Below are 57,671 nucleotides of genomic sequence, written 5' to 3'. Positions count from 1 at the left end.
AAGACGTCCTCGTTCTGCCCGGGGTCCACGGAGCCGGGCTTCCCGGTCTTCTCCGCCAGCGCCCGCATGGCGGCGGCCCAGTCGTCCCAGGTCCAGCCCTGGCGGGGGAGTGTCACCCCGGCGGCCTTCCACTGCTTGGCGTCGTAGACGACGGTCTGGGTGCCGCGGGCCTGCGGGATCGCGTACTGCTTGCCGTCCACGACTCCGGTGGCGAGCAGCCCCGCGTCGATCTCGGCGGTGCGCAGCGTCTCCTTCTGCGTGGAGAGGTCGAGCAGTACCCCGCCGGACGCGTACTTGTCGATCTGCCGGTAATCGAGCTGCATGACATCCGGAGCGTCGCCGCCGGCCGCCTGGGTGGCGAGCTTCTGCTTGTACGCGTCGTAACCGGCGAACGACGTCTGCACCTCGATCCCGGGGTGCTCCTTCTCGAAGAGCGCGACGGCTTCCTCGGTGCGGGCGGCCCGGTCGGGGTTGCCCCACCAGGTGTAGCGGAGGACGACCTTGCCGCCCCCGCTCGTGTCGTCGGAGCCACCGCAGCCGGTGAGCGCCAACGTCGCACATAATGAGAGCGTCAGGGCCGACACACAGGACCTCTTTGTCCCATTTTTGGGCATGCCTGAGACACCTCTCCCTTCCTGGACTGGTTGGGTTGGTTACTCTCCGTAGTACGGGAGTGTGGTGCCCGGTAGTTCGTACTCGTCGCGGCGACCGCACATGCCGTAGCCGCCCTGCCGGGACGGCTCGCTGTCGTACGAGCCCGAGTCGGCGAGATAGGCCGGGTCGCCGGACTCCAGGGCGGCGAGCTGCTCGCCCGTACGCTCGGCCGTGGCCAGGGCTCCGGCCCGCCACAGCTCACGCCAGGCCGGGACCTTCGCCCGTACGAGGCGGGCGGCGGCCTGCTGGAACTCCAGGTAGGGGCCGTTGTCGCCCGCCTGGAGCGCCGCGCGCAGCGGCAGGTACCCCTCGACCGCCAGATCGCGGCGCTTGCGGGCGGCGGCGGCAGCCTCCGGGCCCGTCTTCGCCGGGAGGGCGGCCGCGTCGGCGTACCGCTCGGGGTCGGCGAGCACCTCGGGCGGGAAGGTGAAGACGGCGTCCCCGGCCTCCGGCAGTCCGCTGTTCTGCATCAGGACGGTGATGCGCAGATCGCCGCCCTGCACCATGCGGTGCACGGTGCCCGGCGTGAACCAGGCCACCGAGCCGGCTTCCAGGGGGACGTCCCGGTAGCCGCTGGGGCTGAGGGTCTGGACCGCTCCCCGGCCGCCGGTGACGACGTATGCCTCGGTGCACACCAGGTGCAGATGGGGGCTGCCGCCGCACACGCCGTCGGCGGCCTCCCAGTCGTACGCGCTGAGATGCGAGAGCCCGACGGCTCCGGGCAGGGGGTGGGGGAGGAATCCGGGGAGGGGGTGCGGGAGGCTCACCATGTCAGTCCCTTCAGGTGCGTGGCCACGCGGTCGCGGTCCCAGGCTCCGTCGGCGACGACGATCCGGTAGCGGTAGGCGAACGACGCGCCGGGCGCGAGCTCGAACTCCTCGAAGAACGCCCAGGAGAACGCGACGGTCGGGATCGGCTCGGAGCGCACGAACCAGTGCGACGGGTGGATCGCGGTCGCCGGGTCGAGGTTCTCCGGGGCGTGCGCGAAGACGAGTGTCGAGTGGGCGTCGATGTCGTCGTGTTCGGCGGTGAAGGCGAGCCACGGGCCCTGGGTGCCCATCAGCGGGCCGGTGTCGGTGTCGGTGCCGTCGGCACTCGGGAGGTCTTCCGGGCCGAAGATGGCGCCGCCGGTGAAGTCGCGCGGCCCCCGCCACTGCAGGCCGGTGTATCCGGCCATCTCACGGCCCGCGGTGGTCGGCGAGCCGAAGCGCAGCGGTTCGCTGTGGATGTTGGTGAGGCTGATCGACCAGTCCAGGGCCCAGGACCCGGCCTGCTCGTCCACCGAGTGGACGGTGACGGTGCGCTGCTCGCGGGCCCACTCCTGGCCGCCGTTCTCGACCCAGGTGAGGTCCTCGGCGAGAGTGAAGCGGTCGTCGGCGGTGTCCAGCACGGAGAAACCGTCGTGGCGCATCGAGCCGATCCGCTCGGGCAGCCGCTGGTAACCCTCCCCGGGGACATAGCAGTTGCCGCCCCAGAAGTTCTGCCCGGACAGATGACTCGCGGTCATCTGGAGGCCCTTGTGCCAGCGGTGGTCGTTGGGGCGGTAGCCCGAGACCTGGTTCCCGGCGAGGGTGCGCAGCGGGTGGATGTACGGCTTACGGGCCTCGAAGGCATCCGGGTCCGGCTTGTACACATAGCTCAGCAGCTCGACGCCGCCGGACGACCGGACGGCGATCCGCTCGCCGAGGGTGTGGGTGACCTGGATCGTCATCGCGCGGGGCTCCAGTCGGGGTGACCGCCGTGCATGGCCACGTAGTAGGGGTCGCCGGGGAGGATCTCGCCCGCATACACCGGCGCCCCGGTGAAGGCCGCCTTGTAGAGGGCCGCGGCGAACTCGAGCGTGGAGCGTGCGTCGGTGCCGCTGCCCGGGGGACGTACGCCCGAGTCGTGGGCATCGAGAACCGCGCCCAGCTGAGCGGTGTGGGAGCTCGGCACGTCCACCGCGGGCCGCCAGGAGGCGGTGCGCTGGGCCGGGATGTTCGGGGCGGCGGTGTAGATCCAGTCGGCGTTGCTGTGGCCGTACAGGTGGGTGAGCTCGACGGTGGCGTTGGCGCAGTCGATGCGGATGCGGCTCACCTCGTGCGGGGACACGACGCTGTTGACGACGGTGGCCAGGGCGCCGTTCGCGAAGCGCACCAGCGCCGTCGAGACGTCCTCGCTCTCGGTCGCGTGGACCAGGCGGGACGCCATGGCGCGGACCTCGGTCCACTCGCCGAGCAGGTGCAGCAGCAGGTCGTACTGGTGGATGCCGTGGCCCATGGTGGGGCCGCCGCCCTCGCTCGCCCACGTGCCCCGCCACGGCACCGAGTAGTACTCGCTGTCGCGGTGCCAGGTGGTCTGGCAGTGCGCGACGCGCGGCGAGCCGAGCTCACCGCTCGTGATCAGCTTGCGGGCGTGTACGGCGCCGGAGCCGTAGCGGTGCTGGAAGACCACCGACGCGTACGCCCCCGAGGCGTTCTCGGCCGCGGCGATCTCGTCGTACTCGGCGAGCGAGAGGCACAGCGGCTTCTCGCACAGCACCCAGGCGCCCGCGGTGAGCGAGGCTACGGTCTGGGCGGTGTGCAGCGACGGCGGGGTGCCGATCAGGACCAGGTCGGGGCGTTCCGCTGCGAGCATCGCGTCGAGGTCGGTGTACCCCTGGACGTCCGCGCCCGCCGCCTTGGCCTCCGTACGGAAGTCGTCGAGCCGGGCCGCGTCGATGTCCACGGCGGCCGTCAGTTCGACGCGGTCGCCATGGGCTTGCAGCGCGGGCAGGTGGCTGCCGGTGACGATGCCGCCGGTGCCTACGACGGCGGCACGCAAACGACGGGGCGGGGTGGGGGGCATTCTTGGGCTCCTCGACAGCGGTGGAAAGCGCTTGCGCAGTACCGACCCTAGGCATCGGGCGAATGTCAGGACAAGGGCTCTGCAGCTATGAATGAAACGACTCAGTCGGCGGGGCGACGTGAGAGGGGTCGGGAGACGGGCCCGCGGCGGCGTCCGATCGTCATTGACGCCCGTGATCCAGTGGGCCAACCTCACGACGTGCAGGTGACGATACGAGAGGTTGCGAAGGCGGCGGGGTCTCCTCGTCCACCGTATCCCGGGACGCACGCCTGCGACGGAACGGTGAGCAAGCTCACACACTCACACCCTGTGGCCAGAGGCCTGATCACCGGTCGTACGGGGCACCTGGGCCTGATCGTGCCGTGGTCGTGGGCACGACAGACGCGCTGACCCATCGGCGGCGGGCCGCGGAGACCGCCGCGCACGGGGTAGCGGGGTACGGGTGCAGGACCGGATGAGCGCCGTGGGATGCGACGACATCGCCCTGCCGGGGACGGCCGCGCCGGGGCTCACCACGGTCTCGGTACCGAAGGTGCACGGCGTGCGGGCCTCCTTGCCGCCGGGTGAGAGCGCATGCAATCGTTGCCGCCGTCATCCCCCCCGGACCCACGCCTCCCTTCCCGCATCCCCGCCCGGAGCAACGGAGTTCCGCATGTCTTTTGACACCGCACGCCGCCGCTGCGCCGTGGTGGGCCTGGGTGCCCGCGCCCAGCTCTTCACCGAGGCGCTGACCGGCCCCCACGCCGACCGGATCGAGCTCGTCGGCTTCTGCGACGTCAACGCGCACCGTATGGCCGTCCACAACGACTGGATCGCGGCCGCTCACCCGGGCCACCCGCCCGTACCCTCGTACGCCGCCGAGGACTTCGAGGAGATGCTGCGCCGCGAACGCGTCGACCTGGTCGTGGTGTGCACCGTCGACAGGACCCACGACCACTACATCGTGCGTGCGCTGGAGGCGGGCTGCGATGTGGTCACCGAGAAGCCGATGACCACCGACGCCGGGCGCGCCCGCCGCATCCTGGACGCCCAGCGGCGCACCGGCCGTGACGTCAGGGTCGCCTTCAACTACCGCTACAACCCGGTGCATTCCGCCGTACGGGAGCTCATCGCGGCGGGTGACATCGGCGAGGTCGGCTCGGTCCACTTCGAGTGGCTGCTCGACCTGCGCCACGGCGCCGACTACTTCCGCCGCTGGCACCGCGACAAGGCCAACTCCGGGGGCCTGATGGTGCACAAGGCCACCCACCACTTCGACCTGGTCAACTGGTGGCTGGGCACGGAGCCCGAGAGCGTGTACGCGCAGGGCGGCCTGTTCTTCTACGGCGAGGAGGCGGGCCGCCGCCGCGGCCTCGCCCGGGACTACGCCCGCGCCCACGGCTCGCCCGCGGCCGACGGCGACCCCTTCGCCGCGCGCCTGGCCGACTCGACGGTGCTGAGCTCGCTGTACCTGGACGCGGAGGGGGAGGACGGCTACCACCGCGACCAGAATGTGTTCGGTCCGGGCGTCAGCATCGAGGACGACATGGCGGTGCTGGTGCGCTATGCCTCCGGCGCCACCTTGACGTACCACCTCACCGCCTATGCGCCCTGGGAGGGCTACCGGATCGCCTTCAACGGCAGCGAGGGGCGCATTGAACTCCTCGTGGAGGAGTCCACCTGGGCCCGTCCTCAGGTGCGCTCCTCCGACGGCGCGAGCCCGGTCACGAGCGCGGTCATGCACGGTGCGGCGGTCGGCGACGAGGCAGGGCGTACGGAGCTGTGGCTGCGCCGGTTCTGGGAGGAGCCGAGGCAGCTGAAGGTGGCGACCGGCGAGGGCGGCCACGGCGGTGGCGACGTCCGGATGCTGGCCGATCTCTTCGGCGAGCAGACCTCTGATGGACTGGGGCGGGCGGCGGACGCGGGTGACGGGGCGCGCTCGCTGGTGACGGGACTGGCCGCGAACCACTCGTTCGTGACGGGACTGCCGGTCAACACCCGGGATCTGCTGGAGCTTTAACCGGCCAATTTGTCTAGACCATTGACATGGTCACGACTCTCCGCCACGCTGGAAGCGCTCTCAGAACTCGTGCGCACACCCCCACGTCGGCGAGGAAATCATGAAACCGCCTGCCCTCCCGCACTGGCTCACGGTCATGTCGGCCGCCGCGATGGCCCTGGTCATCGCGGCAGCCCCGGCCACCGCGGCGCCCCGGACCGAACAGTGGACCGGAGACAGCCCGTACTTCTCCTCCACCGGCAGACCCGGCGGCACCCCCACCGTCGTGTCCCACGGCGGAGCGAACGACGGCAAGGCCCTGCGCCTCCAGCTCAAGGCACGCCCCGGTGTCTCGCCCGGTAACGGCGTCGAGATCACCAGCAATGACAAGGCCTACCGCTACGGCACGTTCGGCACCCGCATCAGAACCGCGGACTGCACCGGCCTCGGCCGCCTCGGCGTGGTGACCGGCACGTTCACGTACTCCTCGGACCACACCGACCGCAACGGCAACGGACTGCCGGACAACGACGAGATCGACGTGGAAGTCCTGTGCGCCCAGCCCCACGTCCTATGGCTGACGATCTGGACCGACTACAGCGACGCCACCCTCGCCGTGCGCAAGATCTCCCGCGCGATCAACATGCGCACCGGGCAGATCCTCTACAACTGCTATGCCACCCAGCTCGGCGGGGACTGCGCGCCCGCGCAGCCCGGCGAGAACAGCCCCGCCTCCGTCACGCCCGTTCCGGACTTCAACTCCTCCACCCAGTTCCGCACCTATATGTTCGACTGGCAGCCGGGGTCGGTCACCTTCTGGGGCTTCGACAACAGTGGCAAGAAGAACGTCCTGTGGGACTACCGGGGCCCGGCCTCGCGCATCCCGGACCAGCCGTCGGCGTTCATGCAGAACGTATGGCACACCAATGAGTGGGACCCGCTGGACGGCCCGGCCCGCAACCAGCCGCAGACCGCCGTCTCCGCCTATGTCGACTCAACTGTCCTGCCCCGCTGACGGAATCGGGGCGAGTCGATCGGGCGAGCGGCTCGGATTTCCGGCATACGAGGACTTGCCCCACTCCGGCTCGGCAGCCGAAGCGGTCTTGCTGTTGTGCGGCATGCGCATGGCGCATATGGCTTGCTTCGGTCACATGAGGCTCAGAACGCGGCCTGCCCGGGGCTACAGGCCCTGCGCGGGAAGGAAGGTGGCGGCGTCTTCGGGGTGGCTTCGGGTAGGGGCAACGGCTTGGCGTAGCAGCGGCTGAGTGCCTCGTGCTGGTAGGGCGGATAGTTGGGGATGAGGGTGTAGCCGGCGCGGGTGTAGAGGGCGATGGCTTCGGGCTGGTGGACGCCGGTTTCCAGGCGGATCTCGTGGTGGCCGAGCGCGGCGGCGGTGCGTTCGGCCTCGGCCAGGAGCCGGGCGGCGATACCGCAGCCTCTGGCCTGGGGGCTGACGTACATGCGCTTGAGCTCGGCTGCGCCGTCGGGGAAAGGCTGGATGGCGCAGCAGCCGACAGGCCGGGCGCCGGTCTCGGCGAGGAGGAAGCGGATGGCGGGGTCGATGTGGGCGCCGCCGTCGCAGGGCTCGTCGGGGTAGCGGGCGGCGAGGTCGGCGTCGAGGTCGCGGACCAGCCGCAGGATCCGCGGGTCGTCCGAGGAGGCCGCGGTGATGGTCAGGTCGCGGGTGGTCACAGGCTGTGATTCCTTTCGAGGAGGAGGTCGAGCTGGGTTTCCAGGACGTGCCGCTGCAGGTCTGGCGGGTAGGCGTCCGGGTCGGTCACGGCGTTGAGGGCCAGGCCGTCCAGGCAGGCGACCAGGGTGCGTACCCGCCATGCCAGGTCGGCGGGCTCCGGCTGCTGGGGGCAGGCGGCTCGTACCAGCCCGGTGAGGCGGCGGACCCAGGAGGCGTGGCTGACGGTGTGCTCGTGGAGGAGCTCCGGGTCGGTGCGGGTGGCGAGTTGGAAGTGCGACCAGACGACGGCCTCCAGGTATCGCTCGTCGTCCAGTGGCAGCGCCTGCTCGGCGACGGCGTACAGGGTCTCCCGCGGGGTGTCCCGCGGGGGCAGCGCGTCGATGCGGGTGGCCATGCGGCGGTGCATGACGGAGCGGGCGTGGGCGAGCAGCGCCTTCTTGTCGCGGAAGTAGTGGGTGACCATGCCCGTCGTGCAGTCGGCGGCGGTGGCGACCGCGCGCAGGGTCAGGCCTTCCAGGCCACTCTCACCGACGACCTGCCACACGGCTCTGGAGATCTCCGAGCGGCGCTGTTCATGGTCGACCTGCTTTGGCACGGGGGCTGCTCCTCGTTCGCATAACATCTGTTGCGCAACGAACGTTATGCGAAAGCGGGCGCACAGGGCAAGCAAGCGTGAACCGGAGCCAGGAAAACCACCGGGTGCCTACGCCCTCGGCGCTGCCCCAAGCGTTGATCACTCACCAGGGTGGGGCATAGGTTTCCGTGCATGACGAATGTTCGAATCGGTGTGATGTACGACCGCGATTGGGCCCCGGAAGGGTTGCCCGGGTTCGCGCGGGAGGCCGAGGCGCTGGGAGTGGACGACCTCTGGGTGGTCGAGGACCTCGGATGGAACGGGGGGATATCGGCCGCCTCCGTGGCGCTGGCAGTGACGGAGCGACTGCGGGTGGGCATCGGAATCATGCCCGCGCCGTTGCGCAGTCCGGCGTTGCTGGCGATGGAGTTGGCGACGCTGGCGCGGATGTTCCCGGGGCGGCTTGTGGCCGGGATCGGGCACGGGGTGGCGGAGTGGATGGCCTCGGCCGGCGTCGCGGCACGGTCGCCGCTCGCCCTGCTGGAGGAGACGATCACCTCCGTGCGCGCGCTGCTGCGCGGGGAACGCGTCGAGCTGGAGGGGCGGGAAGTGCGACTGGCTGGTATCCAGTTGGTGCATCCACCTGTCGAGCCGCCGCCGGTGATCGCGGGCGTGGTGCGGCCCCGCTCGCTGGAGCTGTCCGGGCGAGTCGCGGACGGCACGCTGATCGCCGAGGGGCATGGGCCGCATGATGTGGAGAGCGCTCGAGCGTTGATCGACAAGGGCGGAGCCTCTGCCGACCACACTGTGACGGTGCTCGCCTTCTGCTGTGTGGGCGACGACGCCGATCAGGTGGCGCAGGCGCTGCAACCCTGTGTCGAGGGCCAGGGCGCCTGGCTCGGTCGCCCGCCGGAGCAGGTGTTTACGGCCTCCGGGACGGCTGAGGAGGTCGCCGAACGAGTCCGCGAGCTGGAAGTGGCCGGAGCGGGCACTGTTGTTTTGCGGATGGTCGGTCCCGAGCCGGTGCGGCAGCTCGGGACGGTGTTGAAAGCCCTTGGGCGCCAGGTTCGGAACTGACGCGGTGGGGCACAGGTCGGCGTAGTGCGTCCCGGCGGTGTCCTGTCAGCCGCCGGGCCGCCGGGCCGCCGCGCCGCTTCGTCGGGTCCTCAGTCCACTGGCCTGAGGACCCGACGCTTGCTTTGGTCACGTGAGGCTCAGAACGCGGCCTGCCTCACTGACGTTGGGGCCTACTCTCGCCCTCAGTGACGGCCGTTGTCGCCGCCATGTCCGTTGTCGTCGTGGTCGTCGTGGTCGTCGTGTCCGTTGCCACCGTGATGTCCGTTGTCGTCGTCGTGGTGGTCGTCGTGGCGGTCGTCGTGCCTGGAGTACCCGGAATCGTCGTGGTCCCAGTGTGAGTCGGCGGCAGCGGTGCCCACACCGACACCCGTGAACGCAAGGACGACAGCGGCGAACGCGGCGGCAATGAGGCGTCCGAACCTAGACATAGCTATGCGCATGATGCATACCTTCTAAGGTGTGTAACTGTCTGGCGAACCCGGAAGTCCCGAGTCCCGCTAGCATCCGGCCCGTCCGGGCTCAACGTGGGACCGCCTGATTTTCGCTGTAGCGGTACCGACAGCGTGGCTGGCCATGGTTCCCCAACCACTCCGCCACCCGGACCGCGGCCTCAGTCGCGGTGTTGGCCGGTCTTCGACGCTGTCCGGCCCCTTATGGCCACAGAATTCAACGTCGTGCCTTCACGCTAGTCAGATACCGGGACATCGTCAAACAAACCGGGCATCTTCTTCAGGATTGACCAGCGGCTGGCCAATCCGCCTCTATCGAAGGGAAATCGCGGCTGTACCGGCAGGCCCGGCGCGGGGCGGCTGTGCGCGGGCATGCGGTTCGATGGCCCGCTATGGCACAAGTCCGGCGCGGGAACAGCGGATCCCCTGCGCGACTCCTTGACGCACCTGTTGCTCCAGCTTAGGGTTCCGGTTCGAAATGATCGACATGTGCATCGAAAGTTTCGTAACCAGGTGAAGGCCGCACCGCGCCGCCACTACGGGGCGGGTACCGGAATCCGAGGAGCACGCATGTTCCGTCATCGTTCCGTCAGAGACCACCGCCATACCGCGGGCATCGCGGCTGCCGTGGTCACGGCGCTGGCAACAGGCCTGGCCGCATTAGCTGTCGCCGTTCCCGCCCACGCCGCCGAGCCGACCCTGGGTGAGCTGGCAGTGGCCAAGGGACGGTACTTCGGCACCGCCACCGACGTCACGCCCGCCGATCCCCGCTACGCCCAGATCCGCGATTCCGAGTTCAACCAGATCACCCCCGGCAACCGGATGAAGTGGATGTACACCGAGCCCTCGCAGGGCCAGTTCGACTATGTGGCGGCCGACGCCACCGTGGCCACCGCCGAGGCCCACAACCAGCAGGTGCGCGGTCATACGCTGGTCTGGCACAGCCAGTTGCCCGGCTGGGTCAACAACGTACCGGCCGATCAGCTGCTCGGTGTCATGCGTAACCACATCACCAACGAAGCCACCCACTACAAGGGCCGGCTGACCCAGTGGGACGTCGTCAACGAGGCGTTCGAGGAGAACGGCAGCCGCCGGCAGAGCGTCTTCCAGCAGAAGATCGGCGACAGTTACCTCGCCGAAGCCTTCAAGGCCGCCCGGGCCGCCGACCCGGGCGTCCAGCTCTGCTACAACGACTACAACATCGAGGGGCTGGGCGCGAAGAGCGACGCGGTCTACAACCTGGTGAAGTCGTTCCAGGCCCAGGGTGTTCCGATCGACTGCGTCGGCATGCAGGCACACCTGATCCTCGGTCAGGTGCCGAGCACCATGCGGCAGAACATCCAGCGCTTCGCCGACCTCGGGATCGATGTCACCATCACCGAGCTGGACATCCGGATGGACCTGCCCCGTACGGCGGCCAAGGACACCCAGCAGGCCGCCGACTACAAGGCCGTTGTCCAGAACTGCCTGGCCGTGACCCGCTGCCGGGGCATTACCGTCTGGGACTTCAGCGACGGCTACTCCTGGATTCCGGACGTCTTCCCCGGCCAGGGCGCCGCCCTCCCGTACGACGAGAACTTCGGCAAGAAGCCCGCGTACTGGGCCATTTCCGAGGCGTTGGGCGGTCCCGCCGGGCCCGGTCCGACGGACCCCAACCCGCCGGGCGACTGCACCGCCACGTACCGCATCAGCAGCCAGTGGCAGAACGGGTTCACCGCCCAGATCGACGTCAAGAACAACCGTGCCACCCCGATCAGCGGCTGGACCCTGAAGTGGACGCTGCCCGGCGGCCAGGGCATCGCCAACCTTTGGAACGGTGTGCTGTCCACCAGCGGAACCGCCGTCACCGTGACCAACGCCGGCTACAACGGCACCGTCGGCGGCGGCGCCACCACCAGCCTGGGCCTCCAGGGCACGGGACCCGCGACCGTACCGAGCGTCACCTGCACCGCCCGCTGAGGCGCACGCCCGCCTGATCCCCGACGGGGGATCAGGCCAAGGCGGCGGTGGTCAGGCCCAGGCCGTGACCGCGACGAAGGAGCTGTCCTGGCGGAACAGGTCCGTGCCGTCGCCCTGTTCCACGCGGAGCTGGTTGCCGTAGTGGCGCAGGTAGTAGCCCCCGTAGTTGTACGACTCCAGGCGGACGGAGCCGCTCGCCGTACCGGCCCTGGCGATGAACGTCGCGTCCCTGGCGAACGTCGACGTCCCTTCGTTCGCGTCGAAGCGGGCGCGGAAGTCGTAGTGCCGCAGGTACCTCCCGGCCGCGTTCCGGAAGGAGTAGCCGTTCGCGTCGGCGAGACCCGGGACGACGGTGAAGGTGGCCGCCTGCTTCACGGCGGCGCTGCTGGAGGCGGTCACCACCGGAAGGTCGAGCAGGGAGGCCTGCTCCTGCCAGTAGCGGGTGGAGTAGTTGACCGACCGGAAGGAGCGGGTGACGTTGGTCGGGAGGGTTGGGCCGCCGGAGACCGTCTCCTTCAGTACGGTGAAGTGGCGCGCGGTACCGGAGATGCCCGGCAGCTTCTTCGGGGCGGTCCAGGTGGCGAAGGTGTCGTGGCTGTCGCTGAAGTAGTAGCTGCCGTCGCCGTAGCCGTCGAAGAAGATCCGCCAGCCGCCGTTGTCGAGCTGCACCAGCGCCGCGCCCTCACGAGTGGAGCCCCAGCCCGCCCAGTTGCCGGTCCGCCGGATGGTGTACGAGCCGGTGAGGCTGGTGGCGGTGGCGTACTCGATGTACTTCGTCGTCTCGTTCTTTGTGAAGGCGTGGTAGGTCGAGCCGAGCTTCACGACGAAGGTGTCGATGTGGTTGCTGCCGATGCCCGACATGGCCACGGGCGCGGACCAGGCGGTGAGCGCGGAGTTGGTGGCCCTCAGCACGTACGGCGTGAAGTTCCACTGGTCGCTGGTGGTCGAGCAGGACACGATGACGCTCACGCTGCCGTCGCTGTCGATGAACCACTCGGGCGCCCAGGCGCGCGAGAGATTCGCGATGGGCACCGTGTAGTTGTACAGGAACGTCCAGTTGGCCCGGTCGGAGCTGCGGGCGAAGCCAATGGTGGTGCTGGTGTCCTGCCAGGTGTGTGTGGTGTAGGTGATGTAGTAGTAGCCATCGGTGTGGCGGATGATGCTGGCGTCGCGGATCCGGTTGCTGGGCGGGGTGTAGGCGCTTGCTTTGAGGAGCCGGAAATCGGTGGCGTCGTCGGCCTGGTAGACGTTGACGGTGCCGTCGTTGCTGTTGAGGAACGGCACGATGGTGTAGCGGGTGGCGGAGCCCCGGGGCGGCGCGGCTGCCGCGGCCGTGGAGAGCAGGCTTGGCAGTCCAGGCAGTCCAGGCAGTCCTGGCAGTCCGCCGCCCAGGACGAGCGCCGTGGTGGGCAGCGCGACCATGGCCCGCAGCACGCCGCGGCGGGACGGCGCGAGGGGATGCGATGCGGCGGCGGCGGTGGTGGGTCTGTCCGGTGTGGTGGTCACGTGCGGCTCTCCTCGGAACGTTCCTGCGATGCGATAGGGGGGTTTGTTTTCATGCCAATGCTGAGTGTCGTCCGAGCGCGAGTGTGATGCGCACAATTCCCGTGCGTCAATAGGTTGTTCGTATTTCGGCGACGTAACGCGAGGGTCCTCACAGAATCCGTTCGACGGGTCGAATGGTTCGGCCTGTCGCACAAACGAAGAGCGATTTCTGCATGCTTGTCGAGGCTTGTCGATTCACAGGGGGAAAGCGCTGTCATACCTCTCGACAAGCTTCTGTCGCGCCCCGATTATGCAAGCAGTTGTGGCATGGACGCGACAGGAGAAAATTCATGATCAAGCGCAGAACGCTGCTGACCGCGGCGGGTGGCACGGTGTTCGGCGGCGCCCTGGCGACGGGCATCGCCCGAGCCGACGCGACCATCGGGATCAACCCCGGTACCACCTACGGGCGCTGGGAAGGCTGGGGCACCTCCCTGGCCTGGTGGGCCAACGTATTCGGCGCACGCGACGACTTCGCCGACATCTTCTTCACCACCAAGTCCGTCGCCTACAACGGAAGGACGCTGCCGGGCCTGGGTATGAACATTGTCCGGTACAACCTGGGCGGGTGCAGTAAAAATACGGTCAATGGGCAGAGCATGGCCGTTTCCCCCAACATTCCCGCTTTCAAGCAGATCGAGGGTTTCTGGCAGGACTGGAACAATGAGGACCCCGCGTCCTCGGCCTGGAACTGGAACGCCGACGCCGCCCAGCGGGCGGCCCTGGTCAAGGCGACCCAACGGGGCGCCGTCAGCGAGCTGTTCGCCAACTCGCCGATGTGGTGGATGTGCGTCAACCACAACCCGTCCGGCGCGGCCAACGGCGGCAACAACCTCCAGTCCTGGAACTACCGCCAGCACGCCTCGCATCTGGCCGCCGTGGCCCTGCGCGCGAAGAACAACTGGGGCGTGAACTTCGCCACCGTCGACCCCTTCAACGAACCCTCGTCCAGCTGGTGGACGGCCACCGGCACGCAGGAGGGCTGCCACATGGACGCCTCCGTGCAGGCGGCCGTGCTGCCGTATATGCGTAGCGAACTCGACAAGCGGGGACTGACGGGCACGGCGGTCTCCGCCTCCGACGAGACCAGTTACGACCTCGCCCGCACCACCTGGAACGCGTTCGGCTCCACGACGAAAGCGCTCGTGAAACAGGTCAATGTGCATGGCTACCAGGGCTCCGCCGGCCGCCGCGACCTCGTGTACACCGATGTCGTGACCACCGCCGGCAAGAAGCTGTGGAACTCCGAGACCGGCGACTCGGACGGCACCGGCCTCACCATGGCCGCCAACCTGTGCCTGGACATGCGCTGGCTGCACCCCACCGCGTGGTGCTACTGGCAGGTGATGGACCCGTCCGCGGGCTGGGCGATGATCGCTTACAACGGGAGCACCCTCCAGGCGGGCGCAGTCCAGACCAAGTACTACGTGATGGCGCAGTTCAGCCGCCACATACGGCCGGGGATGACCATCCTGGACACCGGCGTCGGGTATGCGACAGCGGCCTACGACGCGGCACAGAGGCGGCTGGTGATCGTCGCCGTCAACACCGGCGCCGCACAGACGCTGACCTTCGACCTGTCCCGGTTCGCCCAGGTCACCGGAGGCACGGGCGGGGTCGTACGGCGCTGGAACACCGTCACCTCCGGCTCCGGCGACCTGTACACCCCGCGGACGGACAGGTACCTGAACGGCAAGCTGCTGAGCGTGCCCTTCGCCGCCGCGTCGGTGCAGACCTTCGAGATCGACGGAGTGGTGATGTAACCCACCGGGCCGTGGCTGCTCCCTACTCGACGGGGACGAGCGTGAGGTACGCCAGCCCGAGAACGCCGCGGTAGCCGCTCAGCCAGGCCGACCGGTGCCCGTCCAGACGCTCGCGTGTCTCGGCGGCCAAGGGGTGGTCGCCATGGGTGGCGAGCCACTCCTCCGTGTCGGCCTGGTACCCGGACTCGAACTCCTCCCATTCGCCCATGTCCGCCGTCTCGGTCCATACGGGACGGAATCCGGCGTCGACGGCCACCTGTACCAGCTGGTCGAGGTAGAGGTGTTCGCCGGCGGAGGCGTCCGGCCACATGGCGGCGAGTTCGGCGGTCGTGGGAGTGCGCTGCCAGAAGCCTTCGCCCAGGACGACACGTCCGCCGGGGGAGACCAGGCGGCGGAGCGCGTGGAGTGCGGCGACGGTGTGGTGGGGAGGCTCGGCGTCGCCGCTGAGGGCATGGCTGGCGCCGAGGCAGAGAACGAGGTCGGCGGGCCCGCGAGTGGCCGCGGTGGCGGACTCCTCCACGAATTCGACGCGGTTGGCGAGCCCGCGGGCCTTGGCGTTGTCGCGGCCCCTGGCCAGGTCGTCGCCGCGGATGTCGATACCGATGCCGGTGGCTCCGGGTGCGGCGTCCAGGACACGTAGCAGCAGCTCGCCCCAGCCGCAGCCGATGTCCAGGACGGTGGCAGGGCCGGTCCGGGCGAGCCGCTCGACGATGCGCGCCGCCCGGGCCTCGGACAGGGGCCCGTGGAAGGTGAGGCGGGTGAGGCGAGGGGGAAGATCGGTGTCGGTCATACCCGAACGCTAGCCGCGGTGCGGCGGCCCGTACATCGAGTATCGATCAGGGGCATTCCTTGCGCCCTCCCCGCGTCGCTGTAGACGCATGCGCATAGCATCTGTCCTCGGCATGGACATCATCAGCAACTGGGAACTGGTCGCGCTCGCCGCGGCAGCCGCGCTCGTCGGCTTCTCGAAGACCGCCGTGAGCGGCGCGAACACGGTCAGCCTCGCGATCTTCGCGGCCGTGCTGCCCGCCCGCGAGTCGACGGGGGTGCTGCTGCCGCTCCTGATCGTCGGGGATGTGTTCGCCGTGCTCATCTACCGGCGGCACGCCCACTGGCCGACGTTGCTGCGGCTGTTTCCCGCGGTGGTCGCGGGTGTGTTGGTGGGCGCGGTGTTCATGCTCTGGGCCGATGACGACGCCGTACGTACGTCGATCGGGGCGATTCTGCTGCTGATGTCCGCGGTCACGATGTGGGGCCGGCGTCCGGGGGCGGCCGAGCCGCTCGCAGCGCCGCAAGACCAGGGGGATGAAGGCGGCGTCGGCGGCGGTCGGCTGAAGGCGCGTTCGTACGGCGTCCTCGGCGGCTTCACCACGATGGTCGCGAACGCGGGCGGCCCCGTCATGTCCCTCTATCTGATCTCCACCGGCTTCCGGAAGCTCGGCTTCCTGGGGACCGCGGCATGGTTCTTCCTGATAGTGAACACGTCGAAAGTGCCCTTCAGCGTCGGCCTCGGACTGATCGACCGGCAGTCGCTGCTGCTGGACGCCGTGCTGGTGCTCTTCGTCCTGCCCGGCGCGTTGATCGGCAAGGCGTGCGCGGGCCGGATCGACCAGCTGCTTTTCGAGAGGCTGGTCATCGGGGCGACCGTGCTCGGCGGCCTGCAACTGCTGCTGTTCTGAGCCGGTCTCGTGGGCCTCACTCTTCCCGCCGGGGCGGTGCTCGTGGCACCTTGACCGCACATGTGTCCGTGCGAATGAATGTATGGACCTTTTGTCGGACGACCCCTGACGGAGGCGCCGCGTGGCGACCAAAGAGGAGCACACCAGGCTCGACAAGCTGCAACGCGACCCTTACCCGCTCTACGCCCGCGCGCGCCGGGCCGAGGGGCTGACCTTCGTCCCCGAGCTCAACGCCTGGCTCGTCGCGCGGGACGCCGACGTACGCGAAGTGCTGCGCCGGGCCGACGAGTTCTCGTCCGTACGCGCACTGCTCCCCGATGTCATGCCCTCGCCCGCCGCCCTGGAGGTGCTGGCCAAGGGCTACGGGAAGCGGCCCACCGTCGTCTCCAGCGACGGCCCCGCACACCAGCGCCACCGCGCCCCGCTCAACCGCGGCCTGTCCGCCGCGCGGATCGCCGCGCTGACGCCGTACGCCGCCGAGCGCGCCGAGGCGCTGATCGACGGCTTCGCGCCGGACGGCAGGGTCGAACTGATGGGGGCGTACGCACGGCAGTTACCCGGCCAGGTGATCGGGCGGCTGCTCGGCCTCGACCCGGCGGACGTCCCGGCCGCGGTGTACGGCGGCTATCGTGCCGAAGAGCTGCTGTTCCGGCCGCTGGACCCGGACGAACACGTTCGCGCCGCCGAGGACGTCGTCGCGCTGCACAAGCTGCTCGACGCGTACATACGCGACCGGCGGGCGACCCCGCGCGACGACCTCTGCTCCGGGCTGGTCACCGCGCTCGCACCCGGCAGCGATGAGCTCACCCTGGACCAGCGCCACGAGCTCGTGTCGAGCCTCCAGAACCTCCTGATCGCCGGGCATCTCACGACCACGGCGCTCATCGGCACGACGCTGCTGCATCTGCTGCGCGACCGGAGCCAGTGGGAACTGATCTGCGCCGACCCGGAGCTGATACCGGCGGCGGTGGAGGAAGCGGCACGGTACGACACCGCGGTCCAGGGCTTCAGGCGCACCACCACCCAGCCCGTCACCATCGCCGGCACCAAACTGCCTGCCGGGGCGACCGTGTTCGTGGCGTACGGATCGGCGAACCGCGACGAGAGTCGCTACGACCGGCCGGACGTCTTCGACATCATGCGGCCCGTGTCGCGGCAGCATGTGGCGTTCGGCCACGGGGCGCACGGCTGCCCGGGCTCACAGCTGGCGCGTGAGCAGCTGTCCTTGACCTTGCGGCTGTTGGTCCGCAGGCTGCCGGGGCTGCGGCTGGACGAGGACGCGCTGCCGGTTGTCATGCGGCCGACTCTGATCCACCGCTCGCCGGAGGCGTTGCACCTTGCGTGGTGAGCTTGGTGGGGCGGGTGGGGGTGCGGGTTGCGGGTGTCGCCTGCGGCGGGCTTGTTCCCCTACCCGCCCCTTCCCGTAACTGGGGCTTCGCCCCAGACCCCGTACCGCCCTTCGGGTGGGGGTCCCCCCACGCCCGCCAGGGCGTAGGGGGCGGGTTCGGGGGCAGCGCCCCCGACACGGGCCCGCACGCGACGTAGCCTCGACGCCATGCCCGGCACCCACCATCGCCCCCGCCCCCGCCCCCACATCCTCGTCCTCGGCGGCACGGCCGAAGCCCGCCACCTCGCCGCTGAGCTCGCCGAGCTCGCCGCGCGGCCCGGCGGCGGACAGGTGACCACCTCGCTCGCCGGGCGGGTGGCGCACCCCCGGCTGCCCCCCGGAGCCGTACGCATCGGAGGTTTCGGCGGCGCCGAAGGGCTCGCCGCCTGGCTCCGGGAGCACCGCGTGGACGCCCTCGTCGACGCCACCCACCCCTTCGCCGCCACCATCAGCGCCCATGCGCAGCGCGCCGCTGCCGCCACCGGCATCCCCCTCTGCGCGCTGCGGCGGCCCGGCTGGAGCGCCGGTCCCGGCGACCGCTGGCAGTCGGCCGCCTCGCTCGCCGACGCCGCCGTGCGGCTGCCCGCGCTGGGGCGGCGGGTCTTCCTCACCACCGGCCGCCTCGGCCTCGCCGCCTTCGCGGACCCGGACCTTGACCAGCTGGACTTTCTCGTACGGTCGGTGGAGCCTCCCGAGCCGCCGCTGCCCCGCCACACCCGTGTCCTGCTCGACCGCGGGCCCTTCACCGTCGAGAGCGAGCGGGAGCTGCTCCGTACGCACCGCATCGACGTCCTGGTCACCAAGGACAGCGGCGGGCCCGCCACCGCGGCCAAGCTCACCGCGGCGCGTGAGCTGGCCGTGCCCGTCGTCGTGGTGCGACGGCCGCCACCGCCGCCAGGAGTGCTGGTCGCCCCGGATGTGGCGGGCGTACTCGAACTCCTCAGCCGCGAACTCCTCAGCCGCGGCGCAGCAGATAGGTGTCCATGATCCAGCCCTTGCGTGCGCGCGCCTGAGCCCGCAGTTCCTCGATCCGGTCCGCCACCTCCGCCAGCCGCCCCGAGACCAGGATCTCGTCCTCGGTGCCCACGTACGCACCCCAGTAGATGTACAGGTCCTGGTCGAGATGGTGCGTGAAGGCCTGCCGGGCGTCGAGCATCACCACCACATCGTCCACGCCCTCCGGCCACCCCTCGGCGAGCCGCCTGCCCGTGGTGATCTGCACGGGCCGCGCCACCCGGTTGAGGCCCGTGCGGTGCTTCGCCAGCAGCGCGGAGACACTGCTGATGCCCGGCACCACTTCGTGCCCGAAGGCGACCGTGCCCCGTTCCAGGACCTCGTCCAGGATGGAGAGCGTGGAGTCGTACAGCGCCGGATCGCCCCACACCAGGAACGCCCCGCACTCGTCCTCGCCCAGCTCCTCGGCGATGAACCGCTCGTACAGATCTGCCCGGCGGCTGCGCCAGTCCTCCACCGCGGGGGAGTAGTCCGATGTCTTGCGGTCGCGTGCCGGATCGCGCGCCTCTACCAGGCGGTAGGAGCGGTCCGTGACATGCGCGTCCAGGATGTCGCGCCGCAGCCGCGTCAGATCCGCCTTCTCCTCGCCCTTGTCGAGGATGAAGAACGCATCCGCCTTGTTCAGCGCCTTGACCGCCTGCAGCGTCAACTGGTCGGGGTCGCCCGCTCCGATGCCGATGACATAGATCTTTTTCACCGTATGAGTATGCGGGGTGGCGCATGTCACGTTGATCGGGGGATCTACCGAGGCCGCCGCTCGCGGCATATCCTCCGACCATGCGTGTCGCACTCTTTGTCACCTGCGTCAATGACGCGGTCTATCCGGCCACGGGCATCGCGACCGTGAGACTTCTTGAGCGGCTGGGAGTCGAAGTCGACTTCCCGGCCGCGCAGACCTGCTGTGGTCAGCCGCAGTTCAACACCGGCTACCGCCGCGAGACCGAACCGCTGGTCCGCCGGACGACGCGCGCCTTCGAGGGGTACGACTATGTCGTGACCCCGTCCGGCTCGTGCGCGGCGATGGTGCGGGAGAACTACCCGAAGTTCGGCGAGACCGAGCTTCCCTCCCGTACGTACGAACTCACCGAGTTCCTGGTGGACGTGCTCGGCGTCACGGACGTCGGCGCGTACTTCCCGCACGCCGTCACCTACCACCCCTCGTGCCACGGCTTGCGGGTACTGGGCCTCGGAGAGCGGCCCCGGAAGCTCCTCGAAGCGGTGAAGGGCCTGGACCTGCGCGAACTGCCCGGCGCCGAGGAGTGCTGCGGCTTCGGCGGCACCTTCGCCCTCAAGAACGCCGACGTCTCCACCGCCATGGGACTGGACAAGGTCCGCAACGCGAAGTCCACGGGCGCGGACATTCTGTGCGGGGCCGACAATTCATGCCTGGTGCACATCGACGGGATCCTCCGCAGGCAGGGCGCCCCCGTGCGCTCCCTGCACATAGCGGAGATCCTGGCGAGTACGGAAGAGGAGCCCCACGTATGAGCGGGACGTATCTGGGGATGCCGTCCTTCCCCGAGGCCGCGAAAGAGGCGCTGGGGAACCAGACCCTGCGGGCCAATCTGCGGCACGCCACGCACACCATCCGCGACAAGCGGGCCGTGGCCGTGGCGGAACTGGCCGACTGGGCGCAGCTGCGCGAGGCGGGCAAGCAGATCAAGGACCACACGCTGCGCCACCTCGACCGTTACCTGGAGCAGCTGGAGGCCGCGGTCACCGCGGCGGGCGGCACCGTGCACTGGGCGGCGGACGCGGCGGAGGCCAACCGGATCGTCGCGGGCCTGGTGAAGGCGACCGGCGAGACCGAAGTCGTCAAGGTCAAGTCGATGGCGACGCAGGAGATCGGCCTCAACGAAGCACTGGAGGCCGAGGGCATCGCGGCGTACGAGACCGACCTCGCCGAGCTGATCGTGCAGCTGGGCGAGGACCGGCCCAGCCACATCCTGGTGCCCGCCATCCACCGCAACCGCGGCGAGATCCGCGACATCTTCGAGGCGAAGATGGGGGAGTGGGGCAGGGCCGCGCCCGAGGGCCTCACCGACGCCCCCATCGAGCTGGCGGAGGCGGCGCGTATGCACCTCCGGGAAAAGTTCCTGCGGGCCAAGGTCGCCATCTCAGGGGCCAACTTCATGGTCGCCGAGACCGGCACCCTCGTGGTCTTCGAGTCGGAGGGCAACGGCAGGATGTGCCTGACGCTGCCCGAGACGCTGATCTCGGTCGTCGGCATCGAGAAGGTCGTGCCGACGTGGCGGGACCTGGAGGTCTTCCTCCAGACGCTGCCGCGCTCATCGACCGCCGAGCGCATGAACCCGTACACCTCCACCTGGACCGGTACGGCGGACGGCGACGGCCCGAGCGCCTTCCATCTGGTCCTCCTCGACAACGGCCGCACCGACACCCTCGCCGACGAAGTCGGGCGGCAGGCGCTGCGCTGCATCCGCTGTTCGGCGTGCCTGAATGTGTGCCCGGTGTACGAGCGGGCCGGCGGGCACGCGTACGGCTCGGTCTACCCCGGTCCGATCGGCGCGATCCTCAGCCCGCAGCTGCGCGGCATCCAGAGCGAGATCGACGCTTCCCTGCCGTACGCCTCCTCGCTGTGCGGAGCCTGCTACGAGGTGTGCCCGGTGGCCATCGACATCCCTGAGGTGTTGGTGCACCTGCGGGAACAGGTCGCCGACCAGGGCGGCAAGGGGCACCGGCTGGAAAAGGCCGCGATCAAGGCGGCAAGCTGGGTCCTCGACCATCCCGCCGCGTTCGCCGCCGGGGCACGGATCGCGTCCAAGACGCGCAAACTGCACCCGAAGAAGCTGCCGGGCGCCGGAGCCTGGACCGACAGCCGGGAACTGCCGGAACTGCCCGCCGAATCCTTCCGTGACTGGTGGAAGAAGAACCGCACATGAGCACCGCTCCCAGCACGTCCCGTGACCGGATCCTCGCCCGGGTGAGAGCGGCGGTCGCCGACGCACCGGACGTCCCTGAGGCCGCCCGCGACTACCTCGCCAGCCACACCCCCGACGACCCGGCCGTGATCCTCGACCTGCTGCACGAGAACCTCGCCGACTACCGGGCGATCGTGCACCGTACGGACGCGGAGGGGCTGCCGTCGCTGCTGAAGCGGCTGCTCACCGAGCACGGATCGAGCACGGTGCTGGTGCCGCCCGGACTGCCGCCGGCGTGGCTCGCGGCCGTGGAGATCACGCGCGTCGACGACCGTGCGGAATCCACGCCGCACGAACTCGACGCGGTCGACAGCGTCATCACCGGATGCGCGCTGGCCATCGCGGAGACCGGGACGATCATCCTGGACGGCAGCGCGGATCAGGGCCGCCGCCGCATCACGCTCGTACCCGACCACCACATCTGTGTCGTACGCGCTCCGGAGCAGGTCGTTGCCTCGGTGCCGCAGGCGATGTCGCGCGTCGACGCGACCCGCCCGCTGACCTGGATCTCGGGCCCTTCCGCGACCAGCGACATCGAGCTCGACCGGGTCGAGGGCGTACACGGCCCCCGTACGCTCGAAGTCGTCCTGCTAACGGACTGAGGCCAGCGGGGGAGCCTCGGCGGCGGGGTCGATGGGCTGATCCTGGTCCGTCTGCTCCTCGACCCGGGAGGCGAGCTCCCGCGCCCACGCCGTCAGCCCGGCCACATCGATGCCGTGCGGGTCACGGAAGTCGGCGATCCGGTCCGCGCCCCTGCGCAGGAGCCGCGCGCCGCCCGCCGTATTGGCACGGGCGGCGTGCGTGAGCCCCACGGCGAGCTGCGCGAGCCCGCGCCACAGCTCACGCTCGGCCTCGGGGCCGGACTTCCACGCGTCCTCGAACACCTCGTGCGCATGGAAGGGCATCCCGGCGTCGAGCAGCCGCTGCGCCTCTGCCAGCGACGCCGCGGGGGTACGCACGACCCCTTCGGGCTGCCGCTCCACCCCGGGCATCCCGTACGGAAGCGGGCGCCCCAGCCCGTCGCGGGGTCGCGCATTACGCGCACGCCCCTCGGCGTCGCGGTCCCGATGTGCCTTGCGTGCCTGGTCAGCTTGGTCTGTCGTGTCCACCCTTCGATTGTCCCCTGCCTGTGACTGGCGGGCCGGACGTTCTGAAGGTGCTCGGAGTGAGGTAACGTTCTCTTGCGCGCTCAGCCGGGAAACCGGCGGACTTGCGCATCGGGACGTGGCGCAGCTTGGTAGCGCACTTGACTGGGGGTCAAGGGGTCGCAGGTTCAAATCCTGTCGTCCCGACAGCGAAATTCTGCGTTGTCGCAGGTGAGGGGCCATCTTCGGATGGCCCCTTTCGCGTGCCCGGGCGCGGTGTGGGAGCGCTCTTTCGCTCCCCGTGCTCCCATCGCTCCCAAGCGCTACGGTCGCGGTCAATCGGTGGTTGATCGTCGGTCGCCCGATCGGGTCGAGCTGCGGCTGCTCCCAAGGGCCAGGGCCTGGTGCTCCCCGTTTTTCTGGTCAAGGGGTCGGGGTGCTCCCATCGGTTCATGTGGGGTCGTGCGGATGGCCCCCTTTTGGGCTCCGGTAAATGTCCCCTTGACCGTGAGGGCTCCCGGGCCGGGTGGACGACGCATCGAGGTCTTGAACGATCCCGGAGGAGTCTGTGCAGGTCGGCGGGGTGGTGTCGGGATGTGACCTGGTCCTGGTGTCCCCATGACTGAGGGCGAGGAGCGGTACGCAGCCGTTGCGCGCAGTAGGCGGCCGGCCGGGACGGGGTAGGCAAGAGGCTGTGGCTGGTCGGGCGGGAGGCCAGATCATCCGGCGCTTCGTGTTCCCCACCTACAGGGTGATCGCGCACGGCACCGTGTCGGAAAGACCCTGCGCAGGTTCTTGACCCTGAGTCCAGATCATGGGAACAAGGGCTACCGCAGGCAGTAGCAGTGGCCATTATCCGGCTGACGCGGTACACGGCACTGGCCGCAGGTTTGAGTCCCCAGCTCGTCACACGCGAAAACTGAGGACCCCGTCGAAGCGCCGACGGTCAGCCTCTCGCGGGGCACGCGAAGGTCGACGGGACGGATACCGCGCGTCGGTGGAGCCGACGGAAGACGAGTCCTACGTAACAGGCGATCGGTCCCGCCGCTCCGGGAACGGGCGGCGGGACGGTGCGCACGCAGCGGCTTGGCCGCAGGTTCGAGTCCTGGGCAGGAGCCCCAAAACATGGCTGGTCGACCTCACGGCGCTGACCTGCGGATTTACGCCACGGTGATGGTGGAGGGGCGGTCTCGGCTGGCGCCGGTCGCCCCGGGGGTGGGTCGGTGAGTGCCAACGTCAACGAAACCACGACGTCGCCGTGACTTGCTGCGTGATGGCCCTTCACCGATGTCTGGTGGCTGGGAGGAACAAGGAGAAGCGTTCTTTCGGAGTGTCACCAGTCGGTGGTATGACTTCCTCATGTGTTGAGGGGCTCGCAGTGTGTACAACCGGGGGGAAAGTTGAGCACGTCGCGGCACTCGTTCGTCTATCACGCTGAGCCGCTGTTCACTGAGCTTCCGAAGCCTTCGCAGGTGCCAGTGACCGTGGTGTCCCCCTTGATGGCACCACCTCCTGTTCTCACGCCCAAGCAGATTCTGGTGCACCACTCAGCCGACGACTGGGAGGAGTTTGTCTACGAGTGGGTGGAGGCGCTGAGGGAGGCGCGTTACGTGGATGTAGTGGGGATGGGGGGATCAAATGACCGTGGCGCTGATATTGCGGCTTTCCTGACGGCGAAGAAGACCGATGGACCCTGGCACTGCTTCCAGTGCAAGCATTACGACAAGGCACTTGTGCCATCTGCGGCTTATCCGGAGATGCTGAAGATCCTGGTAGCTGTCGCGGAACAGGAGTACCGGGTACTCCCTGAGCGCTACGTCTTTGTCGCACCGAAGATCGGTGGATCACTCAAACAACTCCTGGCCAAGCCTGCCGAACTCAAGGCCGCGTTCTTCGAATCGGTGGCCAAGCCGGGTAACAAGCTGACGACGGACTATGACGAAGCGACTTTGCACCGGGCACTGCAACTTGCCCACAAGACGGACTTCTCCTGCTTCGAGGCCGCCAACCTGGACCGGATTCTTGAACAGCACGCCACAACCCCCTACCACGTAAGGCGGTTCGGCACTCCTCTGCCGAACCGGCCCGCCGTTCCGGCACCGCCCTCAGAACATTCGACAGGGGAGGCGCGTTACATCCAGAAGCTACTGGACGTCTATGGCGAGAGGTGGGGCTGCGCAACCCACTACCCGGACGAGGCGCGTGCACATCCCAAAGCGGGACGGCATCTGCAGCGGCAGCGCGAGGCCTTCTACTGCGCCGACGCCCTCCGCGTCTTCGCCCGGGACAGCGTGCCCGTGGGCACGTACGAGTCGTTGCAAGACGATGTCCACACGGGCGTGGTCGAGGTCGAGGAACGCGACTTCACCACCGGTTACGACAGGCTCAACGCGGTGCTCGATGCGGCGCGGGACATGCAACTTGGTGCGAATGTCCTCCTCTCCTGCATGAAGTCCAATGACCGAAAGGGCATCTGCCATCAGCTCGCCAACGAGAACAGGCTCACCTGGTTCCAGGAGGAGGAGCTGTGAGCCCGCTCAACAGCCCGCTGGAAGTGGGCATGCGCGCCCTGGTTCTGCTGTCCGAGTCGTTCCCTGAGCCCTTGGACCTTGCGCAGTTGGTGTATCTGGACCATGCCATGCTCCACAGCAGTGAGCTGAACGGCCCGCCGAGCCTCCATCCAACCCTGCCGGCTGGGCCGGGCGAGCTTGCGATGAAACGGCACCTCATCGAGCAGGGGATGATCGTTCTGCTGCGCGCAGGACTCGCCGACGTCCAGGCAACCGAGGACGGCTTGGTCTACCGCGCCACTGAAGACGGCCCGGGCTTTGTGGAGATCCTCGAATCTCCCTATTCCGGCGAGCTCAAGCACCGGGCGGAATGGATCATCGGAGCCCACGGACTCCCTCACATGGACGTTCGCGAGGCGACGCAGGCCATCACCAGCCGTTGGGCCCATGAGTTCAGCGGCGATCTGCCACTTCCAGGGAGCGAAAATGCCTAGCCTCAGGCTCCTGCATTTGACCTTCGCCGGTGCTGAAAGAGAGACGGCGCAGGTCACCTTCGATCCCCGGCTGACCGTGGTCTACGGAGCATCGGACACCGGGAAGTCCTTCGTCACCGAGGCGATCGACTACATGCTCGGCGCCCAACAACTGAACGTCATCCCCGAAGCAGAGGGATACTCTCAGATCCTTCTTGGCATAGCCCTGCCCGACGAGACCGTCATCACGCTCGTACGGGCTCCCCGATCAGGCCGTATCAGCATCTATGAGAGGGACCTTCGCAGCCTGGTCTACCAGGCACCCGACCTTGTCCTGCCCGTACGGCACAGTTCCAGGAGCCCCAAAAACCTTTCCCGCTACCTGCTGGAGCGTCTCCCTCTCTGTCAGCCTTGGGTGAGACGTCCCGTTCCGCGGGGTTAGCCTGAGAGGGCACGACGGCGTCGCGGCCCTGCCGTTGAACTGCGACTATGCGTACGAGTAGGGCCTTGACTGCGCAGGCGCATCTTTCCGTGTCTTTCAGGTTCGTGCAGGTTATGCAGCTGATTTCTCCGCACGGGCTCCCCAGCGCCGTCCGAACTCCCCAGAGGTCGCAATGCGTGACTACTGAAGGAGGGAAGTTCGTCAACAGATTCTTCGTCTGCTGGCGGTACAGCGGCAGCGCATCGCTGATCAGCGCAAAGCGAAACTTTCTCCACAACAGACCAGAAGCCTGGCCGGTCCGGAGGGAGGTGTGGACACATGGGGCTGAAGTCCCTAGCCTTGTCGGCGAAACATCACGGTCGTCGATGTGACCCGACAGCGCGGTAGCCGTCGACCTCTCCTGTATCCGAGCCGTTGCCCCCGCTCGGCGTAGTGGCCTGCTGAAGCACACCTAGCGGGCTGAAGCGGCGACATTCCGCTACGGCATCGGCGCGGCAGCGCGCGCCCCAGGCCTGGCAGCCACCTGTTCAGGAAGGGGATTGCATTGTCATGTTCATGAAAATCGGGAGGGCTACAGTCGCGCGTTGGCCGGCCATCGGTTCGGCTCTGCTCCTGGTCGCGGCCGCTCTCAGCGCGACCTTATCCAGTGCGACCCCGGCCTCGGCGCACCCGATCAACGCCGCCGACTTCCAGCAGGTCCAACTGGCCCGCGGGGTCGCGGAGGTCGGTGAGCCGATGTCGCTGGCCGTACTCGCCGACCGGTCGGTGCTGCATACCGCTCGCAACGGGACCGTGCGCCGCACGGATGCCAACGGCACCACCAAGGTGATCGGCAACCTCCCCGTATACGTGCACGACGAGGACGGCCTGCAGGGCATCGGCATCGACCCGGGTTTCGCCACCAACCGGCACATCTACCTCTACTACTCCCCGCCGCTGTCCACACCAGGAGGCGACGCACCGACCACCGGCGGCAACTGGTCGGCGTGGCAGGGTGTCAACCGGCTTTCCCGGTTCACGCTCAACGCCGACTTCACGCTCAACCAGTCCAGCAAAGTGGACATCCTCGACGTGGCGGCCGACCGAGGTATCTGCTGCCACGCCGGCGGAGACATCGACTTCGACGCGGCAGGCAACCTGTACCTGTCCACAGGCGACGACACCAACCCGTTCGAGTCCGCCGGATATTCCCCACTCGACGAGCGGTCCAACCGCAACCCGGCGTTCGACGCGCAGCGCACCGCCGCCAACACCAACGACCTGCGCGGCAAGATCTTACGAATCAAGGTGAACGAGAACGGGTCGTACTCGATCCCGGCAGGCAACATGTTCCCGCCCGGCACGGCCAGGACCCGGCCGGAGATCTACGCGATGGGCCTCCGCAACCCGTTCCGGATGAGCGTCGACAAGGCCACCGGCATCGTCTACGTCGGCGACTACGGCCCCGATGCCGGCGCCACCTCGGCGCGCGGGCCGCAGGGCCAGGTCGAGTTCAACCGCGTCACGGGCCCGGGCTTCTATGGCTGGCCATACTGCACCGGCACGAACACGAGCTCCGAGACGTACGCCGAGTGGGACTTCGCTGCCAACACGGCAGGCGCGAAGTACAACTGCTCGGGCGGGCCGACGAACAACTCGTTCCGCAATACCGGCTTGAGCGCGCTGCCCCCCGCCAAGGCTGCCTGGATCCGTTACGGCGGCGACGCCGGCAGCCCGCCGGCGTTCGGCGGCGGCTCGGAGTCGCCGATGGCGGGCCCGGTGTACCGGTATGACCCCGACGTCAGCTCGCCCACGAAGTTCCCGCAGTCGTTCGACGGGCAGTTCTTCGCCACGGAGTTCGGCCGCGGCTGGATCAAGCCGATCCACCTCAACGCCGACGGCTCCCCGGGGACCATCGACAGCTTCCCCTGGAATGGCAAGCAGGTGATCGACTCGGCGTTCGGCCCGGACGGCTCCTACTACGTGCTGGACTACGGCGCCGGGCTGTACCAGGGCGACCAATACTCTGCCCTTTACCGCTTCGACTACGTCGGCGGCGGCAACCGGGCGCCCACGGCGATGGCCGGCGCCAACCGGACCTCCGGCTCGGCGCCGTTGACCGTGACATTCTCCTCGGCCGGCTCATCCGACCCTGACGGTGGGGCACTGACCTATGCGTGGAGCTTCGGTGACGGCACCACCTCCACCGTCGCCAACCCGACGAAGACGTACAACGCCAACGGCGACTACACGGCCACGCTGACCGTGCACGACCCGCAGGGTGCAACCGGCACCGCCGACGTGCGGATCACCGTCGGCAACACCGCGCCGACCGTGACCATCAACAGCCCCGCCGCGGGGGAGATCTTCGCCTTCGGCGACACCGTGCCCTTCAGTATCACCGTGACGGACCCGGAGGACGGCACGGTCGACTGCGCCAAGGTCAAGCTGACGTACATCGTCGGTCACGACAGCCACGGCCACCCGATCACCTCGAAGACCGGTTGCTCCGGCACGATCACCATCCCGGTCGACGGTGAGCACGACGACGCGGCGAACATCTTCGGGGTCTTCGATGCCGAGTACACCGACAACGCCGGGCTCACCACGCACAAGCAGCACATCCTGCAGCCGAAGCACCGGCAGGCCGAGCACTACAAGACGTCGTCCGGCATCGCCACCCTCGACAAGTCGACCGCCGAGGGCGGCAAGTCCGTCGGTGACATCGAGAACGGCGACTGGATCGCGTTCGAGCCGTACAAGCTGAGCAACGCCACGTCGTTCAGCGCCCGGGTGTCGTCAGCCGGCGCGGGCGGCACGTTGCAGGTTCGGGCCGGCTCGCCGACCGGCACCGTCCTCGGCTCCGGCACCGTCCCGGTCACCGGCTCGTGGACGAACTTCACCACCGTCAACGGCTCGATCTCCGGTGCACCGGCCGGCACCACCACGCTCTACCTGACCTTCGCCGGCGGCTCAGGGTTCCTCTTCGACATCGATGCGTTCACCTTCAATCCCGGCGGCGGCCCGACACCCGGAGCGGGTCAGATCGTCGGACTCGCGAACAAGTGTCTGGATGTCCGTAACGGCAGCTCGGCGGATGGGACGGCGGTGCAGATCTCGTCGTGCACGGGCTCGGCGGGGCAGAAGTGGACGGTGGCGCCGGGGTCGACGGTCAAGGCGTTGGGCAAGTGCCTGGATGTCAGCGGCAACGGCACGGCGGACGGGGCGAAGGTCCAGTTGTGGTCCTGCAACGGTGGCGCCAACCAGAACTGGCAGGCGAACCCGGACGGGTCGCTGCGGAACCCGCCGTCGGGCAAGTGCCTGGACGTGTCGGGTGCCAACTCCTCGGACGGCACCCTCGTGCACCTGTGGTCCTGCCGCGGCGGAGCCAACCAGAAGTGGACCCTGCCCTGAGCTGACGCGGCACGCTGGAAGGGCCCCCGCCACCCACTGTGCGGGGGCCCTTCCGAGTTCCCTGGCCGGATGTGGCTGACGTCAGGCTGTGCCGCGCTCCGGTGCGGGCATGGCCGGGTACGTGCTCACCAGCAGGCCGGGACGCCCGGCGCATGCGCGTGCGCCCACTCCTGAAGGAGGGCCGCCGCGGCGGCGAGTGCCGGTTCGGCCCGCGTGGTGAGGAACGGTGGCAGCGGGTCAGGATTGCGCGCGCTGGAAGCCGCTGAGGTACATGTTCCGCGTGTACCACCGAAGACCAGTCGGTACGGGCGGTTGTTGTCGTAGTCCGCGGGCACCCGCAGGATGTGGTTCCGCGTCCTGCGGGTGCTCCGAATCGAGCGCGGACCCCTCACTCGACAGCGTGGGGGGCTTGCCACATCCGGTGCTCGCGGCGAGGAAGGGGGGCCTCGGCGGTGGCGGACGTCAGCGCGATGCCGCAGCCGCGGCGAGTGAGAACGTGGTGGCCACGGCGATCGGCGTGCGCCATAGGTGACGAACGTTGCCTTGTCGCATCACGTTTCTCCCCCCCTGGATGTGGCGACTCAGCGGTAGCCGGCGGCGACGATGTTGGCTTGTACCGCGATCTCGGTGGCGTCGGACGGGTATCCGGACACCATCGCGCCCTCGTAGAAGGTGCCGGCGCTGAGGTTCGCGCCGCCGCCGGGCTTGCAGCAGTCACCACCGCTGCCGAGGATGATGGCGCCCTGCTTCTTCATGGGGCTGTAGCCGGGCGGAAGCGCGCCGTCCCAGAGCGTGGTCAGGCTTCCGGTCTGGCCGTTGCCACCCTTGAGCGCGAAACGGCTCGTCCCGTTGTTCTTCAACATCGCCGTCACGAACTTGCTGGTGAAGGCCCGCTGGTTCGTGTTCCACGTCTGGCTGCCACCGGAGTAGAGCCCCCATTCGAGGTCGGCCTGGACCCATGGGCCGTTGCCGACGCATCCGCCGAACCAGCATTGGGTGCTGAAATTGATCGCGTCCATCGCCCCGGCCGCGTCGGCCGCTCGGGTCGTCTCACTGTTGCCGTAGTCGAAGCAGCAGCCGCCGTTGACATGGGTGCCGCTGGTCACCATGTACATGCCTTCGGGGGCGCTGCCGGTCGGCACGCCGGTCAGGTGGCCGTCCCGCCAGTAGCTGTTGCCGGGGTTGATATAGAGCGAGTAGGCCTTGCTGCCGCCGACCGCCAGCGACTCCGACGTCGCGATCGCCGGGCGGCTCTGGGGGGAGCCGGGAACCACACTCGATCCCTGGTACCACAGGTCGTTCCCACGGCCGGACTGGTCGTAGACGACGGTGACGACACAGGTGGTCCCCGCGCAGAACGAGTCCTGCGTCGTCGCGTCGGCGGTGCCACCCGCGCTCAGGACGCCGATGTTCCGGGTCGTACTGTCGGACGAGCGCCGGACCTGGTAGAGGTTGCCGTTGTAGGTGCCGTAGAGCGCTCGTACGGTGCTGTGGGCGGCGATGCAGGGGGTGCCGCCCGAGGCGTAGATGTCGCACGTGCCCGCGCCGCCCGGCACCGGCGGGGTCGGCGAGTTCCACTGCTGGTTGGTGCCGCTGTGGCAGGACCAGAGGGTGATCCTGGTGCCGTTGGCGGTGCCGGCGGCGTTGGCGTCGAGGCACAGTCCGGACTGGACGCCGGTGATGGTGCCGTTGGGGTTGACGTTCCACTGTTGGTTGTTCTGGCCGTTGCAGTCCCAGATGACGACGGCGGTGCCGTTGGTGGTGCCGCGTCCGCTGGCGTCGAGGCACTTGTTGCCGGAGACGGTCAGTTGTTTGCCGGCGGTGTAGGTCCAGGTCTGGCCGGCCGCGCCGGTGCAGTCCTGGAGTTGGGTCTGGGTGCCGTTGGTGGTGCCGGCGCCGGGGACGGTCAGGCAGCGGCCGGACTGCGCGCCCACGATGGGGGCGCTCTGCCCGGGCTCGATCGGTGCCGCCACCGCGGTGGCGCCGACGCCGACAAGCACCAGGGCGGTGCCCAGCGCGGACAGCCGTCCGTACCAGCGGGGCCGAAGTATCCGAAACACCATGGCGGTTCCTCACCTGTTCGTAGGGAGGGATGCCCGGCGCGCAACCGCGCCGGGCATCCCGTCCGGACGGTCTATACGGCGGTGAACCGCCACTGTTGGTTGGTGCCGCTGTGGCAGCTCCATTGCAGGAGTCGTGCGCCGTCGGCCGTCGAGCCGCCGTTGACGTCGACGCACAGTCCACTGGGGAGGCTTTTCACCGTGTACACGCCCACCGTGCTGGTCGGTGTGACGAGGAACTTCTGCGGGTTGCCGTTGTTGCAGGTGGACTGCTGCAGGAACGCGCCCTGGGCGGTGGACCCGCCTGTGACGGCGAGGCACTTGTCGCTGTGCACCGCCTTCAGGTGGACGGCGCCGCCACCGGCGTCGACGGCCTGCCACTTCTGGTTGTCGGCGCCGGTGGCCGGCCACTGGACGACCTGGGCGCCGTCAGCGGTCGAGGCGCCGTTGACGTCCACGAATTTGCCGCTGTGCTGCGCTGCGACCGTCCAGGTCCGACCGGCCACGCCGCCACCGCCGCCGCTGCCCGGTTCGCCGACCCCGTTGCCGCCGAAGGTGAGCGAGTCGAGGTCGAACCAGTTGTTCGAGGTGCCCTTGAACACCAGGTAGAGCGGGTGCGAGCCGGCGAGATCGGCAGTGTTCACCGCCGGCGTGGACTGGTAGTTGTTCCAGCCGCCGGTGCTGGGCACCGGCGTCGTGGCCAGGAGTGTGCCGGTCGGGGAGTCGGCGCGCAGTTCGATCGATCCGCCGCCGCTCGGCGACGACAGGCGGTAGCGCACGCTCGTGACGCCCGACAGGCTCATCGGTTTGAACGCGATCCAGTCGCCGTCGGAGATGTTGCCGACCCGCTTGCCGCTCTCCGCGCCGGCCTGCTCGACGATCTGCACACCCGACTGGTCCGTGTAGAACTCGGCCTGCTTGTGCTTGGGCTGGAGGATCGCTTGGGCGTAGCCAGTGAGCGGGTTCGCACCGCCGGGGCCGCCGTCGTCGGTGTAGCGGGCGTTGAGGACGTAGTACAGGTTGGCGCCGTCGGGGTGCCCGCCCAGCAGCGTCGTGTCGATGGTGCCCGAGCACCCCGGATGGTCCGTGGTCTCATGCTGGTGGTCGTCGTGGCCGAGGGCGGGGTTGACGAACACCTTGGCGCAGTCGATGGGCGCGCCGCCGGGGTCCGATACGGACACCTTGTACGGGACGCGGTCGCCGAAGTCCAGCATGCCGCCGTTGGACGGAATCGTGAGGGTGACGATCGGTGCGGTGTTGCCCACGGTGATCGGCACGTTGGCGAAGGCCGTCTTGCCGGTGTTGTCGGTGACCTTGAGCTGGGCGGTGTAGTTGCCGTTGGCGGTGTAGGTGTGTGACGGGTTGGCCGCCGTGGACGTGGTGCCGTCGCCGAACGTCCAGTGGTAGCTGAGCGTGCTGCCGGGATCCGGGTCCGTGGACCCCGCGCTGCTGAACTGCACGTTCAGTGGCGCGCCCCCATTGGTGGGCGTTCCGGTGGCTTTGGCGATCGGCGACCGTCCGCCGTGGTTGTAGTCGATGCGGTAGAGACCCGAGTCGTTGTTGCCACCGGAGAAGTTGTTGCCCCATTCGAGCAGGTACAGCGAGCCGTCGGGCCCGAACTCCATGTCCATCGGCTTGAGGAACTTGGCGGCGGGCATGAAGGGGTTGGTCCGGGTGACCGCGGTCGCGGAGTCGAAGTGGACCTCCTTGACGGTGTGGCGCGACCACTCGTAGAAGAAGTGGACCCCGTCGTAGTAGGGCGGGAACTTTGTCTCGGACGGGTTCGCGGCGTCGTAGCGGTAGACCGGTCCGCCCATCGGCCCCGAGCCGCCGGAGCCGAGTTCGGGGAAGTTCGGTGAGACGCCGTAGCCGTACCACATGTTCGGCGCGACGATCGGCTTGAGGCTGGTCAAACCGGTGTTGTTCGGCGAGTTGTTGACCGGCGCGTTGCAGTTGAACTTGGCGCCGACGACGCCGGTGCTCGGGTTGTAGGGCGCGTAGGCCTGGTTGTCGCCGTGGCAGAACGGCCAGCCGTAGTTGCCCGGGGCCTTGATGACATTGAGCTCGACGAGCCCTTCGGGGCCGCGGTTGGTCGCGGGCGGGTTCCGGTCCGGGCCGTAGTCGGCGAGGTAGACCCACCCGTTGTCCGGGTCGATCGAGAAGCGGAACGGGTTGCGGAAGCCCATCGCGTAGATCTCCGGCCGGGTCTGCGCCGTGCCCTGCGGGTAGAGGTTGCCGGCCGGGACGGTGTAGCCGCCGTCGGCCGACGGCCGGATGCGCAGGAGCTTGCCTCGCAGGTCGTTGGTGTTGCCGGCGGTGCGGGCGGCGTCGAGGTTGGCCTTGCCCGACCGCCAGTCCAGCGGGGCGTAGCCCTGCCAGTTGGAGTCGAGGTTCGGTGGGACGTCGTCCCCGGTGCCGATGTAGAGGTTCTTGTCGGGGCCGAACTCGATGTACCCGCCCGTGTGCCCGGGTTCGGCGAACGTGCGGTCCCGGGTCGCGGGGATGTCGATGATCGTCACCTGGCTCGACATGTTCAGGGTGTCGCCGGTGAGCGTAAACCGGGAGACCCGGTTGATGTCGTTCGGGACACCGGCCGGGGAGTGATACAGGTACACATAGCCGTTGTCGGCGAAGCCGGGGTCGAGCGCCAGTCCGGTGAGGCCGTCCTCGCCGCCGGTGTAGACGTTGAGCGCGCCGGCTGTCACGGTGCGGTTCGTGGTCGGTTTGAAGATCTTCAGCTGCCCGGACCGCTGGACGTAGAGCACCCGCCCGTCCGGGGCGACCGCGAGGGCCATCGGGTCTGCGGTGTTGTCGTCGAGGGTGCGCTTCTCGAAGTTGCTCCACACGGTGCCGCCGCAGTCGCCGGGCTCCTTGCCGGCGGCCCACTTGACGCCCCCGAGGACGTGGTTGCGGAAATGGGTCTCGCCGTAGGCCGCGCTGGTGTGCCCCATGGCGGTGGCCCACACGCGGCCGCCGCCGGTGTTGCGGCACCAGGAGATGGGGTGGTCCGGCCCCATGGCGCGGGAGCCCGGGTTGTACGTGCGCTCGTCCGCGGTGACCAGGACATGGACGTCGCCGCGGGGGTTGCGGTCGAAGTTGTACCACTCCTCGCTGCGGTTCCAACGGTCCGGCAGGCCGGCCGTCGACGGGTGCTTCTTGTCCGCGACGACGGCGGTGCCGGACAGCACGCCGGGGGAGTGCTCCGGCATGTGTGCGCCGCCGTTGATGGTCTGGTCCCACCACGGGTACTCGTTCTCGATGCCCATGTCGGTGGCGTTGTGGATCGCGACGATGCCCTTGCCGCCGGCGAGGTAGCCCTCCAACGCCTGACGTTGGGCCGCCGTGGTCCACACCATTCCCGAGGTCTGGAACATGATGAGCACGTCGAAGGTGGCGAGGTTCGCCGGGGTGAAAACGCTCGAGTCTTCGCTATGGACCAACTCGAAGTTGTTGGCCGCCGCCTGCTCCCGAAACATCGTGAGGCCGGCAGGGATCGAATCGTGCCGGTAGCCGGCCGTCTTCGTGAAGACCAGGGCTCGGAAGGCCGGCGCCGCTGACGCCGGTTGGGCGATGACGAGCGACAGGAGCACGCTCGCGATCGCCCCGAAGACAAATATGATGCGACGCATGCCGTCTCCTCTTTCGGCGGAGCAACGGTGGAATGACCACGGGCACGCGTCGGCCGCACCTCCGATCGGCCGGAGTGCCTGGCGCGTCGTAGGCACGCGTGTGCCGTCAACTCGTCATCCCGTCCGCCGTGACGGGCAGTCAAGTCCCTACGGAAGAGAGGGGGCGTCACACCGGATGCGACCGTCTCCCGTGGTCTGCCGGCCAGCATGCAGCGGCGTATCGCAACAGTCAATATGGCTCGGGTGCGGGCCGATTCGATAACACATTTTGCGCATCAATCTTCGTGGTTCGGCGCGCGCGACTGTCGTCGGGCCGATTCCATAACACATTTCGTGCACCAGTCATCGTGGTTCGGCACGCGACTGTGGACGGGCCGATTCGATAACAGATTTTGGCGTATCAATCGCTGTCGACTGATCACCGATCCATATGGCGCAGTTCGAACCGCGAACGTCCTCCTGTGATGTCCGATGGTATTGCCAGGCGCTCATCGAGGCATTTACCCTCGGGGCCGCACGCCATCACGTCCGGCGAAAGTTCGCGGCTATTCGACGACAGCTCGCGGGCGGGAACTGCCATTCCATGCCGGCCGTACCCGAACGATTCAGCTATCGGTGACTCAATCCTGCTGACGACGCGAATGTAGAGGGTCCCACGATGTCTGGCCTGCTGCCGTCGCCGCTGCTCGCTCTGCGAGGCATCGGCAAGTCGTTCCTCGGCGTGCGGGTGCTCGACGGCGTCGACCTCCAGGTCCGGCCGGGCGAGGTGCACGCGGTCGTCGGCGAGAACGGCGCCGGCAAGTCCACGCTCATGAAGGTGGTGTCCGGCGTCCACCAGCCCGACGAGGGAACGGTTGAGTTCGCCGGCACACCGCGGACGTTCCGCAGCCCGCGGGAGGCCCGACAGGCCGGTATCGGCATCGTCTACCAGGAGCTGACCCTGCTGCCCGAGCGCACCGTCGCGGAGAACGTCTTTCTGGGCCGCGAGCCCCTACGCCGCGGGCTCGTCGACCGCAGGGCGATGCTCAGCCACACCGCGGGGCTCCTCGCCTCCATCGGAGAGGGCTCGTTAGCGCCCGACACACGCGTGGGACGACTCGGCGTGGCGCAACAACAGGTGGTCGAGATCGTCAAGGCGCTCGCCCTCGACGCGCGGCTGCTCATCATGGACGAGCCCACTGCGGCTCTCGCCGACCACGAGGTCGACCAGCTCTACGCGCTCGTACGGCGGCTGCAGGAGCACGGGATAGGCGTGCTGTACGTCTCGCACCGCCTCAAGGAGGTCTTCGACCTGTCCGGCCGGATCACCGTGCTCAAGGACGGCCGGGCGGTGGCCACCTTGGACACCGCGGACACCAGCGCCGATCAGCTGGTGCGCCACATGGTCGGCCGCGAGCTGTCCAGCTACTACCCCGACCCGGCCAAGCCGCAGGAGTTGGGCCCGGTGCGGCTGACCGTCCGGGGCGGAGGCAACCGGAAGCTGCGCGACATCGACCTACGGCTGCGCGCCGGCGAGGTGCTCGGCGTCGGCGGCCTGCAGGGCTCCGGCCGGTCGGCGTTGGCCCGCGCACTGTTCGGCGCCGCACCGTTCGGCACCGGCCAGGTGACCGTCGACGAAGCGCCGGTCCGGCTGCGCTCGCCCCGCGCCGCGATGCGGGCAGGTATCGCCTACGTCTCCGAGGACCGCAAGGGCGAGGGGATCGTCGCCGAGCAGTCGGTGCTCGACAACGCGCTGTTGGCCGGCCGCGCCGTCCGCCCGGGCTGGGTCGACCGCGGTGCCCGGACCGCGCGGGTCCGGGAACTGCTCGCGGCCGTCGAGCTCCGCGCCGCAGGGGAGGACCAGGAGATCCGCTTCCTGTCCGGGGGCAACCAGCAGAAGGTCGTGCTGGCCAGGTGGCTCGCACTCGCCCCGAGGATCCTGCTCTTCGACGAGCCGACCCGGGGCATCGACGTGGGCGCCAAGTCGGCGATCCACGATCTCGTCCGCCGGCTGGCCCGCGACGGCGCCGCCGTGCTGATGGTCTCGTCCGAGCTGCCCGAGCTGCTCGGCATGAGCGACCGGATCATCGTCATGCGCGACGGCCGGATCGCCGGCGAGCTACCCGCCGGCGCGACAGAGGAGGATGTCGTCGCCCTGGCGGTCGGCACCGTGCGGGAGGCGGCCGGATGAGCGGCGCGCTGTCCCTGTCGGCCCGGCGGACCCCGCCCGGCGTGTTCGTCGCCCTGGTCCTCACCCTGGCGATCGGTTGGCTCATCGTCACGGTCGATGGCGGCCGACTGTTCAGCCTGCCGACGACGGTGAGTCTGCTGCACGTCGCCGCCGGTCTGGGCCTCGTCGCGGTCGGCCAGACGCTGGTCATCGTCGGGGGCTCGCTGGACCTGTCCGTGGCGTACGTGGTCAGCCTGAGCACCCTCGTCGCCGCCGAGACCATGGCCGGTGACGACGGTGCGCTGCTGCCGGCGATCAGCCTGACGCTCGCCGTCAGCAGCGCGATCGGCCTCGTCAACGGACTGCTCGTCACCACGGCGCGGATCAACCCCTTCATCGCGACCGTCGGCGTCGGACTGTTGCTGAAGGGATACCTCGACAACGGATACGACGGCCCGGCCGGCAAGACCGCACCCGCCCTGGTGCAGGGCCTGGGGTATCAGCGCATCGGCCCGGTGCCGCTGTCGTTCCTGCTGCTGCTCGCCGTCGCCGCCGCGGCCTGGTTCGTGCTGGCGCGTACCCGCTTCGGCCACCACCTGATCGCCGTGGGCGGTGACCCGGAGGTCGCCCGGCTCTCCGGCGTGCGCAACAGCCGGGTCCTCGTCACCGCCCATGTGCTGTGCGCCCTCTGCGCCGGCCTCGCCGGGGTCTACCTCGCCAGTCGGCTCGGCGCCGGCGCACCAAGGGTGGGCACCGAGGGACTGTACGACCTGGAGTCGATCGCCGCGGTGGTGCTCGGCGGCACCGCCCTGGCCGGCGGGCGCGGCGGCGTTGTCGGCACGGTCGGCGGCGTACTGCTGCTCGCGAGCATCGACGCCATCTTCAACCAGCTCGAGGTCGACGCGTTCTTCAAGCAGGTGATCCGTGGCGTGATCATCATCGCGGCGGTCGCCGTCTACGCCCGCCGGGCGATGCGAAAGGCGTCATAGCATGCAGATCGCGCGCCCACTGCGGCTCCTTGATTTCCGCTCCGGCAGTCTCGCACCGATCATCGTGATCCTGGCGGTGTTGCTGGTCCTGCTGACCGCCCGCCAACCGGACTTCCTCTCGCCGCCGTCGCTGATGTCGTTCCTCGGCCGCTCCGCGCCGATCGTCCTGCTCGCCGCCGGCCAGTACTTCGTGATCGTCTCCGGCGAGTTGGACCTGTCCGTCGGCTCTCTGGTCACCGCGCAGGTGGTCATCGCCGCCCGGCTGATCGACAGCGATCCGTCGGCCGGCTGGCCCGTCGTCGTGCTCCTGCTCGCGTTCGGCATCGCCGTCGGCCTCGTCAACGGCCTCGTCACCACGCGGCTGCGGGTGCCGTCGTTCATCACGACCCTCGGGATGTTCCTGATCCTCGTCGGTGCCGTGTACCTGTGGTCCGACGGTGCCCCGAAGGGCGGCCTCTCCGAGGAGTTCCGCCGGCTCGGCCGGTCGGGGTTCGAGGACGTGCCCGCGTTGGGACGGATACCGTACGCCCTGGTCATCCTGCTGGCGGCGGCCGCTCTGGCGCTGGTGCTGACGCGTTCGGACTTCGGCCGCACCCTGGTCGCCGTCGGCGGCAACCCGCGGACCGCCGAGCTGAGCGGCGTGCGCGTGTGGCGCGCCAAGACCATGGCGTTCGTCCTCAGCGGACTCGCCGCCACGCTCGCGGCGATCCTTATCGGCGGGTACAGCGGAGTGTCGTTCCAGGCCGGTGCCGGCCTTGAGTTCGGCGCGATCACCGCGGCGGTCCTCGGCGGTGTCGCTCTGGGCGGGGGCCGCGGTTCGGTCGTCGGCGCGATGCTGGGCGCGCTGACCCTGGAGACGCTCTTCACGCTCATGAACTTCTACGGCGTCTCCGGCGCCCTCAAACCGACCGTCCAGGGCGCGATCATTCTGTTCGCCGTGGCGGCGGCGTCCTTCCGTTTCCCGTCCAGATAAAGGGGCTTCAGTGAGGCATTCCATGACGGTGCTGGCCGTGAGCACCTTACTGGTGCTGGCCGGCTGCGCCACCGACGAGCCCACCACCGGCGCATCGAGTTCGCCCTCCGCGGGCACCGGGTCGGGCACCGGGGAGCAGTCGAAGTTCTTCGTGCGGGCCGACTACGACAAGCAACTCGCGCTCCTGGACGCCGCGCCCACCGGGCCGGCCGGCAAGCCCTGGGAGCAGGCACTCAACCCGGCGATGGTGGAGACCGCGAAGTTCACGAAGCCCGGACCGTACAAGATCTGCTTCTCCAACGCGGGGCTGAACAACCCCTGGCGCCAGGTCGGTTTCAAGACCATGCAGGCCGAGGTCGACACGCACCGCGGCCGGATCTCCAAGTTCGTCCACGTCGATGCCGAAGGCAAGGACCAGAAGCAGATCGCCGACATCAACGACCTGCTCGGCAAGGGCTGCCACGCGCTCATCGTCTCGCCGAACACCACCGCGACGCTCACCCCGGCCGTGGAGGCCGCCTGCCAGAAGGGCCTGCCGGTCATCGTCTTCGACCGCGGCGTCGACACGACCTGCCCGGTGACGTTCATCAACCCGATCGGCGGCTACGGATTCGGCCACGTCGCGGCGGAGTTCGTCACCCAGAAGATGAAGCGCGGTGGCAAGGTGCTCGCGCTGCGCATCCTGCCCGGCGTCGACGTGCTGGAGACCCGTTGGTCCGCGGCGAAGGTCGCCTTCGACAAGGCGGGCGTCGACGTCGTCGGCGTCGAGTTCACCGACGGCGACCCGGCCAGGACGAAGAAGATCGTCAACGACTACATCCAGCGGTACGGCACGATCGACGGCGTCTGGATGGACGCCGGGGCGGTCGCGGGCGCGGCGGTCGAGGCGTTCGAGGACGCCGGCAAGCCCGTGCCGCCGATCAACGGCGAGGACCAGCTCGATTTCCTGAAGCTGTGGAAGGACAAGAAGCTCACGGCGATCGCCCCGACCTACCCGACCTACCAGTGGCGCACCCCGATCATCGCCGCGCTGAAGATCCTCGACGGCGAGCAGGTGCCGAACCCGTGGAAGCTGCCACAGCCGACCATCACCCAGGACAACCTTGACGAGTACGTCGACCCCGCCATGCCGCCGCTGCACTACGCGATGTGCGGCTGCACCGACCTGCCCGGTTACCCGCGGCGCTGGAAGTAGTCCGGTGTACACCATCGGTGTCAACCCGTGGGTCTGGGCCTCGCCGGTCGACGACGAGGCCATGGCCGAGCTGGTGCCGCGGATCGCCGCGTTCGGTTTCGACGCGGTCGAGCTGCCGATCGAGCAACCCGGCGACTGGGACCCGGCCCGCACCCGGGACCTGCTGGCGGCGTACGACCTGCGCGCGGTCGGCGTCTGTGCGGTCACCTCGCCCGGACGTGACCTCGTGAATGCCCCGCCGGAGGTCGTCGCCTCCACCGTGGCGTACCTGAAGACGTGTGTGGACAGTGCGGTGGCCGTCGGCGCGCCCTGCGTCGGCGGCCCGGTCTACGCCGCGGTGGGGCGGACCTGGCGCATGTCACCGGTGGGGCGCGCGGCCTGCTACGCGGACGTCCGCCGCGCCCTGCGGCCAGTGGCCGACTACGCGGGGGAGCGGGGCGTGAGCATCGGCGTGGAGGCCCTCAACCGCTATGAGACGAGCGTCGTCAACACGGTCGAGCAGGCGGTGGAGCTGATCGACGGCCTGCCCGCGAACGTCGGTCTCATGATCGACACCTATCACATGAACATCGAGGAGGCCGACCCCTACGAGGCGCTCGTCACGGCTGGTCCGCACATCAAGCACGTCCAGGTCAGCGGCACCGACCGCGGCGCCCCGGGCGCCGACCACTTCGACTGGCCACGCTTCCTCGCCGGCCTGGCCACGACCGGCTACGGCGGCGCGGTGTGCATCGAGTCGTTCACCGCGCAGAACGAGGCGATCGCCACCGCGGCCTCGATCTGGCGGCCGCTTGCCTCGTCGCAGGACACCCTCGCCCGTGACGGGCTGTCCTACCTCCGAACCGTCCTCCGCGGACTGGAAAACGCTCCCTCGACCGGGTGAAAGGGGTCGCTTTGGTTTCCGAACGACGTCGTACTTCATGTCAATTGGCCCACGGGGAACCGCCCTACGGTCCGACCGGTCCGTGCACCGACCGCCGTGCAACTCGCCGACAGTACGGCGGTCGGCACCGAGCGAAGCGCAACGCCCACGCCCACGCCCACGCCCGTACATCGTGTCCCCTCCGCGAGTCCTCATCCCCCCACGCCGAGTAGCCCGGTCGCGCCGTCATCCCTTCCGCCCGGGAACCGCCATAAGGAGAAAGCGTGTTCACCACTCTCAGTTGGATACGAAGGCGGCTTCTGGCCGGAGCCGCCACAGTCGGTTTAACCGCGACCGCCGTGATGGCGTTCCCCGCGCCCGCATCCGCAGCTCCCCTCACTGTGCACGTCTCGCCGTCCGGCACCGGCACCGACTGTTCCAGCGCGCAGCCGTGCTCACTGACAGCCGCGCAGGCGGCGGTGCGATCGCTCAATGACGCCATGTCGGACGACATCGTGGTCCAGTTGGCCGACGGTGTGTACCGGCTGGACCGACCCTTGCGGCTGACGGCGGAGGACTCCGGCTCAGGCGGTCACACGGTCGTGTGGCAGGCCGCCCCGTCGGCGCGTCCGGTGATCACCGGCGCCCGGGCGGTCACGGGCTGGTCGGTGGCCGACGCGGCCAGGAACATCTGGCGGGCCGACGTGCCCGCCGGTCTCGACGCCCGGCAGCTCTATGTCGACGGCGCCGTCGCCACCCGGGCACGCACACAGGTGAACAGGGCCGATTTCACGGCCTCCAGCGCCGGCATGAGGTTCTCCAACGGTGCGCTGAGCTATCTGAACAACCTGGCCAACCAGAGTCGGGTCGAGGTGGAGAGCGTCAACTCCTTCACCGACCGGTACTCGCCGGTGCAGAGCATCAGTGGGAACTTCATCACGATGCAGCAGCCGGCGTGGAACAACAACAACTTCGGCTATGACACCCTCATGCGGCCACACCGGGCCGGTCCGTTCTACCTGACCAACGCGTACGAGTTCCTGGACTCGCCCGGCGAGTGGTACCTCAACCCCACGGCCCGAGCCTTGTACTACATCCCCCTGGCCGGGCAGAACATGAGCAACGTCAGCGTGGAACTGCCGACGCTGCAGTCGCTGGTGAACCTCGGGGGCACGTACAGCGAGCCGGCGCACCACATCACGTTCAGCGGGATCACCTTCACCGGTACGAGCTGGCTGGGCCCCAGCAGCAACCAGGGTTACGTAGACCAGCAGACCGGCGCGTACATCGCCGGCAACTGGAACTGGCCGAGCTTCGACTCCTGCCACAACGGCTGCACGCAGTTCGAGGCCGCCCGGCCACACTGGCTGCAGATGCCGTCCGCCGTGCAGATCTCCGCCGCCAACACCATCACCCTCAGCGACTCCCGGTTCGTCAACATGGGCCAGACGGCCATCGGTATCGGCAACGACGCCAACGCGCACGCCAGCGGCGTCGGCCTGGGCGCCGCCAACATCACGGTGACCCGGTCGGAGATCGCCCGGAGCTCAGCCGGTGGCATCCTCGTTGGCGGCGTGCGCGCCGACGCCCACCACCCCAGCGACCAGCGCATGGTCAACAGGGACATCACGATCAGCAACAACCGCATCCACGACCTCGGGGCTGACTACCGGGGCATCGTCTCTGTCCTGACCACGTACGTCACCAACAGCACCGTCGCCCAGAACGAGGTCTACAACATGCCGTACTCCGGCATGTCGATCGGGTTCGGCTGGGGCGCCAACGACGCGGGCGGCAGCAGCCACTACGCCAACCGCGGCCTGTACAACTACCAGCCGCGCTACACGACGCCGACCACCGCGTCCAACAACCGGCTCATCGGCAACTACATCCACGATGTCATGCAGCAGATGAACGACGGTGGCTGCATCTACACGCTCGGATGGAACCCGAGCGCGCAGATCAGCCGGAACTACTGCCTGCGGACCAACGGATACTTCGGGACGTACTTCGACGAGGGCTCGAAGTACTACACGGTCACCAACAATGTCTTCTCGAACACCGGTACGTGGGCGACGGCCAACTACTGGGGTGGCGAGAACATGGGGAACTGGACCGTCACCAACAACTGGTCGACCAACGGCAGCACCAACGTGACCAACGGGGACCGCGGCAACGTGGTCTCCGGCAATGCCACGGTCACCAACGGCAACTGGCCTTCCGGTGCCCAGGACGTGATGGCGTCCGCCGGACCGAAGGACACCCCACCGCCGACAACGGCTCAGCAGATCGTGGGCGCGCAGTCCGGCCGCTGCCTGACCGTCCCCGGTGCCGGCACCACCAACGGCACCCAGACCCAACTCCAGGACTGCACCGGCGCAGCCGGCCAGACCTGGACCTACACCGCCGGCAAACAACTGACCGTCTCCGGCGACAAGTGCCTCGACGCCAGCGGACGCGGCACCACCAACGGTACCCCGGTCGTCATCTGGGACTGCAACGGCCAGAACAACCAACAGTGGAACGTCAACCCCAACGGCACCATCACCGGCGTCCAGTCCGGACTGTGCCTCGACGCCAACGCCGCCGGCACCGCCAACGGCACCAGGATCACCCTCTGGTCCTGCCACAGCGGCACCAACCAGCAGTGGGCACTGCGATAGCGGAATCAACGCCTGTCCGCTCCTTCGGGGCAGGAGCGGATGCCAGCGGTGGGGCCCGAGTGGGTGCGGGCCCCACCGCGCCTCGGTGGATCTGTGGACACGTGCTGAATGCGGCACGCCGCCGCCGGCCTCTTCCGGCCCCTCTCCCTCGTCTCTCACTCGTCGCGCGAGTCCCTGGACGCAATGCCGGTGGCTCTGGCTCGTTCCGGTCGTTCAGAGGGGTGTGCCAAGGCCCGGACAGCCGAAGTCGCCGGCAGTACCAGCAGCGTCGTCGTCCACAACGCGATCGTGCTCGCGACGGCGTTCGGCCTGACCGGGGACGTCCGCTACCGCGACGGGGCCGTGCAGGCGATGGACCACCTCTTCGGCCAACGTCCTCAACCGCTCCGACGTGGCCGGTTGGGGCCACAGAGCGGCCGGAACAGCACAGCCGAATCTTCGCCCACCAGCTTGCTCCTGCCCTGCCGAACCCGCCGACGGGATCGCCGGCCGGCGTCCCGAACGTCGAGCTGCAGGACCGTCGCCCGCGGCAGGAGCCGTCAGTCGCCTCTAACGCCGCAGCCGGTTCGGCTCGCCCGGCCTGCTGCGGCGCACCACCCACGCCTCGGTGATGTGGGTGAACATCGCCTCGGCCGCGCCCTTGGGGTCGTGCGCCGCGATCCGCTCGTAGATGCGTCGATGGCCGTGGTTGGACGCGACGCAGAAGGCGCGGCCGGTGCGGCCCATGTAGCGGGCAGAGTTGATGACCTGGCGCTCCAGCGAACGGACCACGGCACGGCCGATGCGGTTCCCCGACGCCTGCATGACGGTGTCGTGGAACGCCCGGTCCTCTTCCTGGTACGAAGCGGGGTCGTCGACGAGCTCATCCATCCGCTCCACCAGAGCGCGTAGCTGGTCGATCACCTCGGCGTTCGCCAGGCGGGCGGCGACGTTGGCCATGTCGGACTCCAGTACGCGGCGGGTCGCGACGAGGTGATCGAGGATGGCCAGGCTCTCGTCCTCGGCGATGGTCGCGCCGAGGACCAGCTCGTCGAGCATGTTCCACATCGCCGGCGGGGTAACCATCGTGCCGGCGCCCTGGCGGACCTGCACCAGCCCCTTCTCCTGAAGTACCTTCACCGCCTCGCGGACCACGGTGCGGCTGACCGAGAAGGTCTCGCAGAGCACGGGCTCGGGGGGTAGCGGCGAACCGGACGGATGGACTCCACGGACGATCCGCTCCACCAGCTCAGCCGTGACCGCGGCAGCGAGGTTCGCCGGGCGCCGGCTCCAGGCGGGGGCCTCGGAGGCCTCTGCGGATGACTGCGGTACTGCCGTCATGACACCCCCCGGGACCCGTGCCGTACCACGGATGCTCACCTACTATACGGCATCCCTGTTGACATCATACGTCATACGAGTTACATACGTCATACGAGTTGCGTTCCTCCTCAACCTCAATTGCCGGACAGCCGGCCACCCAAGGAGAGTGGGGCAGCAATGAAGCAGCGAACACTGTGGTCGGCGACCCTGGTTGCCGGGCTCGTTGCCTTAGCCGGCTGCGGAAGCGCCTCCGACCCGGATGCGGCGTCCGGTGGTTCGAAGGGCAAGCTCGTCGTCTGGGACTGGAAGTCCGGCGACGCCACGGCGTCCTCATACGTCGAGAAGGCCAAGGCCGACTTCGCCCAGCAACATCCCGGCGTGACGGTCGAGTTCGTCGCGCAGCCGTTCGAGCAGTACTACACCCTGCTCGGGGCCGCCATCCAAGCCGGCAAGGGGCCGGACGTCATGCTCTTCAACGGCGGCGGGCAGATCCGTGACCGCGCGGACTCCCTTCTGCCGTTGGACGAGTACGTCCGTGATGACAAGAAGCGGCTGGCCGGGTGGGAGGCCTTCACCAAGGACAGCAAGACCTACGCCGCTCCGGTGACCTTGCAAGGTCACCCGATCTACTACAACAAGTCGCTCTACCGGAAGGCAGGGCTGGACCCGGAGCAGCCGGCCACCAGCTGGGACGAGTTCGTCGCCGACTGCCGGACCATCACCAGGGCGACCGGTGCCAGGTGCTTCGCGCAGGGCAACAAGGAAGGCATCGGTATCCAGTTCTTCCTGTCCGGGCTCGGCTCGGGCGTCCTGTCGCCCACGGAGTACGACGACTGGATCGCCGGCAAACGAGACTGGTCCTCGCCGGCGGTCAAGCGGGTCTTCTCGCTCTGGAAAGAGGCCAACGACAAAGGCCTGAACAACGACGGGGTGAACTCGACGGCGATGTTCAACGACGCGTTCGCGGTGTTCCAGTCCGACAAGGCCGCCCACGTCATCGGGTTGATGTCGGACATCGGGCACTGGAAGGACTTCGCCGAATTCCTCGACGCCGGCGATGTCGGCGTCATGAAGTCGCCGGTCGTCACGGCCGGCGCCACGCCGAGCCTTCCCTACGACGGCGGCATCGGCTACGCCGTCGCGAAGTGGACCAAGGACCCCAAGGTCGCCGCCGACCTGGTGCGCTCCCTTACCTCGACCGACGCACTGAAGGCGTTCTACGCCGACGCGGGCGCCATCGCGGCCGACCGCACCGTGGACGTCTCGAGAGGTGGACCGGCCGTCGCCACCATCGTGTCCGAGATCGACCGTGGCAAGCCCGCCCTGCACGTGGCCCTGTCGTCCAGGACCGCGGACCTGATGGGGCGGCTGTCTCAGCAACTGCTGAGCGGATCGGTCACGGTCGACGCGGCGGTCAAGCAGCTGGCGGCGTCCGACCAAGCGGGCTGAGGCCATGTCACCCGATGGTTCGCCGGTCCGCGCTGCTCAAGCAGGGCGGACCGACGGGGCGCGAGCAGGCGAGGCGGTAGGTGGCCGCGGCCCCGCGTCGAAACCTCCGCGAGTCCGCAGCGGCCGGCGCGCCGAACGCCTCGCCCCCTACGTCCTGGTCGCTCCCGCTGTCCTGATCATCGTGGTGCTCCGGCTCTGGCCACTGGGACTGGGTGTCAACTTCTCCTTCACCGGTGACGGCGAAAGCAACGGTGCCCCGGTGGGGCTCGACAACTACGCGGAGCTCATCGACGACCCGCTGTTCCGCACCGCGCTGCGCAACGTCGGACTGCTGGTGCTGCTGCTTCCGGTCGCGGTCGCGATCCCGGGACTGCTCGCCACCTTCATCTACCTGCGGGTGCCAGGACACCCGTTCTTCCGGAGCGTCTACTTCTTCCCGGCTGTGCTCTCACCGGTGATCGTCGGCGCGATCTTCAACCTGCTACTGGCCTTCGACGGTCCGCTGAACGACGTGCTCGGCGGCTCAGGGGTCGGCCCGGTCGACTGGCTCGGCGATCCCGACGTAGCCATGTTCGCCGTTGTCGGCGTGCACATCTGGGCGACGTCAGGAATGGCGCTGGTGGTGTTCCTGGCCGGGTTCGCGACCCTGGACCCCGCACTTCTGGACGCCGCCCGGGTCGACGGCGCCTCGCTCGCGCGGATGATCTGGCACGTGATCATCCCGGGTCTGGCCCGCACCATCCAGTTCGTCGTCGTCACCACGATGATCGGGATGCTGACCTCGATGTTCGGGCTGCTCTACGTCATGACCAGTGGTGGCCCGGAAGGGTCGACCTACCTGCCGGAGTACTACATCTGGGTCCAGCAGGGACAGATGAGCCGCCCGGCGCTCGCGTCGGCCGCGTCCACGGTCCTCTTCCTCATCATGCTGGTCGTGGGCCTGCTGCAGGTCGGCCTGCTGCGCCGGGCGGGGAGGGAGGACTGATGTCCCGCCTGGGGCCGAGCAGATGGCTGGTCGCCGTGCCGATGGTGCTCCTCGCCCTGGCGACGATCTACCCGCTGCTGTTCACCGCCAACGTCGCGATGAAGACCCGCCGGGAGTACATCCTCGACCGGTTCTCCCTGGCAAGCACTCTCCAGTGGGACAACCTCGGCACCGCGTGGAACAGCGTCGGCATGGGGCGGTACTTCCTCAACTCCGTGGTCGTGGTGGTCTGCGCCGTGGCGCTGTTACTGCTCATCGGGTCCATGGCCGGGTTCGCGCTGGCCCAGGTGCGGTTCCGTGGCTCGTCCGCGCTGGCTCTGGTCTGCCTCGCGGCACTGTTCATCCCGTTCCAGGTGATCATGGTGCCACTGGCCAGGATCATGGCCGACGGCGGTCTCATCGACACCTATCCGGGGCTGATCCTCGCCTACGTCGCGCAGTTCCTGCCGTTCACCGTCTTCTTGATGACGAGCTACTACCGGGCGGTGCCCACCGAGCTCGTCGACGCCGCACGGATCGACGGAAACACCCTGTACGGCGTCTACCGGCGAATCATGCTGCCGATGGGTGCTCCGGCACTGCTGTCGGTGGGCATCCTCGACGCGCTGTTCTGCTGGAACGACGTGCTCATCTCGCTGCTGATGATGCCGTCGGCCGACCATCGCACCCTGATGGTGGGCATCACCTCACTGCGCGGCCAGTACTCCGCCGACATCCCCACCTTCGCAGCCGGTGTCCTGATCGCCGGGCTACCCGTGTTGGTGACCTACCTGTTCCTGCAGCGCCAGATCGCCGAGGGCGTGACGGCCGGCGCGACGAAGGGCTGACGCATGCGCATCACCGGGTACAGAACCCTGACGACGGCACAGCGATGGGGTCGACCTGTCGGTGACGCCAACGGCGTCCACGACGACGGCGTCGTGCCCGTGCCGGTCGTCATCGTCGAGACCGATGAGGGGATCACCGGAGTCGGCCTGGGACCGCACGTGGAAGCCGAGGTGATTTTCTCCGCCATCGACGGCCAGGACCCGCGCGCGGTGACTGCCCTCTACGACCGCATGCTGCGGCACACCTTCAAAGCCGGGCATGCCGGCGTGGTGTTCGGCACGATCGGCGCGTTCGACACGGCGTTGTGGGACATCAAGGCACAGGCCGTGGGTGAGCCGCTGTGGCGGTTGCTCGGCGGCAACGACCGCATGGTCCACGCCTACGCCTCCGGCCTGGACATCGGCCTCACCGACGACGAGCTCGTCGCCACCTACCAGGTCTATGCCGAACGCGGGCTGAGGGCGGCGAAGCTCAAGGGCGGCCTGGACATCGAGCGTGACCGGCACCGGCTGTTGCTCGTACGCGAGGTACTGACCGAGGCCGCGCACGGGACCCGGCCAGGGCTCATGCTGGACGCGAACGAGTCCTGGAGCCGCAAGCAGGCGGTACGCCACGTCGGTGAACTGGAACGCACACTCGACCTGACCTGGATCGAGGAGCCGGTCCGGCGCTGGGACGCCGACGGTCTGGCCGCTGTCAGCCGTGGCGTACGGACGGCGGTCGCCAGTGGGGAGAACCTCACCGGCCTCGAGCAGTTCCGCCCGCTGATCGCGGCGGGAGGCGTCGACATCGTCCAGACGGCCGCGGTCTGGGGAGTCACCCACTTCCTGCGTGTCGCCGCGCTGGCGCACGCCTACGACCTGCCGGTCAGCCCGATCGGCAACACGCCTGTCGCGCTGCTGCACGCCGCGACGTCGGTGCCCAACCACCTCGTCAGCGAACTGCAGGGCCTGCAGCCGCCGATCGGCGTCGCGATGGACCTGCACGTGGAGGACGGCGCCTTTGTGCTCGGCGACACCCCGGGCCTGGGCATCCGGATCGACGAAACGGTGATGACCACGGTGATGACCGCGGCCCGTCAGCGAACGGCACACGCCCCCGACGGACCGCACATACGGCCGCAGCAGGCCGGCCTGCGGCTGCTCGCGGTCACCCCCGAACCATGCAGATCCACCGCGGAAGGGACGTTCGACACCATGGGGATGGAGGATCGATGAAAGCGGTTGTCCACCGCGGGGCCCGCACCCTCGACATCGAGAGCCGGGTCGCCGAGGCGCCGGCCCCGGCGAAGGAGTGGGGCGGGGGCGGCGTCAACGTCAACACCGTCGCACCGGGCCACGTCGCCACCGACAACACCGAGGCGTTACGCGCGGACCCCCAGCACGACCAGGCGATCCTCGGCCGGGTCCCGGCCGGTCGCTGGAGAGGCCCCGACGATCTCGCCGGGGCCACGGTGCTCCTCGCCTCCTCGGCGTCGGACCATGTCAACGGCATCGTTCTTCCCGTTGATGGCGGATGGCCGGGACGATGACGGGCTGCCACGCATTACCAGCCGGCCGCGCCCGAGTCGATCGTGCGTGCGAACCCGAGGGTGGCGACGTGCGCGGCACCTGGGGCGGCCCTGCCCGAGGCAACGTGTACGGGCTCGTGATGCGAGCCGGCCGAGCCGACGAGACGAGCCTGGTCGTCGCCGCACAGGCCGGCGATCCACGAGCCCTCGACGACCTGGCCGCGACGTACCTGCCGCTGGTGTACGCGATCGTGCGCAGGGCACTGGGTGAGCTTGCGGACGTCGACGACGTGGTGCAGGAGACGATGCTGCGGGCACTTCCCGAGCTGCGCACGTTGCGCGCCCCGGAGTGCTTCCGGCCCTGGCTGGCCACGATCGCGACACGACAGATCAGCACCCATCTGCACCGGCGGCAGACGGACGCCGAACGGACGGCCCCCCTTGACGAGATGACCGACCCGCCGGACGCCGACGCCGAGAATCTGGCCCTGATCCACGTCGAGCTGTCCGGTCATCGCCGAAAGACCGTACGCGCCAGTCGATGGCTCGACCCGGACGCCCGGGCGCTGTTGTCGCTGTGGTGGCTGGAGACCGCGGGCCGGCTGGCGAGGGCGGAGCTCGCGGCGGCGCTGGGAACGAGCGTGGCTCACGCGGGTGTGCGCGTCCAGCGGATGCGCAACCAGCTGGAGCTGAGCCGGTCACTCGTCGCCGCGCTGGAAGCCAGCCCCCGATGTCCACAGCTGACCGCCGCGCTGGGGGGCTGGGACGGCGTACCGAGCACGCTGTGGCGTAAGCGCATCACCCGGCACACCCGATCCTGTGCGGGCTGCGGCCGGGCCGCCGACGAACTGGTACCCCTTGAGCGGCTGATCGTCGCCTTGGCGCTGCTCCCCGTCCCGCCGACGCGGTCGGCCACGGTGCTCGACGAACCTGCGCTCGCCGGGGCGACCGAGAATGCCGTCGTGATGGGAGCCGAGTCGGCCGAGGTCGGCTCCGGCCGGTTGCCGACGTCAAGGCTGGGTTACTCGGCCAACTCGCCTGAGGGCCGCTCGAGTCGGCGTTCAAGTATTCGCGTTCGGTGACGGCGCCGTGCTTTTCGGCACTACGTCGACTGCGACTGTCCGAGCCGGCCGCCGATAACGAAAACTGCCGCGATTTACACGCGTCCGTCACTCCAATTCGCCGCCTGAAAAGGTTATGAGGGGTGGCCGTCAATAGTCCCGCTTCTCCGGTTGGTTGCACGACGGATCAGGCGCACATATATCGACCGTTCCCTCTTGAATGGACCATGACAATCTGCCAATCTTGTAGTCGTCGACGCGTAACGTTCCCCATTCATGACCTGTGAAAGCGGCAGCCAAAAGCGATCCACGGATTTCTGGCGCCAACACAGTGAGGTGGCTCCGACTTCGAAAGGTGCCGGTGATGAACGAATTCGTGCACTCGCCTGATCCGCCGCGGTGGCCCCGGGCCCGAGCGATCCTGCCCCCTGCTGTCAGCCCTGTCAGCCGGGTTGGTCGCGGCCGGCACGGTGCCGCTGCTCATGGGCACCGCCGACGTGGCGTCCACATGGGGCGCCTCGGCGGGGGGAGAGGGCCGCTTCTTCGGCGCCGCGGCCGGAAGTTCGCCCGCTCCGCCAATGTGACGTTCTCGGGCCCGGCGTGGACCCGGGACTTCAGCCACGGGGAGCTGATCCGGGCAGGTGACGACCAGAACGTGCCGTTGAACCCGTGCCAGTCGCAGTTCCTGTACCAGGGCATGGACCCCGACGCCGGCGGCGACTACATCTCCCCGCCGTGGCGGATGGGGCTCCTCACCCAGACCGACTCCACCTGCTGACCGGAGATCCGGGCGAAGCCGGGGAGCGAGGCTTTCCAGGCGCCACAGTAGCGGCATGACGCTGACATGCTCGTTGCGCGAGCGATCTGGGAGGGGGCCGGCGCGGAGAGGGCAAGCTCCGCGCCGGCTCGGCCGGCTGTCGGCATGCGGCCGACGTCAACAGAACCTGCACAGCGCAGACGTGACCACATCGCCAACCGGGAAGGCACGACCATGCCCCACACCCGTCGCCGGCGCTACCTCGCCCGGGCGCTCGCCTGCATCCTGACCGCTCTCAGCGCGCTCGCGGTCGTCGAGCACCAGAGCGCCTCGGCCGCCGCCGACACCGCCCAGTTCCGCGGCGTCAACTGGGCCCGGCTCGGTGACAACTTCCACGGTGGACCGCTGGTCCTGCACGGGTTGAGCGGCTCCGACAGCTACCAGACGGTCGTGGCGAAAGCCAACGCCATCTACACCGGCTTCGAGAACAACCTCGGCGCCAACACCGTTCGGCTCCCGATCAACACCTACACAGTCGGGACGAGCTGGTGGAGCGCGTACACGGGCGCGATAGACGCAGCCACCGCGAAGGGATTCAAGGTCGTCCTCTCCTACTGGGAAGACGGGGTGGCCGCCCGCGGCGGTCGCATCGTCAACCCGAGCGCCTTCGACACCATGTGGAACACCGTGCTTGCCCGGTACGGCACCAACAGCCTCGTCCACTTCGAGCCGATGAACGAACCGGGGGGACACAGCGCCGGCGAGTGGGCGAACGTGGTGAGCAACTGGATCAGCAGCCACCCGTCGATTCCGCGAAACCGCATCTTCGTCAGCGGCGCCGGCCTGAACACCGACATCAGATCCATGTGCGCCGACCGCCGCCTTGACGGGACGTACCTGTCGCTGCACCACTACACGTTCTTCAGCGGCGCGAAGACCTACGACCAGTGGGTGGCGTACCTGCGGAACGCGATCGGCACCTGCGCCGACCGCACCGTCGTCGACGAGTTCGGCGCGCCGATGGATACCGGGCTCAACTACCACGACGCCGGGAGCACCGACAACTTCGTGCGCTACTTCCGGGCCACCACCACGGTGCTCCGGGAACTGCGGATCGGCTCCATCTACTGGCCCGGGCTGGGCGGGAAGATACGCGCCGGCCAGGACGACGACTGGTATGCCATGCAGAAACTGCACGGCACCGGTACCAACCTCACGCTCAGCACGCCCAGTGCCAGCGGCCGCGAGCGCCTCAGATACGGCTGGGGCCTGGATGGCGACGTCCCGGCCCCGACCAGCCTGCTGCGCAACGTCAGCACCGGGCGCTGTCTGGACATCCCCGGCGGGACCACGGCGAACATCCAGGTCCAGGTGGACACCTGCGCCAACACGGTTGGCCGGCAGTGGACCTTGACGGTCGGCGGACAGATCACCGCACTTGGGGGCCAGAAGTGCCTGGATGCGCACAACAGCGGGACGACGAACGGGACCGTGGTCGGCACGTGGGCGTGTAACGGCGGCGACAACCAGCGTTGGACGGTGGGCGCCGACGGCACCGTCCGCAGCGTTCGCCCCGGCCTCTGCCTCGACGTGAACACCGCCACCTTCAAGGTGCAGCTGTGGACGTGCTGGGGCGGCGACAACCAGAGATGGCAGATCCAGAACACTGACACGCGACGCGACGCCCGACTCGGCGGACACGGTGGACGGTGACCGCCGGCCGCGGCCGAGCCGACGGCGACAACGACGCCACGGCAGCGGTCTGCCGACAGCTCAAGGGCCGCTATCACCGAGCCGGACCATCCGTACATGTCGGCCCGGTGGCCACCCGGTCACGTCATCGGGTACGAGCACTCGTTCACCCACGAGACGCGCGACTTCCCGACCGCGGGGGCCGCCGGCACCGACCCCGCGCCGTCCCTCGCTGACGCCCTCCACGTCCGGCTCGATCGGGACGCGGGGCCGCGCTCGGCCGAGGCGGACTCGTCGTGGACGGAGGTGATGCCCGTAGCGGCGATGGTGATCGTCCAGTCATCGGCGGCGCGGACACAGGCAGGGATCGGCGTGACCGCACGGCCTTGCGTATCTGCGGGGGATGCGAGGCCGTGCGGCCGACCGGCCTCGTCTCCAGCCCAGCCCGCCCGGACCGGTGTGGGACCGGTGGTGATCGGATGCCGCCGACTCCGGACGCCATCCCGCGCCGGCCGGGTGGGCGGGGCATTCACGCGAGCGGCACACCATGGTGCCGCTCCGATGCGCAAGGAGTCGCACATGGGTACAGGTGTCTGGCTGGTCGCCGCGCGCGGAGCCGTCGCCGTGACGACCACCGCCGGTGCGCTCACTCCGAGGGCCGGGCTCACGGAGCCGACCGGCTGCGTCACGGCGCTGCCCGTACTGCGCGGACCGACGCTGCCCGACGTGGCCGACCTGGTCTTCGGTGGACACGACCTGGTGAACATCCGGTGATCAAGAAGGCGGAGGCACTGGCCGGCTCCGGCGCGATCCCCGCCCGGCTGGTGGTCGCCGTCTCCGGCGACCTGGCTGAGGTCGAGCGCCGGATCCGCCCGGTTCCGGTCGCGGCGTGCAGCCGGCGCGCTCGGCCCCGTAGTGCGCGCCGCCCGCCAGGCCGACGTGGCAGCTGGGCTCGCCGACGACCTTGTCCAGTTCCGCGACCAGCATCGTCTCGACCAGGTGGCGGTGATCAACGTCGCGTCGACCGAGCCGTGCGCCACCCGCCATCCGGCGCATGCCGGTCTCGCGGCGCCGGAGGCTGCCCTCGCCGCGCCGGCCACGGTGCTGCCGACCAGGTCGACCTACGCCTACGCCTACGCCTACGCCGCGTTCCGGGCCGGCTGCCCTACGTCGACTTCACCCTGTCCACCGGCGCCGGCTCCCGGCGCTGCGTCCGCGTCCTGCTCCAGTCCGTGAAGGGAGAACGACATGTCCGAGGTGACACGCAGACGATTTCTCGCCGCCGGGGCGGCGGCCGGAGCATGGATCGTGCCGGGTGGGTGGACGGCCACTGCCAAGGGCGGCTCGGCCGCGCCGCCGGAGGTTTTGGCCGCCGACGACCTCGCCCTGTGGTACGACAAGCCGGCCGGCGCGGACTGGCTGCGGGCACTGCCGATCGGCAACGGACGCCTCGGCGCGATGGTGTTCGGCAACGTCGACACCGAACGGCTGCAGCTCAACGAGGACACCGTCTGGGCCGGCGGTCCGTACGACTCCGCCAACACCCGCGGCGCGGCCAACATCGCGGAGATCCGGCGGCGGGTCTTCGCGGATCAGTGGGGGCCGGCGCAGGACCTGATCAATCAGACGATGCTGGGCAGCCCGGCCGGACAGCTGGCCTACCAGCCGGTCGGAAACCTTCTGCTCTCCTTCGGCAGCGCTACCGGTGCGTCGCAGTACAACCGGATGCTCGACCTCACGACCGCCACGGCCCTCACGACCTACGTACTGAACGGCGTGCGGTACCAGCGTGAGGTGTTCGCCAGCGCACCTGACCGGGTGATCGTGGTCCGGCTGACGGCCGACCGGGCCAACTCCCTCACCTTCAACGCCACATTCGACAGTCCACAACGGACTGCGGTGTCCAGCCCGGACGGGGCCACGATCGCCCTCGACGGCACCTCCGCCGCCATGGAGGGAATCGCCGGGCGGGTCCGGTTCCTCGCCCTGGCCAACGCCGCCGTGACGGGCGGCACGGTCAGCAGCTCGGGCGGCACGCTGCGGGTCTCCGGCGCCACCAGCGTGACGGTGCTGGTGTCGATCGGCTCCAGCTACGTCAACTTCCGGAACGTCGAGGGCGACTACCAGGGGATCGCGCGGAGCCGCCTCAACGCCGCCCGCGACGTCGGCATCGGCGAACTACGCAGCCGGCATCTCGCCGACTACCAGGCGCTGTTCAACCGGGTGTCGGTCGATCTGGGACGTACGACGGCGGCCGACCAGCCGACCGACGTACGGATCGCACAGCACGCGCAAGTGAACGACCCGCAGTTTTCCGCCCTGTTGTTCCAGTTCGGCCGGTATCTGCTCATCTCATCCTCGCGGCCGGGCACCCAGCCGGCGAACCTGCAGGGCATCTGGAACGACCAGATGGCTCCGTCCTGGGACTCGAAGTTCACCATCAACGCCAACCTGCCGATGAACTACTGGCCCGCCGACACGACGAACCTGTCCGAATGCTTCCTCCCGGTCTTCGACATGATCAACGACCTGACCGTGACCGGCGCCCGGGTGGCCCAGGCGCAGTACGGCGCCGGCGGCTGGGTGACGCACCACAACACCGACGCGTGGCGGGGCGCCTCGGTCGTCGACGGAGCGCAGTGGGGGATGTGGCAGACCGGTGGCGCATGGCTGGCCACCCTGATCTGGGACCACTACCTGTTCACCGGTGACATCGACTTCCTCCGCTCGAACTACCCGGCCCTGAAGGGCGCTGCCCAGTTCTTCCTCGACACCCTGGTCGCCCACCCGACTCTCGGATACCTGGTCACCAACCCGTCGAACTCTCCGGAGCTCGCTCACCATGCGAACGCCACCGTCTGCGCGGGGCCCACCATGGACAACCAGATCCTGCGCGACCTTTTCAACAGCGTCGCCCGAGCCGGCGAGATCCTCGGCGTGGACGCCACCTTCCGCGCTCGGGCAGTGGCGGCCCGGGACCGGCTGGCGCCGATGCGGGTCGGCTCCAGGGGCAATGTCCAGGAGTGGCTGGCCGACTGGGTGGAGACCGAGCGGACTCACCGGCACGTCTCCCACCTGTACGGTCTGCATCCGAGCAACCAGATCACCAGGCGCGGGACACCCCAGTTGTACGAGGCCGCGCGGCGGACGCTGGAGCTGCGCGGTGACGACGGGACGGGATGGTCGCTCGCGTGGAAGATCAACTTCTGGGCGCGGATGGAGGACGGCGTCCGGGCCCACAAGCTGATCCGGGACCTGGTGCGGACGGACCGGCTCGCGCCCAACATGTTCGACCTGCACCCACCATTCCAGATCGACGGCAACTTCGGCGCCACCTCGGGTATCGCGGAGATGCTGCTGCAGAGCCACAACGGCGAACTGCACGTGCTGCCGGCGCTGCCGGCCGCCTGGCCCACCGGGCGCGTGAGCGGACTGCGCGGCCGCGGCGGATACACCGTCGGCGCCGAGTGGAGCAGCGGCCGGATCGAGTTCGTCGTCACACCCGACCGAACCGGTGCCGTCCGGATACGCAGTCGGATCTTCACCGGCGACTTCACGCTGAAGGACGATTCGAGCGGCGAGCCGGTCCAGCCGAAGCGGCTCGAGGCCGATCTCATCGAGTTCGCCGGCCAGGCCGGCAATACCTACCGCGCGTCCGCACTCAGGTCGGGGCCGGTGGAGACCGGCGTGGCCTATCGGCTGGTGGCCCAGCACAGCGGCAAGGCTGCCGACATCAACGGTGCGTCCACGGCCGCCGGTGCGCGGCTGATCCAATGGCAGATCACCACCGGTCTCAACCAGCACTTCGAGTTCCTGCCCTCCGACGGCGGGCACCACAAGATCCGGGTTGGGCACAGTGGTCTGTTCCTCCAGGCCGCCAGTAGCAGCAACGGCGCCGACATCACCCAGCAGCCGGATACCGACGCCGCCGGCCAGCAGTGGCGAACAGTCGACCACGGCGGTGGCGTGATCAGTCTGGTCAACCGGCAGAGCGGCCTCGCCCTGGACGTGTGGGAGGCCTCCACCGCCGACGGAGCCCGCATCTCCCAGTGGGCGGCCACTGATCGCACCAACCAGCGATTCCAACTCCACCGCATCCAGCCCCAGCGCGAACCGCGGTCCGA

Annotated in this window: 46 protein-coding genes and 1 tRNA gene (2 of these 47 only partly in view); 33 read left to right on the top strand and 14 right to left on the bottom strand. The window is 68.9% G+C overall.

Going from position 1 to position 57,671, the window contains the following annotated elements; translation table 11 throughout:
* The 4 genes in view from ACIHCQ_RS21280 to ACIHCQ_RS21265 are tightly spaced (at most 39 nt apart) and all read right to left on the bottom strand, a layout consistent with a single transcriptional unit that may run on beyond the window.
* A protein-coding gene (locus tag ACIHCQ_RS21280) for an ABC transporter substrate-binding protein (RefSeq protein ID WP_399664296.1) crosses the window boundary here: on the bottom strand, positions 1–614 show its 5' end (the start). 679 nt of this gene lie to the left of the window's left edge; the window shows 614 of its 1,293 coding nt (coding positions 1–614); its start codon is at positions 612–614; its stop codon lies beyond the left edge, outside the window.
* Positions 615–653: 39 nt separating this feature from the next.
* Positions 654–1,424 carry a cupin gene (locus tag ACIHCQ_RS21275; protein WP_399664293.1) on the bottom strand — a complete coding sequence of 257 codons (771 nt, stop codon included), beginning with the start codon at positions 1,422–1,424 and terminating at the stop codon, positions 654–656.
* Complete coding sequence (locus ACIHCQ_RS21270; protein ID WP_399664291.1) at positions 1,418–2,365, bottom strand: PmoA family protein; 948 nt, start codon at positions 2,363–2,365, stop codon at positions 1,418–1,420. The genes ACIHCQ_RS21275 and ACIHCQ_RS21270 overlap by 7 nt, the downstream gene beginning before the upstream one ends.
* Positions 2,362–3,480 carry a Gfo/Idh/MocA family protein gene (locus ACIHCQ_RS21265; protein WP_399664288.1) on the bottom strand — a complete coding sequence of 373 codons (1,119 nt, stop codon included), beginning with the start codon at positions 3,478–3,480 and terminating at the stop codon, positions 2,362–2,364. Before ACIHCQ_RS21265 ends, ACIHCQ_RS21270 begins: the two co-directional genes overlap by 4 nt.
* A 652-nt stretch (positions 3,481–4,132) precedes the next feature.
* On the opposite strand from ACIHCQ_RS21265, the gene ACIHCQ_RS21260 reads away from it, so the two are divergent.
* Entirely contained in the window at positions 4,133–5,479 is a 1,347-nt protein-coding gene (locus ACIHCQ_RS21260) for a Gfo/Idh/MocA family protein (RefSeq protein WP_399664285.1), read from the top strand.
* A gap of 100 nt (positions 5,480–5,579) precedes the next feature.
* A complete protein-coding gene (locus ACIHCQ_RS21255; protein ID WP_399664282.1) occupies positions 5,580–6,473 on the top strand; it encodes a glycoside hydrolase family 16 protein in 894 nt (297 codons plus the stop codon).
* Between the two features lie 143 nt (positions 6,474–6,616).
* Here ACIHCQ_RS21255 and ACIHCQ_RS21250 read toward each other — a convergent pair whose 3' ends face one another.
* Complete coding sequence (locus ACIHCQ_RS21250) at positions 6,617–7,150, bottom strand: GNAT family N-acetyltransferase (protein ID WP_399664279.1); 534 nt, start codon at positions 7,148–7,150, stop codon at positions 6,617–6,619.
* Entirely contained in the window at positions 7,147–7,746 is a 600-nt protein-coding gene (locus ACIHCQ_RS21245; RefSeq protein ID WP_399664276.1) for a TetR/AcrR family transcriptional regulator, read from the bottom strand. The genes ACIHCQ_RS21250 and ACIHCQ_RS21245 overlap by 4 nt, the downstream gene beginning before the upstream one ends.
* 171 nt (positions 7,747–7,917) lie before the next feature.
* Between ACIHCQ_RS21245 and ACIHCQ_RS21240 the strand changes: the two genes are divergently transcribed.
* Positions 7,918–8,802, top strand: a complete 885-nt coding sequence (locus tag ACIHCQ_RS21240) for an LLM class flavin-dependent oxidoreductase (RefSeq protein ID WP_399664273.1) — start codon at positions 7,918–7,920, stop codon at positions 8,800–8,802.
* Positions 8,803–8,984: 182 nt separating this feature from the next.
* Here the strand turns inward: ACIHCQ_RS21240 and ACIHCQ_RS21235 are convergent, their stop codons facing one another.
* Positions 8,985–9,242, bottom strand: coding sequence for a hypothetical protein (locus ACIHCQ_RS21235; protein ID WP_399664270.1), 258 nt, complete (start codon positions 9,240–9,242; stop codon positions 8,985–8,987).
* Between the two features lie 579 nt (positions 9,243–9,821).
* Here ACIHCQ_RS21235 and ACIHCQ_RS21230 point away from each other — a divergent pair.
* A complete protein-coding gene (locus ACIHCQ_RS21230) occupies positions 9,822–11,210 on the top strand; it encodes an endo-1,4-beta-xylanase (protein ID WP_399664267.1) in 1,389 nt (462 codons plus the stop codon).
* 51 nt (positions 11,211–11,261) lie between these two features.
* On the opposite strand, the gene ACIHCQ_RS21225 is transcribed toward ACIHCQ_RS21230, so the two are convergent.
* Complete coding sequence (locus tag ACIHCQ_RS21225) at positions 11,262–12,632, bottom strand: glycoside hydrolase family 43 protein (protein ID WP_399664517.1); 1,371 nt, start codon at positions 12,630–12,632, stop codon at positions 11,262–11,264.
* Positions 12,633–13,045: 413 nt separating this feature from the next.
* Between ACIHCQ_RS21225 and ACIHCQ_RS21220 the strand changes: the two genes are divergently transcribed.
* Positions 13,046–14,518, top strand: a complete 1,473-nt coding sequence (locus ACIHCQ_RS21220; protein ID WP_399664264.1) for a glycoside hydrolase — start codon at positions 13,046–13,048, stop codon at positions 14,516–14,518.
* A 22-nt stretch (positions 14,519–14,540) separates the two neighbouring features.
* Here the strand turns inward: ACIHCQ_RS21220 and ACIHCQ_RS21215 are convergent, their stop codons facing one another.
* Positions 14,541–15,308 (bottom strand): SAM-dependent methyltransferase, encoded by a 768-nt coding sequence (locus tag ACIHCQ_RS21215; protein WP_399664261.1) that lies wholly within the window; start codon positions 15,306–15,308, stop codon positions 14,541–14,543.
* Between the two features lie 112 nt (positions 15,309–15,420).
* Here ACIHCQ_RS21215 and ACIHCQ_RS21210 point away from each other — a divergent pair, with 112 nt between their 5' ends.
* The 3 genes from ACIHCQ_RS21210 to ACIHCQ_RS21200 all read left to right on the top strand — a co-directional run bounded on the left by ACIHCQ_RS21210 (position 15,421) and on the right by ACIHCQ_RS21200 (position 18,571).
* Positions 15,421–16,197, top strand: a complete 777-nt coding sequence (locus ACIHCQ_RS21210; RefSeq protein ID WP_399664514.1) for a sulfite exporter TauE/SafE family protein — start codon at positions 15,421–15,423, stop codon at positions 16,195–16,197.
* 121 nt (positions 16,198–16,318) lie between these two features.
* The gene (locus ACIHCQ_RS21205) at positions 16,319–17,545 is read left to right on the top strand and encodes a cytochrome P450 (protein WP_399664258.1); all 1,227 of its coding nucleotides are present in this window, start codon (positions 16,319–16,321) and stop codon (positions 17,543–17,545) included.
* Positions 17,546–17,752: 207 nt separating this feature from the next.
* A complete protein-coding gene (locus ACIHCQ_RS21200) occupies positions 17,753–18,571 on the top strand; it encodes a cobalt-precorrin-6A reductase (RefSeq protein WP_399664255.1) in 819 nt (272 codons plus the stop codon).
* On the opposite strand, the gene cobF is transcribed toward ACIHCQ_RS21200, so the two are convergent.
* Positions 18,540–19,295: a precorrin-6A synthase (deacetylating) gene (cobF, locus tag ACIHCQ_RS21195; protein WP_399664253.1), complete on the bottom strand. Its 756-nt coding sequence runs from the start codon at positions 19,293–19,295 to the stop codon at positions 18,540–18,542. The two genes, ACIHCQ_RS21200 and cobF, sit on opposite strands and share 32 nt — an antisense overlap.
* 80 nt (positions 19,296–19,375) lie before the next feature.
* On the opposite strand from cobF, the gene ACIHCQ_RS21190 reads away from it, so the two are divergent.
* From ACIHCQ_RS21190 to ACIHCQ_RS21180, 3 genes are read left to right on the top strand one after another with little or no spacing between them, the layout of a single operon-like run.
* On the top strand, positions 19,376–20,086 hold the full coding sequence (locus ACIHCQ_RS21190; RefSeq protein ID WP_399664250.1) for a (Fe-S)-binding protein: 711 nt from the start codon (positions 19,376–19,378) through the stop codon (positions 20,084–20,086).
* Complete coding sequence (locus ACIHCQ_RS21185) at positions 20,083–21,501, top strand: LutB/LldF family L-lactate oxidation iron-sulfur protein (protein ID WP_399664248.1); 1,419 nt, start codon at positions 20,083–20,085, stop codon at positions 21,499–21,501. Before ACIHCQ_RS21190 ends, ACIHCQ_RS21185 begins: the two co-directional genes overlap by 4 nt.
* Positions 21,498–22,142 carry a lactate utilization protein C gene (locus ACIHCQ_RS21180; protein ID WP_399664245.1) on the top strand — a complete coding sequence of 215 codons (645 nt, stop codon included), beginning with the start codon at positions 21,498–21,500 and terminating at the stop codon, positions 22,140–22,142. Before ACIHCQ_RS21185 ends, ACIHCQ_RS21180 begins: the two co-directional genes overlap by 4 nt.
* Here the strand turns inward: ACIHCQ_RS21180 and ACIHCQ_RS21175 are convergent.
* On the bottom strand, positions 22,131–22,649 hold the full coding sequence (locus ACIHCQ_RS21175) for a DUF309 domain-containing protein (RefSeq protein WP_399664242.1): 519 nt from the start codon (positions 22,647–22,649) through the stop codon (positions 22,131–22,133). The genes ACIHCQ_RS21180 and ACIHCQ_RS21175 overlap by 12 nt on opposite strands.
* Positions 22,650–22,758: 109 nt before the next feature.
* Between ACIHCQ_RS21175 and ACIHCQ_RS21170 the strand changes: the two genes are divergently transcribed.
* From ACIHCQ_RS21170 to ACIHCQ_RS21150, 5 genes are all read left to right on the top strand, one after another.
* Positions 22,759–22,832: transfer RNA gene (locus ACIHCQ_RS21170), tRNA-Pro, on the top strand.
* A gap of 1,265 nt (positions 22,833–24,097) precedes the next feature.
* Complete coding sequence (locus tag ACIHCQ_RS21165) at positions 24,098–25,156, top strand: ABC-three component system protein (protein ID WP_399664239.1); 1,059 nt, start codon at positions 24,098–24,100, stop codon at positions 25,154–25,156.
* Positions 25,153–25,629, top strand: coding sequence for an ABC-three component system middle component 2 (locus tag ACIHCQ_RS21160; RefSeq protein WP_399664236.1), 477 nt, complete (start codon positions 25,153–25,155; stop codon positions 25,627–25,629). Before ACIHCQ_RS21165 ends, ACIHCQ_RS21160 begins: the two co-directional genes overlap by 4 nt.
* Positions 25,622–26,050: a hypothetical protein gene (locus ACIHCQ_RS21155; RefSeq protein ID WP_399664233.1), complete on the top strand. Its 429-nt coding sequence runs from the start codon at positions 25,622–25,624 to the stop codon at positions 26,048–26,050. Before ACIHCQ_RS21160 ends, ACIHCQ_RS21155 begins: the two co-directional genes overlap by 8 nt.
* 549 nt (positions 26,051–26,599) lie before the next feature.
* A complete protein-coding gene (locus ACIHCQ_RS21150) occupies positions 26,600–29,443 on the top strand; it encodes a carbohydrate-binding protein (RefSeq protein ID WP_399664230.1) in 2,844 nt (947 codons plus the stop codon).
* A 581-nt stretch (positions 29,444–30,024) separates the two neighbouring features.
* On the opposite strand, the gene ACIHCQ_RS21145 is transcribed toward ACIHCQ_RS21150, so the two are convergent.
* On the bottom strand, positions 30,025–31,506 hold the full coding sequence (locus tag ACIHCQ_RS21145) for an arabinofuranosidase catalytic domain-containing protein (RefSeq protein WP_399664227.1): 1,482 nt from the start codon (positions 31,504–31,506) through the stop codon (positions 30,025–30,027).
* A 71-nt stretch (positions 31,507–31,577) separates the two neighbouring features.
* On the bottom strand, positions 31,578–35,132 hold the full coding sequence (locus ACIHCQ_RS21140; protein WP_399664223.1) for a ThuA domain-containing protein: 3,555 nt from the start codon (positions 35,130–35,132) through the stop codon (positions 31,578–31,580).
* A 658-nt stretch (positions 35,133–35,790) separates the two neighbouring features.
* Here ACIHCQ_RS21140 and ACIHCQ_RS21135 point away from each other — a divergent pair.
* From ACIHCQ_RS21135 to ACIHCQ_RS21110, 6 genes are all read left to right on the top strand, one after another.
* Positions 35,791–37,302: a sugar ABC transporter ATP-binding protein gene (locus tag ACIHCQ_RS21135; RefSeq protein WP_399664220.1), complete on the top strand. Its 1,512-nt coding sequence runs from the start codon at positions 35,791–35,793 to the stop codon at positions 37,300–37,302.
* Positions 37,299–38,270 (top strand): ABC transporter permease, encoded by a 972-nt coding sequence (locus ACIHCQ_RS21130; protein WP_399664217.1) that lies wholly within the window; start codon positions 37,299–37,301, stop codon positions 38,268–38,270. The genes ACIHCQ_RS21135 and ACIHCQ_RS21130 overlap by 4 nt, the downstream gene beginning before the upstream one ends.
* Position 38,271: 1 nt before the next feature.
* The gene (locus ACIHCQ_RS21125) at positions 38,272–39,243 is read left to right on the top strand and encodes an ABC transporter permease (RefSeq protein ID WP_399664214.1); all 972 of its coding nucleotides are present in this window, start codon (positions 38,272–38,274) and stop codon (positions 39,241–39,243) included.
* Between the two features lie 22 nt (positions 39,244–39,265).
* Positions 39,266–40,438, top strand: coding sequence for a substrate-binding domain-containing protein (locus tag ACIHCQ_RS21120; protein WP_399664211.1), 1,173 nt, complete (start codon positions 39,266–39,268; stop codon positions 40,436–40,438).
* Between the two features lie 4 nt (positions 40,439–40,442).
* Entirely contained in the window at positions 40,443–41,321 is an 879-nt protein-coding gene (locus tag ACIHCQ_RS21115) for a sugar phosphate isomerase/epimerase family protein (protein WP_399664208.1), read from the top strand.
* A gap of 341 nt (positions 41,322–41,662) precedes the next feature.
* Complete coding sequence (locus ACIHCQ_RS21110) at positions 41,663–43,963, top strand: RICIN domain-containing protein (protein WP_399664511.1); 2,301 nt, start codon at positions 41,663–41,665, stop codon at positions 43,961–43,963.
* Between the two features lie 549 nt (positions 43,964–44,512).
* Here ACIHCQ_RS21110 and ACIHCQ_RS21105 read toward each other — a convergent pair.
* Positions 44,513–45,283: a FadR/GntR family transcriptional regulator gene (locus tag ACIHCQ_RS21105; RefSeq protein ID WP_399664205.1), complete on the bottom strand. Its 771-nt coding sequence runs from the start codon at positions 45,281–45,283 to the stop codon at positions 44,513–44,515.
* 159 nt (positions 45,284–45,442) lie between these two features.
* Here ACIHCQ_RS21105 and ACIHCQ_RS21100 point away from each other — a divergent pair, with 159 nt between their 5' ends.
* From ACIHCQ_RS21100 to ACIHCQ_RS21050, 11 genes are all read left to right on the top strand, one after another.
* Complete coding sequence (locus ACIHCQ_RS21100; RefSeq protein ID WP_399664203.1) at positions 45,443–46,714, top strand: ABC transporter substrate-binding protein; 1,272 nt, start codon at positions 45,443–45,445, stop codon at positions 46,712–46,714.
* Positions 46,715–46,898: 184 nt separating this feature from the next.
* Positions 46,899–47,699: a carbohydrate ABC transporter permease gene (locus ACIHCQ_RS21095; protein ID WP_399664508.1), complete on the top strand. Its 801-nt coding sequence runs from the start codon at positions 46,899–46,901 to the stop codon at positions 47,697–47,699.
* Positions 47,699–48,526 (top strand): carbohydrate ABC transporter permease, encoded by an 828-nt coding sequence (locus tag ACIHCQ_RS21090; RefSeq protein WP_399664199.1) that lies wholly within the window; start codon positions 47,699–47,701, stop codon positions 48,524–48,526. Before ACIHCQ_RS21095 ends, ACIHCQ_RS21090 begins: the two co-directional genes overlap by 1 nt.
* 3 nt (positions 48,527–48,529) lie before the next feature.
* Entirely contained in the window at positions 48,530–49,744 is a 1,215-nt protein-coding gene (locus ACIHCQ_RS21085) for a mandelate racemase/muconate lactonizing enzyme family protein (RefSeq protein WP_399664197.1), read from the top strand.
* Positions 49,741–50,058, top strand: a complete 318-nt coding sequence (locus ACIHCQ_RS21080; RefSeq protein WP_399664195.1) for an SDR family oxidoreductase — start codon at positions 49,741–49,743, stop codon at positions 50,056–50,058. Before ACIHCQ_RS21085 ends, ACIHCQ_RS21080 begins: the two co-directional genes overlap by 4 nt.
* 119 nt (positions 50,059–50,177) lie before the next feature.
* Positions 50,178–51,119, top strand: a complete 942-nt coding sequence (locus ACIHCQ_RS21075) for an RNA polymerase sigma factor (protein ID WP_399664192.1) — start codon at positions 50,178–50,180, stop codon at positions 51,117–51,119.
* 343 nt (positions 51,120–51,462) lie between these two features.
* Positions 51,463–51,876: a non-reducing end alpha-L-arabinofuranosidase family hydrolase gene (locus ACIHCQ_RS21070; RefSeq protein WP_399664188.1), complete on the top strand. Its 414-nt coding sequence runs from the start codon at positions 51,463–51,465 to the stop codon at positions 51,874–51,876.
* Between the two features lie 213 nt (positions 51,877–52,089).
* Positions 52,090–53,568, top strand: a complete 1,479-nt coding sequence (locus ACIHCQ_RS21065) for an RICIN domain-containing protein (RefSeq protein WP_399664185.1) — start codon at positions 52,090–52,092, stop codon at positions 53,566–53,568.
* A 558-nt stretch (positions 53,569–54,126) separates the two neighbouring features.
* Positions 54,127–54,321, top strand: coding sequence for a hypothetical protein (locus ACIHCQ_RS21060; RefSeq protein ID WP_399664182.1), 195 nt, complete (start codon positions 54,127–54,129; stop codon positions 54,319–54,321).
* A 141-nt stretch (positions 54,322–54,462) separates the two neighbouring features.
* Entirely contained in the window at positions 54,463–54,783 is a 321-nt protein-coding gene (locus ACIHCQ_RS21055; RefSeq protein WP_399664179.1) for an inositol-3-phosphate synthase, read from the top strand.
* A 12-nt stretch (positions 54,784–54,795) separates the two neighbouring features.
* On the top strand, positions 54,796–57,671 hold the 5' portion of the coding sequence (locus ACIHCQ_RS21050) for a glycosyl hydrolase family 95 catalytic domain-containing protein (RefSeq protein WP_399664176.1). The gene runs 46 nt beyond the window's last position; only the first 2,876 of its 2,922 coding nucleotides appear in the window; the start codon lies at positions 54,796–54,798; its stop codon lies off the right edge, out of view.

Source organism: Streptomyces sp. NPDC052236, from assembly GCF_044548015.1.
Lineage (GTDB): Bacteria > Actinomycetota > Actinomycetes > Streptomycetales > Streptomycetaceae > Streptomyces.
The sequence above is the reverse complement of the archived record's forward strand: the minus strand, read 5'-3'. Positions and strand labels throughout refer to the sequence as shown.

Coding starts and splice junctions, on each gene's coding strand:
- ACIHCQ_RS21275 (WP_399664293.1), bottom strand. CDS start 1,424: ATGGTGAGCCTCCCGCACCCCCTCCCCGGATTCCTCCCCCACCCCCTG.
- ACIHCQ_RS21270 (WP_399664291.1), bottom strand. CDS start 2,365: ATGACGATCCAGGTCACCCACACCCTCGGCGAGCGGATCGCCGTCCGG.
- ACIHCQ_RS21265 (WP_399664288.1), bottom strand. CDS start 3,480: ATGCCCCCCACCCCGCCCCGTCGTTTGCGTGCCGCCGTCGTAGGCACC.
- ACIHCQ_RS21260 (WP_399664285.1), top strand. CDS start 4,133: ATGTCTTTTGACACCGCACGCCGCCGCTGCGCCGTGGTGGGCCTGGGT.
- ACIHCQ_RS21255 (WP_399664282.1), top strand. CDS start 5,580: ATGAAACCGCCTGCCCTCCCGCACTGGCTCACGGTCATGTCGGCCGCC.
- ACIHCQ_RS21240 (WP_399664273.1), top strand. CDS start 7,918: ATGACGAATGTTCGAATCGGTGTGATGTACGACCGCGATTGGGCCCCG.
- ACIHCQ_RS21235 (WP_399664270.1), bottom strand. CDS start 9,242: ATGCGCATAGCTATGTCTAGGTTCGGACGCCTCATTGCCGCCGCGTTC.
- ACIHCQ_RS21230 (WP_399664267.1), top strand. CDS start 9,822: ATGTTCCGTCATCGTTCCGTCAGAGACCACCGCCATACCGCGGGCATC.
- ACIHCQ_RS21225 (WP_399664517.1), bottom strand. CDS start 12,632: ATGGTCGCGCTGCCCACCACGGCGCTCGTCCTGGGCGGCGGACTGCCA.
- ACIHCQ_RS21220 (WP_399664264.1), top strand. CDS start 13,046: ATGATCAAGCGCAGAACGCTGCTGACCGCGGCGGGTGGCACGGTGTTC.
- ACIHCQ_RS21215 (WP_399664261.1), bottom strand. CDS start 15,308: ATGACCGACACCGATCTTCCCCCTCGCCTCACCCGCCTCACCTTCCAC.
- ACIHCQ_RS21210 (WP_399664514.1), top strand. CDS start 15,421: ATGGACATCATCAGCAACTGGGAACTGGTCGCGCTCGCCGCGGCAGCC.
- ACIHCQ_RS21200 (WP_399664255.1), top strand. CDS start 17,753: ATGCCCGGCACCCACCATCGCCCCCGCCCCCGCCCCCACATCCTCGTC.
- ACIHCQ_RS21190 (WP_399664250.1), top strand. CDS start 19,376: ATGCGTGTCGCACTCTTTGTCACCTGCGTCAATGACGCGGTCTATCCG.
- ACIHCQ_RS21185 (WP_399664248.1), top strand. CDS start 20,083: ATGAGCGGGACGTATCTGGGGATGCCGTCCTTCCCCGAGGCCGCGAAA.
- ACIHCQ_RS21180 (WP_399664245.1), top strand. CDS start 21,498: ATGAGCACCGCTCCCAGCACGTCCCGTGACCGGATCCTCGCCCGGGTG.
- ACIHCQ_RS21155 (WP_399664233.1), top strand. CDS start 25,622: ATGCCTAGCCTCAGGCTCCTGCATTTGACCTTCGCCGGTGCTGAAAGA.
- ACIHCQ_RS21150 (WP_399664230.1), top strand. CDS start 26,600: ATGTTCATGAAAATCGGGAGGGCTACAGTCGCGCGTTGGCCGGCCATC.
- ACIHCQ_RS21145 (WP_399664227.1), bottom strand. CDS start 31,506: ATGGTGTTTCGGATACTTCGGCCCCGCTGGTACGGACGGCTGTCCGCG.
- ACIHCQ_RS21140 (WP_399664223.1), bottom strand. CDS start 35,132: ATGCGTCGCATCATATTTGTCTTCGGGGCGATCGCGAGCGTGCTCCTG.
- ACIHCQ_RS21135 (WP_399664220.1), top strand. CDS start 35,791: ATGTCTGGCCTGCTGCCGTCGCCGCTGCTCGCTCTGCGAGGCATCGGC.
- ACIHCQ_RS21130 (WP_399664217.1), top strand. CDS start 37,299: ATGAGCGGCGCGCTGTCCCTGTCGGCCCGGCGGACCCCGCCCGGCGTG.
- ACIHCQ_RS21125 (WP_399664214.1), top strand. CDS start 38,272: ATGCAGATCGCGCGCCCACTGCGGCTCCTTGATTTCCGCTCCGGCAGT.
- ACIHCQ_RS21120 (WP_399664211.1), top strand. CDS start 39,266: ATGACGGTGCTGGCCGTGAGCACCTTACTGGTGCTGGCCGGCTGCGCC.
- ACIHCQ_RS21110 (WP_399664511.1), top strand. CDS start 41,663: ATGGCGTTCCCCGCGCCCGCATCCGCAGCTCCCCTCACTGTGCACGTC.
- ACIHCQ_RS21105 (WP_399664205.1), bottom strand. CDS start 45,283: ATGACGGCAGTACCGCAGTCATCCGCAGAGGCCTCCGAGGCCCCCGCC.
- ACIHCQ_RS21100 (WP_399664203.1), top strand. CDS start 45,443: ATGAAGCAGCGAACACTGTGGTCGGCGACCCTGGTTGCCGGGCTCGTT.
- ACIHCQ_RS21090 (WP_399664199.1), top strand. CDS start 47,699: ATGTCCCGCCTGGGGCCGAGCAGATGGCTGGTCGCCGTGCCGATGGTG.
- ACIHCQ_RS21085 (WP_399664197.1), top strand. CDS start 48,530: ATGCGCATCACCGGGTACAGAACCCTGACGACGGCACAGCGATGGGGT.
- ACIHCQ_RS21080 (WP_399664195.1), top strand. CDS start 49,741: ATGAAAGCGGTTGTCCACCGCGGGGCCCGCACCCTCGACATCGAGAGC.
- ACIHCQ_RS21075 (WP_399664192.1), top strand. CDS start 50,178: ATGCGAGCCGGCCGAGCCGACGAGACGAGCCTGGTCGTCGCCGCACAG.
- ACIHCQ_RS21070 (WP_399664188.1), top strand. CDS start 51,463: ATGAACGAATTCGTGCACTCGCCTGATCCGCCGCGGTGGCCCCGGGCC.
- ACIHCQ_RS21065 (WP_399664185.1), top strand. CDS start 52,090: ATGCCCCACACCCGTCGCCGGCGCTACCTCGCCCGGGCGCTCGCCTGC.
- ACIHCQ_RS21060 (WP_399664182.1), top strand. CDS start 54,127: ATGGGTACAGGTGTCTGGCTGGTCGCCGCGCGCGGAGCCGTCGCCGTG.